The 56638-nt window shown below is 59.9% G+C and carries 51 protein-coding genes and 4 pseudogenes; 29 read left to right on the top strand and 26 right to left on the bottom strand.

The genetic code is table 11. The features are described 5' to 3' along the window. Positions 1–78 precede the first annotated feature (78 nt). Positions 79–841, bottom strand: a pseudogene (locus tag AB4O11_RS25665) (gamma-glutamyl-gamma-aminobutyrate hydrolase family protein). 282 nt (positions 842–1123) lie between these two features. On the opposite strand from AB4O11_RS25665, the gene AB4O11_RS25660 reads away from it, so the two are divergent. The 7 genes from AB4O11_RS25660 (at position 1124) to AB4O11_RS25630 (ending at position 8416) form a co-directional block, all read left to right on the top strand. Then, positions 1124–2500, top strand: coding sequence for a glutamine synthetase family protein (locus AB4O11_RS25660; RefSeq protein WP_093440801.1), 1377 nt, complete (start codon positions 1124–1126; stop codon positions 2498–2500). A 281-nt stretch (positions 2501–2781) separates the two neighbouring features. After that, positions 2782–4272 carry an aldehyde dehydrogenase gene (locus tag AB4O11_RS25655; protein WP_460129167.1) on the top strand — a complete coding sequence of 497 codons (1491 nt, stop codon included), beginning with the start codon at positions 2782–2784 and terminating at the stop codon, positions 4270–4272. 49 nt (positions 4273–4321) lie between these two features. Continuing rightward, complete coding sequence (locus AB4O11_RS25650) at positions 4322–5605, top strand: NAD(P)/FAD-dependent oxidoreductase (RefSeq protein ID WP_093440793.1); 1284 nt, start codon at positions 4322–4324, stop codon at positions 5603–5605. Positions 5606–6020: 415 nt separating this feature from the next. Then, on the top strand, positions 6021–6569 hold the full coding sequence (locus tag AB4O11_RS25645; protein WP_007950154.1) for a cupin domain-containing protein: 549 nt from the start codon (positions 6021–6023) through the stop codon (positions 6567–6569). A 507-nt stretch (positions 6570–7076) separates the two neighbouring features. Continuing rightward, positions 7077–7502 (top strand): hypothetical protein, encoded by a 426-nt coding sequence (locus AB4O11_RS25640; RefSeq protein ID WP_007919295.1) that lies wholly within the window; start codon positions 7077–7079, stop codon positions 7500–7502. A 79-nt stretch (positions 7503–7581) separates the two neighbouring features. After that, on the top strand, positions 7582–7917 hold the full coding sequence (locus AB4O11_RS25635; protein WP_093440784.1) for a hypothetical protein: 336 nt from the start codon (positions 7582–7584) through the stop codon (positions 7915–7917). 199 nt (positions 7918–8116) lie between these two features. Next, on the top strand, positions 8117–8416 hold the full coding sequence (locus AB4O11_RS25630) for a hypothetical protein (RefSeq protein WP_093440779.1): 300 nt from the start codon (positions 8117–8119) through the stop codon (positions 8414–8416). A 60-nt stretch (positions 8417–8476) separates the two neighbouring features. On the opposite strand, the gene AB4O11_RS25625 is transcribed toward AB4O11_RS25630, so the two are convergent. Beyond that, positions 8477–8908, bottom strand: a complete 432-nt coding sequence (locus AB4O11_RS25625; protein ID WP_460091299.1) for a hypothetical protein — start codon at positions 8906–8908, stop codon at positions 8477–8479. A 166-nt stretch (positions 8909–9074) separates the two neighbouring features. On the opposite strand from AB4O11_RS25625, the gene AB4O11_RS25620 reads away from it, so the two are divergent. The 3 genes from AB4O11_RS25620 to AB4O11_RS25610 all read left to right on the top strand — a co-directional run bounded on the left by AB4O11_RS25620 (position 9075) and on the right by AB4O11_RS25610 (position 11078). Beyond that, on the top strand, positions 9075–9464 hold the full coding sequence (locus AB4O11_RS25620; protein ID WP_460091297.1) for a hypothetical protein: 390 nt from the start codon (positions 9075–9077) through the stop codon (positions 9462–9464). A 15-nt stretch (positions 9465–9479) separates the two neighbouring features. Further along, positions 9480–9902, top strand: a complete 423-nt coding sequence (locus AB4O11_RS25615; protein WP_460129164.1) for an HD domain-containing protein — start codon at positions 9480–9482, stop codon at positions 9900–9902. 153 nt (positions 9903–10055) lie between these two features. Beyond that, positions 10056–11078 carry an AbrB family transcriptional regulator gene (locus AB4O11_RS25610; protein ID WP_320336573.1) on the top strand — a complete coding sequence of 341 codons (1023 nt, stop codon included), beginning with the start codon at positions 10056–10058 and terminating at the stop codon, positions 11076–11078. Between the two features lie 218 nt (positions 11079–11296). On the opposite strand, the gene AB4O11_RS25605 is transcribed toward AB4O11_RS25610, so the two are convergent. Next, positions 11297–12073, bottom strand: coding sequence for an NAD(P)H-dependent oxidoreductase (locus tag AB4O11_RS25605; protein WP_186625485.1), 777 nt, complete (start codon positions 12071–12073; stop codon positions 11297–11299). Positions 12074–12158: 85 nt separating this feature from the next. Between AB4O11_RS25605 and AB4O11_RS25600 the strand changes: the two genes are divergently transcribed. Then, entirely contained in the window at positions 12159–13052 is an 894-nt protein-coding gene (locus tag AB4O11_RS25600) for a LysR family transcriptional regulator (protein ID WP_460129162.1), read from the top strand. 252 nt (positions 13053–13304) lie between these two features. Continuing rightward, positions 13305–14089 (top strand): annotated as a pseudogene (locus AB4O11_RS25595) (DeoR/GlpR family DNA-binding transcription regulator). Between the two features lie 133 nt (positions 14090–14222). Here the strand turns inward: AB4O11_RS25595 and AB4O11_RS25590 are convergent. From AB4O11_RS25590 to AB4O11_RS25555, 8 genes are all read right to left on the bottom strand, one after another. Further along, positions 14223–15506, bottom strand: a complete 1284-nt coding sequence (locus tag AB4O11_RS25590) for an NAD(P)/FAD-dependent oxidoreductase (protein ID WP_460129160.1) — start codon at positions 15504–15506, stop codon at positions 14223–14225. Between the two features lie 149 nt (positions 15507–15655). Continuing rightward, complete coding sequence (locus AB4O11_RS25585) at positions 15656–17020, bottom strand: glutamine synthetase family protein (RefSeq protein WP_460129158.1); 1365 nt, start codon at positions 17018–17020, stop codon at positions 15656–15658. Between the two features lie 409 nt (positions 17021–17429). Then, complete coding sequence (gene chrA / locus AB4O11_RS25580) at positions 17430–18773, bottom strand: chromate efflux transporter (RefSeq protein WP_460091285.1); 1344 nt, start codon at positions 18771–18773, stop codon at positions 17430–17432. Between the two features lie 370 nt (positions 18774–19143). Continuing rightward, positions 19144–19605 carry a molybdopterin synthase catalytic subunit MoaE gene (gene moaE / locus AB4O11_RS25575; RefSeq protein ID WP_108226806.1) on the bottom strand — a complete coding sequence of 154 codons (462 nt, stop codon included), beginning with the start codon at positions 19603–19605 and terminating at the stop codon, positions 19144–19146. 3 nt (positions 19606–19608) lie between these two features. Next, positions 19609–19860 carry a MoaD/ThiS family protein gene (locus AB4O11_RS25570; RefSeq protein WP_102899228.1) on the bottom strand — a complete coding sequence of 84 codons (252 nt, stop codon included), beginning with the start codon at positions 19858–19860 and terminating at the stop codon, positions 19609–19611. Beyond that, positions 19857–20342, bottom strand: a complete 486-nt coding sequence (gene moaC / locus AB4O11_RS25565; RefSeq protein WP_116254930.1) for a cyclic pyranopterin monophosphate synthase MoaC — start codon at positions 20340–20342, stop codon at positions 19857–19859. Before moaC ends, AB4O11_RS25570 begins: the two co-directional genes overlap by 4 nt. After that, positions 20339–21184 carry a formate dehydrogenase accessory sulfurtransferase FdhD gene (gene fdhD / locus AB4O11_RS25560; protein WP_460129155.1) on the bottom strand — a complete coding sequence of 282 codons (846 nt, stop codon included), beginning with the start codon at positions 21182–21184 and terminating at the stop codon, positions 20339–20341. The genes moaC and fdhD overlap by 4 nt, the downstream gene beginning before the upstream one ends. Before the next feature lie 216 nt (positions 21185–21400). Then, a complete protein-coding gene (locus AB4O11_RS25555; protein ID WP_108226803.1) occupies positions 21401–22300 on the bottom strand; it encodes a LysR family transcriptional regulator in 900 nt (299 codons plus the stop codon). A gap of 289 nt (positions 22301–22589) precedes the next feature. Between AB4O11_RS25555 and moaB the strand changes: the two genes are divergently transcribed. Together moaB and AB4O11_RS25545 are read left to right on the top strand one after the other, a co-directional pair. Next, on the top strand, positions 22590–23129 hold the full coding sequence (gene moaB / locus AB4O11_RS25550) for a molybdenum cofactor biosynthesis protein B (protein WP_038365659.1): 540 nt from the start codon (positions 22590–22592) through the stop codon (positions 23127–23129). After that, entirely contained in the window at positions 23126–24331 is a 1206-nt protein-coding gene (locus AB4O11_RS25545) for a molybdopterin molybdotransferase MoeA (protein ID WP_460091276.1), read from the top strand. Before moaB ends, AB4O11_RS25545 begins: the two co-directional genes overlap by 4 nt. 404 nt (positions 24332–24735) lie before the next feature. Here the strand turns inward: AB4O11_RS25545 and AB4O11_RS25540 are convergent, their stop codons facing one another. Both AB4O11_RS25540 and moaA read right to left on the bottom strand, forming a co-directional pair. Further along, on the bottom strand, positions 24736–25632 hold the full coding sequence (locus AB4O11_RS25540; RefSeq protein ID WP_095113578.1) for a bestrophin family protein: 897 nt from the start codon (positions 25630–25632) through the stop codon (positions 24736–24738). A gap of 36 nt (positions 25633–25668) precedes the next feature. Continuing rightward, positions 25669–26667 (bottom strand): GTP 3',8-cyclase MoaA, encoded by a 999-nt coding sequence (moaA, locus tag AB4O11_RS25535; protein ID WP_095124584.1) that lies wholly within the window; start codon positions 26665–26667, stop codon positions 25669–25671. Between the two features lie 354 nt (positions 26668–27021). Between moaA and AB4O11_RS25530 the strand changes: the two genes are divergently transcribed. The 4 genes from AB4O11_RS25530 to AB4O11_RS25515 all read left to right on the top strand — a co-directional run bounded on the left by AB4O11_RS25530 (position 27022) and on the right by AB4O11_RS25515 (position 32018). Next, positions 27022–29346 (top strand): FdhF/YdeP family oxidoreductase, encoded by a 2325-nt coding sequence (locus tag AB4O11_RS25530; protein ID WP_460129151.1) that lies wholly within the window; start codon positions 27022–27024, stop codon positions 29344–29346. A 106-nt stretch (positions 29347–29452) separates the two neighbouring features. Further along, complete coding sequence (locus AB4O11_RS25525) at positions 29453–30856, top strand: cytochrome ubiquinol oxidase subunit I (protein WP_116255024.1); 1404 nt, start codon at positions 29453–29455, stop codon at positions 30854–30856. A 3-nt stretch (positions 30857–30859) separates the two neighbouring features. Further along, the gene (gene cydB, locus AB4O11_RS25520) at positions 30860–31876 is read left to right on the top strand and encodes a cytochrome d ubiquinol oxidase subunit II (protein WP_116254923.1); all 1017 of its coding nucleotides are present in this window, start codon (positions 30860–30862) and stop codon (positions 31874–31876) included. Continuing rightward, a complete protein-coding gene (locus AB4O11_RS25515; RefSeq protein ID WP_186625518.1) occupies positions 31863–32018 on the top strand; it encodes a DUF2474 family protein in 156 nt (51 codons plus the stop codon). The genes cydB and AB4O11_RS25515 overlap by 14 nt, the downstream gene beginning before the upstream one ends. Before the next feature lie 313 nt (positions 32019–32331). Here the strand turns inward: AB4O11_RS25515 and AB4O11_RS25510 are convergent, their stop codons facing one another. Further along, positions 32332–33183: a CAP domain-containing protein gene (locus AB4O11_RS25510; RefSeq protein WP_460129148.1), complete on the bottom strand. Its 852-nt coding sequence runs from the start codon at positions 33181–33183 to the stop codon at positions 32332–32334. Positions 33184–33382: 199 nt separating this feature from the next. On the opposite strand from AB4O11_RS25510, the gene AB4O11_RS25505 reads away from it, so the two are divergent. Then, positions 33383–34003: a cell wall hydrolase gene (locus AB4O11_RS25505; RefSeq protein WP_034155563.1), complete on the top strand. Its 621-nt coding sequence runs from the start codon at positions 33383–33385 to the stop codon at positions 34001–34003. On the opposite strand, the gene AB4O11_RS25500 is transcribed toward AB4O11_RS25505, so the two are convergent. Beyond that, positions 34000–34887 carry a LysR family transcriptional regulator gene (locus AB4O11_RS25500; RefSeq protein ID WP_460129145.1) on the bottom strand — a complete coding sequence of 296 codons (888 nt, stop codon included), beginning with the start codon at positions 34885–34887 and terminating at the stop codon, positions 34000–34002. The two genes, AB4O11_RS25505 and AB4O11_RS25500, sit on opposite strands and share 4 nt — an antisense overlap. Before the next feature lie 103 nt (positions 34888–34990). On the opposite strand from AB4O11_RS25500, the gene AB4O11_RS25495 reads away from it, so the two are divergent. Beyond that, positions 34991–36403 carry an MFS transporter gene (locus tag AB4O11_RS25495; protein ID WP_460129143.1) on the top strand — a complete coding sequence of 471 codons (1413 nt, stop codon included), beginning with the start codon at positions 34991–34993 and terminating at the stop codon, positions 36401–36403. A 1659-nt stretch (positions 36404–38062) separates the two neighbouring features. On the opposite strand, the gene AB4O11_RS25490 is transcribed toward AB4O11_RS25495, so the two are convergent. Beyond that, the gene (locus tag AB4O11_RS25490) at positions 38063–38776 is read right to left on the bottom strand and encodes a murein L,D-transpeptidase catalytic domain family protein (protein WP_093442598.1); all 714 of its coding nucleotides are present in this window, start codon (positions 38774–38776) and stop codon (positions 38063–38065) included. A gap of 151 nt (positions 38777–38927) precedes the next feature. Here AB4O11_RS25490 and AB4O11_RS25485 point away from each other — a divergent pair, with 151 nt between their 5' ends. After that, positions 38928–40544: a L,D-transpeptidase family protein gene (locus tag AB4O11_RS25485; protein WP_460129141.1), complete on the top strand. Its 1617-nt coding sequence runs from the start codon at positions 38928–38930 to the stop codon at positions 40542–40544. Between the two features lie 3 nt (positions 40545–40547). Here AB4O11_RS25485 and AB4O11_RS25480 read toward each other — a convergent pair. Then, a pseudogene (locus tag AB4O11_RS25480) lies at positions 40548–41064 on the bottom strand (HvfX family Cu-binding RiPP maturation protein). Between the two features lie 382 nt (positions 41065–41446). Here AB4O11_RS25480 and AB4O11_RS25475 point away from each other — a divergent pair. From AB4O11_RS25475 to AB4O11_RS25465, 3 genes are all read left to right on the top strand, one after another. Further along, complete coding sequence (locus AB4O11_RS25475; protein WP_460091262.1) at positions 41447–42331, top strand: LysR substrate-binding domain-containing protein; 885 nt, start codon at positions 41447–41449, stop codon at positions 42329–42331. Positions 42332–42435: 104 nt separating this feature from the next. Further along, on the top strand, positions 42436–43545 hold the full coding sequence (gene aguA / locus AB4O11_RS25470) for an agmatine deiminase (protein WP_460129137.1): 1110 nt from the start codon (positions 42436–42438) through the stop codon (positions 43543–43545). A gap of 2 nt (positions 43546–43547) precedes the next feature. Next, a complete protein-coding gene (locus AB4O11_RS25465; RefSeq protein WP_186625438.1) occupies positions 43548–44645 on the top strand; it encodes an extracellular solute-binding protein in 1098 nt (365 codons plus the stop codon). Between the two features lie 194 nt (positions 44646–44839). Here the strand turns inward: AB4O11_RS25465 and AB4O11_RS25460 are convergent, their stop codons facing one another. Genes AB4O11_RS25460 through AB4O11_RS25450 form a run of 3 tightly spaced genes read right to left on the bottom strand, consistent with a single transcriptional unit; the run spans position 44840 to position 47382 of the window. After that, positions 44840–45469 (bottom strand): DNA-3-methyladenine glycosylase family protein, encoded by a 630-nt coding sequence (locus AB4O11_RS25460; RefSeq protein ID WP_093442579.1) that lies wholly within the window; start codon positions 45467–45469, stop codon positions 44840–44842. Beyond that, positions 45470–46267: an isocitrate lyase/PEP mutase family protein gene (locus tag AB4O11_RS25455; RefSeq protein WP_460091257.1), complete on the bottom strand. Its 798-nt coding sequence runs from the start codon at positions 46265–46267 to the stop codon at positions 45470–45472. It lies immediately after the preceding gene. Between the two features lie 32 nt (positions 46268–46299). Beyond that, complete coding sequence (locus AB4O11_RS25450) at positions 46300–47382, bottom strand: bifunctional transcriptional activator/DNA repair enzyme AdaA (RefSeq protein ID WP_460091255.1); 1083 nt, start codon at positions 47380–47382, stop codon at positions 46300–46302. 210 nt (positions 47383–47592) lie between these two features. Between AB4O11_RS25450 and AB4O11_RS25445 the strand changes: the two genes are divergently transcribed. Beyond that, positions 47593–48006, top strand: coding sequence for a VOC family protein (locus tag AB4O11_RS25445; RefSeq protein ID WP_099756528.1), 414 nt, complete (start codon positions 47593–47595; stop codon positions 48004–48006). On the opposite strand, the gene AB4O11_RS25440 is transcribed toward AB4O11_RS25445, so the two are convergent. Then, a complete protein-coding gene (locus tag AB4O11_RS25440) occupies positions 48003–48623 on the bottom strand; it encodes a LysE family translocator (protein WP_099756527.1) in 621 nt (206 codons plus the stop codon). The two genes, AB4O11_RS25445 and AB4O11_RS25440, sit on opposite strands and share 4 nt — an antisense overlap. Before the next feature lie 275 nt (positions 48624–48898). Between AB4O11_RS25440 and AB4O11_RS25435 the strand changes: the two genes are divergently transcribed. The 3 genes and pseudogenes from AB4O11_RS25435 (at position 48899) to AB4O11_RS25425 (ending at position 52667) form a co-directional block, all read left to right on the top strand. Beyond that, positions 48899–49513, top strand: a complete 615-nt coding sequence (locus AB4O11_RS25435) for a biliverdin-producing heme oxygenase (RefSeq protein WP_320336591.1) — start codon at positions 48899–48901, stop codon at positions 49511–49513. Next, positions 49510–51748, top strand: a pseudogene (locus tag AB4O11_RS25430) (ATP-binding protein). The gene AB4O11_RS25435 and the pseudogene AB4O11_RS25430 overlap by 4 nt, the downstream one beginning before the upstream one ends. Positions 51749–52079: 331 nt before the next feature. Beyond that, a complete protein-coding gene (locus AB4O11_RS25425; protein ID WP_460129132.1) occupies positions 52080–52667 on the top strand; it encodes a LysE family translocator in 588 nt (195 codons plus the stop codon). A gap of 117 nt (positions 52668–52784) precedes the next feature. Here AB4O11_RS25425 and AB4O11_RS25420 read toward each other — a convergent pair whose 3' ends face one another. From AB4O11_RS25420 to AB4O11_RS25400, 5 genes are all read right to left on the bottom strand, one after another. Further along, entirely contained in the window at positions 52785–53093 is a 309-nt protein-coding gene (locus AB4O11_RS25420; protein ID WP_460129130.1) for an antibiotic biosynthesis monooxygenase family protein, read from the bottom strand. Positions 53094–53115: 22 nt separating this feature from the next. Beyond that, the gene (locus tag AB4O11_RS25415) at positions 53116–54099 is read right to left on the bottom strand and encodes a zinc-dependent alcohol dehydrogenase family protein (protein ID WP_460129128.1); all 984 of its coding nucleotides are present in this window, start codon (positions 54097–54099) and stop codon (positions 53116–53118) included. Positions 54100–54160: 61 nt separating this feature from the next. Beyond that, positions 54161–54463 (bottom strand): ArsR/SmtB family transcription factor, encoded by a 303-nt coding sequence (locus AB4O11_RS25410; protein ID WP_077572353.1) that lies wholly within the window; start codon positions 54461–54463, stop codon positions 54161–54163. 191 nt (positions 54464–54654) lie between these two features. Next, complete coding sequence (locus tag AB4O11_RS25405; protein ID WP_460129125.1) at positions 54655–55488, bottom strand: AraC family ligand binding domain-containing protein; 834 nt, start codon at positions 55486–55488, stop codon at positions 54655–54657. Between the two features lie 35 nt (positions 55489–55523). Continuing rightward, positions 55524–56027 carry a VOC family protein gene (locus tag AB4O11_RS25400; protein WP_099756520.1) on the bottom strand — a complete coding sequence of 168 codons (504 nt, stop codon included), beginning with the start codon at positions 56025–56027 and terminating at the stop codon, positions 55524–55526. Positions 56028–56340: 313 nt separating this feature from the next. Between AB4O11_RS25400 and AB4O11_RS25395 the strand changes: the two genes are divergently transcribed. Then, positions 56341–56592 carry a transmembrane sensor/regulator PpyR gene (locus AB4O11_RS25395; protein ID WP_460129123.1) on the top strand — a complete coding sequence of 84 codons (252 nt, stop codon included), beginning with the start codon at positions 56341–56343 and terminating at the stop codon, positions 56590–56592. The last annotated feature ends 46 nt before the right edge of the window (positions 56593–56638 follow it).

Here is a 56638-nt window from a genome sequence, read left to right as displayed (position 1 = left end):
TGTTCACGAATGACGGATGCGCAAAGGCACACCCGACGTCCGTGGGGGCAGTAAATCGTTACGGATTCTTGGGTTGAGTCAGCGCTGGTTGCGCCGCGTCGCCCGTTGCCGGCAAGCCGCGCCGAAGGCCTGGAAAATCTTCAGGTAGTTCGGGTTGTCCAGTACTTGCCATTCCGGGTGCCATTGCACGCCGAGGGCGAAGGTCGGGCTGTGCTCGACCGAGATCGCTTCGATCAAGCCGTCCGGCGCCACCGCTTCGGCACGCAGGCCGGGCGCGAGACGATCGATGCCCTGGCTGTGAATCGAATTGACCTGGAACTCACCCGGCAACCCCAGCGCTTCGAACACGCCGCCGCTCAATACCGTCACCGCGTGAGCCGGTGCGTATTGCACGGCCACGTCAGGGCTGTCGGCTTCACGGTGATCGAGCATGCCCGGCAGCTCATGCACCTTCTGATGCAGGCTGCCGCCGAACGCCACGTTCATTTCCTCGGAAGCCCCGGCAAATGCCGAGCACTGGAACGCCCGCCGCGATGGCTGCACGCAATAAAGGGAGGGTGGTGGCATCTCGCGCCGGATCGTGATCCGTGCCGGGAGCGCTGGCCGGGCCTTGATAGTGGAAAGGTTCCACGTTCGAGGGCGAGCCGGTCAGCAGCAGACCGTCGAGTTGACCGAGCAGGTCTTCGATTTCAGTCAGGTTGCCAAGGGAAGGAATGACCACTGGCAACCCGTTAGCGCCAACGCTGACAGCACGTACGTACTTGTCGCCGCTGATGTGATAGGGGTGCAGGCCAATCTGTTTGACGCACGCAGTAACGCCGATCAATGGCTTGAATGCCATTTTTATTCACCTCGAAGTTTGACACTTGAACGAGCTTTTCCGGAGCTTAGCCTCGTTGATTTTAATTAACAACTGCCATGTAAAAAATTCTAAACGCCGTTCATCATATCTTCATGATTCTCGGGGCTCTGGCGCCTGTATTGGCACGCAAGTGTTAAAAAAAGCCCGAAAAATAAACCCTGAGCGGCCATCTGTTCGCTATTGACTTCACTTTGCCGTTCGGGTTGACTGGCTCGGCGAAACAGCAGTGAACATAATAATTAACAGCTAAATAGGTGCATCATGTCGGTCCCTCTGCGTACCGTTCAACTCAACGAAGCAAACGCATTCCTTAAGAAATATCCTGAGGTTTTGTACGTCGACCTTCTGATTGCGGATATGAACGGTGTGGTGCGCGGCAAGCGCATCGAACGCACCAGTCTTCATAAGGTTTACGAGAAAGGTATCAACCTGCCGGCCTCGCTTTTCGCGCTCGACATCAATGGCTCCACGGTGGAAAGCACCGGCCTGGGTCTGGATATCGGCGACGCTGACCGTATTTGCTACCCGATCCCCGGCACCCTGAGCATCGAGCCGTGGCAGAAGCGCCCCACCGCACAACTCTTGATGACCATGCACGAGATCGAAGGCCAGCCGTTCTTCGCTGACCCGCGTGAAGTGCTGGCCAACGTCGTGCGCAAATTCGACGACCTCGGCCTGACCATCTGCGCGGCGTTCGAACTCGAGTTCTATCTGATCGACCAGGACAACGTGAACGGTCGTCCGCAATCGCCACGTTCGCCGGTGTCCGGCAAGCGTCCGGTGTCGACTCAGGTGTACCTGATCGACGACCTCGACGAATACGTCGATTGCCTGCAAGACATCCTCGAAGGCGCGAAAGAGCAGGGCATCCCGGCTGACGCGATCGTCAAGGAAAGCGCCCCGGCGCAGTTCGAAGTCAACCTGCATCACGTCTCCGACCCGATCAAGGCGTGCGACTACGCCGTCCTGCTCAAGCGTCTGGTGAAGAACATCGCCTACGACCATGAGATGGACACCACCTTCATGGCCAAGCCGTATCCGGGCCAGGCGGGCAACGGTCTGCACGTGCACATTTCGATCCTGGACAAAGAGGGCAACAACATTTTTGCCAGCGAGGATCCCGAGCAGAACGCCGCACTGCGTCACGCGATCGGCGGTGTGCTGGAGACCCTGCCTGCGCAAATGGCGTTCCTCTGCCCGAACGTCAACTCTTACCGCCGCTTCGGCGCGCAGTTCTACGTACCGAACTCGCCGAGCTGGGGCATCGACAACCGCACCGTTGCGGTCCGTGTGCCAACCGGTTCGGCCGACGCTGTGCGTATCGAGCATCGCGTCGCCGGTGCCGATGCCAACCCGTACTTGCTGATGGCGTCGGTGCTGGCCGGTGTTCACCACGGTCTGACCAATCAGATCGAGCCGGGCGCCCCGGTGGAAGGCAACAGCTACGAGCAGAACGAACAGAGCCTGCCGAACAACCTTCGCGACGCGCTGCGTGAGCTGGACGACAGCGAGGTCATGGCCCGCTACATCGACCCGATGTACATCGACGTGTTTGTCGCGTGCAAGGAAAGTGAGCTGGCCGAGTTCGAGAACTCGATTTCTGACCTTGAGTACAACTGGTATCTGCATACGGTCTGAGTGTTTGAGGGCCCCAAAGGCCAAAAGCCCCTCACCCTAACCCTCTCCCGGAGGGAGAGGGGACTGATCCGGGGATGCTCGGGCAATCCGCTGACCTGAACGATTTTTGCCGAATCCATATTCGACTCGGTCGTTCAGGTCGGTGCAGATCCCAAGACACTTCGGTCGGTCCCCTCTACCCCCGGGAGAGGGCTAGGGTGAGGGCAGCCATCTCAAGCCAGACACAGCAAGCCAGACACAACACCCCGACACCCCCAATCCCCCCTTGTCGAGCCACAACAATGACAACGACCCGCAACGACTGGGAACAACGCTTCCAGTCCCTGACCATCGAAGCCCGCGCATTCATCAACGGTGAATACCGCTCGGCCATCAGTGGCGACACCTTCGAATGCCTGAGCCCCGTCGACGGCCGTTTCCTCGCCTCCGTGGCCAGCACCGATGAAGCCGACGCCAACCTCGCCGTTGAAGTTGCGCGCCAGTCTTTTGAGTCCGGCGTGTGGGCGAAAAAGGCCCCGGCCGAGCGCAAGCGCATTCTGATTCGCTTCGCCGATCTGATCCTGCAGAACCAGGAAGAACTGGCGCTGCTGGAAACCCTCGACATGGGTAAACCGATCAGCGATTCGATGAGCATCGACATCCCGGCGACCGCCAACGCGATCCGCTGGAGCGCCGAAGCCATCGACAAGATCTACGACGAAGTTGCTGCCACCCCGCACGACCAACTCGGTCTGGTCACCCGTGAACCCTCCGGCGTGGTTGCGGCCATTGTGCCGTGGAACTTCCCGCTGATCATGGCCAGCTGGAAATTCGCGCCGGCCCCGGCGGCGGGCAACTCGTTCATTCTCAAACCTTCGGAAAAGTCGCCGCTGACCGCGATCCGCATCGCTCAACTTGCGCTGGATGCCGGCATTCCGAAAGGCGTGTTCAACGTTCTGCCAGGCTTCGGCCACACCGTCGGCAAGGCGCTGGCGTTGCACATGGACGTCGACGTGCTGGCCTTCACTGGCTCCACGGCGATTGCCAAGCAACTGATGATTTATGCCGGGCAAAGCAACATGAAACGCGTCTGGCTCGAAGCCGGGGGCAAGAGCCCGAACGTGGTGTTTGCCGACGCCCCGGACTTGCGCGCGGCAGCACAAGCAGCGGCCGGCGCCATTGCCTTCAACCAGGGCGAAGTGTGCACCGCCGGTTCGCGTCTGCTGGTCGAGCGCTCGATTCGCGAGCAATTCATTCCGCTGTTGGTGGAAGCGCTGCAAGCGTGGAAACCCGGTCATTCACTGGATCCGGCGACCACCGTCGGTGCCGTGGTCGATCAGCGTCAACTCGACAACGTGCTGCGCTACATCAGCATTGGTCGCGAGCAGGGCGCCGAGCTGATCGCCGGCGGCCAACGCACCCTCGAAGAAACCGGCGGCCTCTATGTGCAACCGGCGCTGTTCGACGGCGTGACCAACGCGATGACCATCGCCCAGGAAGAAATCTTTGGCCCGGTGCTGTCGCTGATCACCTTCGACACCGCCGAAGAAGCGCTGCAGATTGCCAACGACAGCATCTTCGGCCTCGCCGCCGGCGTGTGGACCAGCAACCTCAGCAAGGCGCACACCTTCGCCCGTGGCCTGCGTGCCGGCAGCGTCTGGGTCAACCAGTACGACGGTGGCGACATGACCGCACCGTTCGGTGGTTTCAAGCAGTCGGGCAACGGTCGCGATAAATCGCTGCACGCGTTCGACAAGTACACCGAGCTGAAAGCGACCTGGATCAAGCTCTGACTCTATTACAGCGGTGGTCGCCTTCTATTGGCGGCCCTCGGAGAAACGTATGAAACAGCAACACGTAAACAGCTACTACGCCGCCACTCGCAACGAAGTCATCGACTTTCCGGTTCTGGAAGAGTCGGTCGAGTGCGATGTCTGCATTATCGGCGCCGGCTACACCGGCCTGTCCTCGGCGCTGTTCCTCACCGAAGCCGGCTACAAAGTGACGGTGCTGGAAGCGGCGAAAGTCGGCTACGGCGCCAGTGGTCGCAACGGCGGTCAACTGGTCAACTCGTATAGCCGCGACGTCGACGTGATCGAAGAGCGCTACGGCGACAAGACTGCGGAAATCCTCGGCAGCATGATCTTCGAAGGTGCCGACATCATCCGTTCGCGCATCAAGGAATACGACATCAAATGCGACTACCGCCCGGGCGGTATCTTCGCAGCGATGAACAAGAAACAACTCAACGGTCTGGCTGAGCAGAAGCGCGGCTGGGAGCGTTATGGCAACCGCAATCTGAAGATGCTCGACGCAGCGGATATCCGTCGTGAAGTTGGCTCCGATGCTTACGTTGGTGGTCTGCTCGACATGCAGGGCGGCCACGTTCACCCGCTGAACCTGGCCCTCGGTGAAGCGGCTGCGATCACGCGTTTGGGCGGCAAGATCTACGAGCAATCAGCGGCTGTAGAAATCAAATACGGCGAGCCCAACGTCGTGCGCACCGCCAAAGGTCAGGTCCGCGCCAAGTACCTGCTGATCGCCGGCAACGCCTACCTGCCGCAAGGTCTGGATAATCGCGTAACCGCGAAAAGCATGCCGTGCGGCTCGCAGATCGTCGTCACCGAACCGCTGACCGAGAAGCAGGCGCGCAGCCTGATCACCAACAACTACTGCGTCGAAGACTGCAACTATCTGCTGGATTACTACCGCCTGACTGCCGACAACCGTCTGCTTTACGGCGGCGGTGTGGTCTACGGCGCACGCGAACCCGACGACATCGAACAACTGATCCGCCCGAAGATCCTCAAGACCTTCCCGCAGCTCAAAGACGTGAAAATCGACTACCGCTGGACCGGCAACTTCCTGCTGACCATGTCACGCATGCCGCAATTCGGCCGCATCGAGAAAAACGCCTACTACATGCAAGGCTACAGCGGCCACGGCGTTACCTGCTCGCACCTGGCCGGCAAGCTGATCTCGGAAATGATCCGTGGCGACGCTGAGCGTTTCGATGCTTTCGCATCGCTGCCGCACATGCCAATGCTCGGCGGCCGCACCTTCTCCGCGCCACTGACCGCCCTCGGCGCCGTCTACTACTCACTGCGCGACCGTTTCGGCATCTAGGTTACCTCCCCGGCGGCGGCCCCAAGACCCCGCCGGTTTTTTACCTGATACACCAAATATCAAAATGTAGGAGTGAGCCTGCTCGCGATGAGGCCAGCCCAGCCACCATCCCTCCCACAGAAACACCACAAACCCTGTGTGAGCGAGCTTGCTCGCGAAGGCGGTTATCCAGTCAAAAATAATGGTGAATGTGCCGCCCAATCGCGAGCAGGCTCACTCCTACAGGTCCGTATTACCAAGGCCAGAGGGACTTTTATCGCACCGTCCATCGAACCTGCTGAGCAACACCGGCAAACGTGATTTAATAGCCGCCTTTCACGGTTCCGGGACACGGGAGCAACGTGATCCGCGCCCCTCGGCGCGTCACCCGCCACCCACCCCCATCGCCCTTAAGTCGTTCTTACATAAGGCAGTCATGGATACGGGTTCTCGACTCAAACTAGTACGCGAAAGCTACAAACTCTCCCAGCGCGAGCTGGCCCGGCGTAGCGGCGTGACCAATGCCACCATCTCCCTGATCGAACAGAATCGCGTCAGCCCCTCCGTCAGCTCACTGAAAAAGCTGCTCGAAGGCATACCGATGTCCCTGGCCGACTTCTTCACCTTCGACCAACCCCCGCGCGAACACCAATACGTCTTCCGCGCCAACGAACAACCCGACCTCGGCCGCCACGGCCTGCGCCTGCTGCTGATCGGCGCCTCGGTGCCAAGTCGTCAGATGCGCTTGCTGCGTGAGCAATACGCACCGGGCGCGAGTTCCGGGGAAGAGCCGATTGTGCATGCTGAGGGCGAGGAGTGTGGGCTTGTCACCCGTGGCACGGTGGAGTTGACTGTGGATGGGTCGGTGAGTGTGTTGAATGCGGGGGATGGGTATTATTTTCCGACCACGCTGCCGCATAAGTTTCGGAATATCGGGGCGGATGAGGCTGAGATTATTAGTGCGAATACGCCAGCGAATTTCTAATTAATGAGGGCAGCCATAAGGCTGCCCTCATCAGGTGTCATTTAGAATAGAAGACGGCTATGCAAGATTTTTTAATCATGCCGTTTCCGAAGAATCAGTTTTTTCCAGGAAAAAACGAAAAGGTGACAGATCTATTTATAAAGTGATCTGTCACCAGTGCGGATTATTTCTTTTTAGGTTTGCCTGCATCACTTCGCTAATGCGTGGAGTAGGAATGCCCGCGCTTTCCTTACCTGTTCTTTTTAAGAGGCGGGCTCAGACCCCCGCTGCTCAATCATCCGAAACACATCACTCACATCCTGCACCAGGATCCTGGCGATGCTCTCGACGGACGAATCCCCTCACCACACGGCGCGTTTTCCTGCGCCTTTTTCAGAACTCAAATCCGCACACACCTCAATTTGAACTTTCCTAAAAAACGATGTCAATTTGATGGCGTGTCGCGACGCTCATTGAACAGGATCAACCAGTGCCAGGCTGTTTCCTGGCAACCCAAGGAAGTGTGTGATGAGACTATTACTCGCCATGTTGTTGATGTTCAGCAGTTACACGTTCGCCAGTTGCGGCAACATCGACGACCACGATCAGCGGGCCTATTGCAATGCGAGGGAGAGCGGCAGCAGTTGCGGCAATATCGATAATCACGATTTGCGCGCCTCGTGCAACGCCGAGTTGGGAGGCAGCTCCTGCGGCAACATCGATGACCATGATCAGCGCGCCTACTGCAACGCGAAGAAGAGCGGCAGCAGTTGCGGCAATATTGATAATCACGACTTGCGTGCGCGGTGCAATGCGGAGCAGGGCAACAGTTCCTGCGGCAACATCGATGACCATGATCAACGAGCCTATTGCAACGCCACGACCGGCGGCAGCAGTTGCGGGAATATCGACAACCATGACCTGCGCACCCGCTGCGAAGCCCTGAAACGTTGAACCTTGCAGATCAGTTCGAATTGATGGCATTACGATATCAATGATAGAGTCCCGGGCCATTTTTCCAAGGAAGAACACTGTGCTACGTAATCGTCTTTTTGTATGTGCTGCATTACTTACTTGCAGCTTTTCCGCACAAGCCATCTCAAAAACCGAATATCTGAAAGGCTGCAAGATCCTGGAAAACGCCGCGATGGTCGTGATGCAGGCGCGTCAGGATGGTGCTCCCATGGCGACGCTTTGGGATATATCGGAAAAAAATGAGAATAAGTTGATCACCAAGATGTATCAGAGGCTCATTCAAGATGCATATGAAGAGCCACGGCGCGAAACCGCAGAGCAGCAAACGGCCGCGACCACTGAATTCCAGAACAAATACTTCTCTGCCTGCTTGGTCAGTACGCCCAAAGAATAAGTGCCAATTGAAAGATTCTGCGCAGCCAGTGTGAAGCGATGAAGCGCTGATATCCGGTACCTGTCACCAATAGGGGAAACCGATGCCTGAACAGGCGTCGGTTTTTTTTGCCTAAACCATGACCATTCATCCGATACACCGCACCTTCACGCCAGCCGGTCTTCCAATGCTGTAACTCACCTAGCAAAGGAAAAGCACCATGCTGAACCATAAAATTGCGGTGTTTACACTCGCGGCGCTTATCTCCGGCAGTTCGCTATATGCAATTGCGGCTGGCGAAACGTCCACCCCGACGGCGAACGATGGCAGCAGCCAGACGCGGGAGCCAGCTTCGCCCGCTACGAATGCCGATCCGGACGCCAATGCGCTGCCCCCAGGCGCGGATGGCGGTAAAACCGACAATGGGCCAGTGCCCGCTGGTTCCAAGCCGAGTGGCGCGGGTCAGGGCGGAGGCAGTAGCAGCGGTGGTGGCAACGGCGGCAGCGGAGGTGGCAGCTAGTCAATGGTGTGCGTTTGAAAAACCCGGCCTTGAGCCGGGCTTTTAATGCCTGCCAGACTCTTACTTCGTTTTCCAATGCCCGCCACCATTCTCACAATCAATCCGCGCCTGGGCCAAATGCTCCATGTCGTAGTAATACGTGGTCACCTGAGCGTTGTCGGGGATGTTCAATGCCTTGGCGTTCTTGTCCTTGCTGGTGGAATGCGGGTTGGCCAGAGATTCCTGGGTAATCGTGGCGATACATGTAGCCTGATAGTGATCGGCGCAGTGCTCGACCTTTGTTTTGGTGCTGCTGAGCATGTCTTTGCTTTCGTTGCTGCACGACCAGTCGATTGAGTTCACCGGCATGCCTTCGTATTCATAACAACTGTGGCTTTCGACCGACGGCACTGAGGCGCTGGAGGATTGGGTCTGGACGTCGCAGCCTTCGGCCATGACGCAGGTGGGGATGATGGCGAAGGTGGCGATCAGAAGCAGGAAGCGAATGTTCATCGGGGTTTCCTCTTCAATGGCGCCGGGTCTGATCAATCATGTTGGCGCTTTATAGTTTCGAGACGGCGCGGAGGAGGGAGGTTCCATCGGGTTTTTGATTTGCTCCCATGGCGTACACTGCGAAACAATCGGAAACATTCAGCGCCCAAGGATTGGAACATTGCCCATGATCGAAATCGGCAGCCGCAATAATGCGTCCCCCTCGCAGCACCCATTCCACGACATCTACCTGTTCCACATTGACCCTGCCAAGCCAGACACGCCTTTCTGTTTCGAGCAGTCGATGTCCGGCGGGCATATGGAGCATGGCGGTGCCCGATGGTTGGCGCTGGATGAGCTGGATGCCTGGCCGGGAGAGTGGCGCGAGCATCTGAAAAAGGCCGATTGCGCGTGGGTTGTCGAGTTGATCGATGCCCGTCCAAAAGCCGATCAGGCCACATTGGTGTCGCTGATTCTTCAGCGTCATTCCGAGCCAACGAAGCCAACCGGACGGCTTAAAGCGATCAGCAACTGGCTCAAACGCAACATCCATGTCGGCGGCCGCTATGGCGTTTAACCCACGGAGACTCTCATGACCCAGACCCTCGAACGTGCTATCGCCATCGCCGCCACGGCCCACGCCGGGCAGGTCGACAAGGGCGGTGCGCCGTACATTCTGCATCCGCTGAAAGTCATGTTACGCATGAGCACGCTGGAAGAACGTATCGTTGCCGTGCTGCATGACGTGGTTGAGGATTGCGGTATCAGCCTCGATGATTTGCGCAAGGAAGGCTTCAGCGAGGAAGTTTTGAGCGCTATCGAATCGGTGACCAAAGTGCCGGGCGAATCCTATGAAGACTTCGTCGACCGCGCCGCACAGAACCCGATCGGTCGGGTGGTGAAGCTGGCGGATCTGGAAGAGAACAGTGACTTGTCGCGAATTGCCTCGCCGAGTTGGGAAGATCTGGAGCGAGTCGAAAAGTATCGAAGGGCGATTGCACGGTTGCGTATGTGAACGAAATCCCTGTGGGAGCGAGCCTGCTCGCGAAGGCGTCGAGTCAGTGACTTATCTGCGACTGGCAAGACGCTTTCGCGAGCAGGCTCGCTCCCACAGGGACTAATCATTATTGGGTGATGTTGGGTCAGTTTATTAGCCAGGAAGGCGACTATGAAATCCATTCTCTGTTTGTTGATGGCTGCCGGTTTCGGCGCGCTGTTGCAGTTCGAAGGCGTGCCGCATGGCCTGCTGTTAGGCTCGATTGTCGTCACCGCATTGTTTGCCAGTAAAACCGGTATCGCACCGGCAACTCCCTATGGACTCGGCTACATCCAGGTCACGCTGGGCATCGCCACCGGGCTGATGTTCGAAGCGTGGGACAGCGCGACGGCCTCGACGATGTTGCCGAGCCTTGGTGTGTTGTTGATTTGCCTGACGGTGCAGATCGCATTGGCCGGATGGTGGCTGACGCGCGGTGCAGGCTGGAATCGCACCGATGCACTGTTGGCGGTTTATCCCGGTGCGCTGGCGGCGGTGTTTGATTTGCTCGAATCGGAAAAGGCATCGAGCAAGGTCATCATCGTGCACTTGATGCGCTTGCTGTTGATCACCGTACTGGTGAGTTTCCTGATTCCCGGGCAAGCCGCTGCAGTGGCGGTTGCCGATGGTGATCCTTTAACGACAGGCATGGCACTGACCGCGTTTTCGGTGATCGCGTTGAGCGTGCTGCTCGGGCGCTTGCTGCTGGTGATCGGCGTACCGGCGCCGTTCATGCTCACGGCGATCATCATTACGGCGGTGTTTGTGAAATCGGGATGGTTGCACGGGTTTCACATGCCGGACTGGAGTTTGAATCTCGCAGCGCTGATTCTCGGCGTGCGGATCGGCTCACGATTTCAAGGTCTCGGCTTCGCGGAGCTGACGCGTCACGGCCGCACGGCGTTGGTCTCGGTTGGGTTGATGATCGTGGTTGCGGCTGTGTTTGCTGAAGTCGCGGCGCGCTGGTTGGGCAGTGATCCACTGTCGCTGTGGCTGGCGTACATGCCGGGGGCGATTGAGACGATTGCGATTGTCGCGTTTGGTGGCGGGCTGAATGTGGTGTTTATTCTGACGCATCATTTGAGCCGGATGGTGTTGCTGCATTTCGCGCCGGCGTTGTTGGTGCAGGTGCGGCGGGCGCGCGAAGAAGCCTGACCGGAGCCACTGATGCCTGCATGTTGCGGCGTGTCAGTTAGATCCATCCCCCTCACCCCAGCCCTCTCCCCCAAGGGGGGCGAGGGGGAAAGGGAGCCGATTGTGGGCTGTTCGAAATTTGAGTTCGGCTCGATATACCAGGTCGGCGTAACTCGAACATCCAACACGGTCGGCTCCCTCTCCCTCTGGGAGAGGGCTGGGGTGAGGGCAATGCGGCGCTAGCGGATGTGTGCTTGGAAGCCTTCGCTATCCGGCGCGATATCGCTCTTCAAGGTCAAAGCAGGAATCTCATATTCCCCACCATTCTGCTGCCGAAACCCAATCGGCCGTGCACTCCACAACTCATCCAGCCGCCGCCCCAGCTCATCACAAGTCTCGGCATACCGCGCCGCATCCATCCGACTCGTCCGATACACCACAAACGGTGGCACCACTTCAAAACCGGGGTAATACAAAATCCCGTGCTGAATCGGAAACAACAAATCATCCATCGGCCCGTTAATCCCACGCGGTGCGTAGTGCGATTCCCAGCCGCCGGTGGTGACCATCAACATCGCCCGTTTGCCTTGCATTTTCCCTTCGCCATAACGCTCGCCCCAACGACTGTCGGAATGCTCACCGACGCCATAGGCAAAACCGTAGGCGTACACCCGATCGACCCAGCCTTTGAGAATGGCCGGCATGGTGAACCACCAGAGTGGAAACTGCAGGATCAGCGCATCCGCCCAGAGTAGTTTCTCCTGCTCACGGGCGATGTCGGCAGCCTGGGTGCCTTCGGCGTAGGCGACTTTCGAGTCGAGCGAGGCGTGGAACGGTTTCGTCGCGTCGCGCTGCGGGGCGTCGTCGGCGTCGAGGGTGGCTTTCCAGTTCATCGCGTAGAGGTCGGAGACCTGCACGGTGTGGCCGGCGGCTTGCAGGCGCTGGACGCTGAAGTCGCGCAGCGAGCCGTTGAGGGAGGTCGGTTCTGGATGGGCGTAAACGAGTAAGACGTTCATGTTGAAGCTCCGTTAGCTGAGTGACTGCAGGATCGGCGTTCACCCGGTATATTGGAAATGAATGTCTGATATGTCTGGTATAGCTATGAATAATTTGAGACGGCTGGATATCAATCTGCTGCTGACCCTCGATGTACTGCTGGCGGAGCACAACGTCACCCGCGCGGCGCAGCGCCTGAACCTGTCGCAGCCTTCGGTGAGTGTGCATCTGGCCAAGTTGCGCGACATCTTTGGTGATCCGCTGCTGTTGCCCGGGCCGCGCGGCATGCGCCCGACGGCGCGCGCCGATGAGTTGCGTGAGCCGTTGCGCGAAGCGTTGGAGGCGTTGGAGAGAGCGGTGGCGCCGGCCAGTGCGTTCAATCCGGCGCAGGCGACCCACACCTGGAAGATCGCCGCGACCGATTACGGCGAGTCGACGGTGGTGCTGCCGGCGCTGAGCAGCTTGCGCGAGCAGGCGCCGGGCACGCGTCTGGCGGTGATCGATCTGACGCCGGCGCATCTGATCAAACAGGCCGAGCAGGGCGTGTTCGATCTGGCGCTGCACATCAGCGAAGACGCGCCGCCGGAGTTGCATCGACGTCCGCTGTTCACCGAGCGTTATGTGCTCGCCGGTAGAGTCGGACATCCAGATTTGATGCATGCGCCGAGCCGCCAACAGTTCTGCGCGCTGGAGCACGTCATGGTGTCGCGCGAGGGCGGGGGCTTTTTCGGGGTGACTGACCGGACGTTGGCCGATGTCGGGTTGATGCGCAAAGTGGTGTTGTCGGTGCCGCACTTTCTGATGGCGATGTCGGTGTTAGCGAGCACCGATCTGGTGGCGATGCTGCCGTCACGTCTGGTGCGTGGCAACCCGGCCTTGCAAGTGGTCGACGCGCCGCTGCAAGTGCCGGGTTACGAAATGGCGATGTTCTGGGGCGAACGTTCGCACCGCGATCCGGCGCACAAATGGCTGCGCGAGCAATTGCTGGCTTCGGTCTGAGGCCTTAGGCGTGACCCAGGGCAATCGCAAACGACACGACGATCATGCACGCAAACGCAAAATTGAGATTCATGAGGTATTCATCCTGAGCCTTTTAGAGTGGGGCCATTCTGAACAGGTTGAAAGCAAAGAAAAAATTCGCCTTGTTGATTCCAATGATCGAAACGATTGATACCCCGCCGGTTTGTGTTTGCTCAGGGCTTTGGCTAAGCTCGCAAAAACCTGCAACTACAAGCATAAACAGGCATAACCATGCACGATCATTCCGCGGCTGAACTGCCATCCCTGCGCCGGCAGAAAATCCTTTGCTCCTTGAGCGTGACGGCAAGGTCATGGCCTCCGAATTGAGCCAGCACTTTGCGGTGTCCGAAGACACCATCCGCCGCGATCTCGCCGAACTGGACAATGGCGGGCTGGTGCAGCGTGTCCACGGCGGCGCGTTGCCGCGTCCAAAAGACTCCGGCAAGGATTACTTCACGCGGCTGGACGAGACGGATGAGGTGAAAATTCGCTTGGCGCAACGGGCGGCGCTGGAAGTGGAGGACGGGCAGATTGTGCTGTTCGATTCCGGCTCGACCACGCTGCAAGTGGCGCGCTCGTTACGTGCAGATATCAGCATCACGGCGGTGACCGCTTCACCGATGACGGCGATTGCCTTGTCCGAATTCAAGGCTGTGAAAGTGATTCTTGCTGGCGGCCAGTTGAACCCGCGAACGATGGCGGCGGGTGGGCATGAGGCGCTGCGGCTGCTGGCGGGGATCAAGGCGGATCTGGCGATTACCGGGGTGTGCGCGATTCATCCGGAGGTGGGGATTACCTCGCTGCATTTCGATGAAGTGCCGGTGAAGCAGGCGATGCTGGAGGGCGCGACGCGGGTGATAGCGGTGACTTCGGCGGACAAGTTGGGAGCGGTGGAGCCGTTTGTGGTGGCGCCTTGTACGCGCCTGCATACGCTGATTACCGAACGGCATGTGGCGTCGGGGAGTGTCGAGGATTATCGGCGGTTGGGGATTGTCGTCGAGCAGTTGCCGGATTGAGGTTTTGCGGTGGTTTTGATGGCCCCTTCGCGAGCAAGCTCGCTCCCACATTCGAACGCGTTTCTGAGATAGAACTCGATCAACTGTGGGAGCGAGCTTGCTCGCGAAGGGGCCGGTATATTCAACACATGTTTCAGCGCAGGCGCTCGAGCATCTGGTAATACCACATCCCCGCCGCCAGCAACGGGTTACCGAGCAAATCCCCCATCGGCACACGAATGTGCTGACACGCGGCAAACGTATCGAACTGCTCCATCTGCCCGGTGATCGCGCGGCTCATGATTTCGCCCATGATGTGTGTGGTCGCGATGCCGTGCCCCGAGTAACCCTGGCAATACCAGACGTTGTCAGAGAGCTTGCCCAGTTGCGGAATGCGGTTGATGACGATGCCCATCGCGCAGCTCCACTGGTAATCGATCTGCACGCCTTTGAGCGCCGGGAAGGTTTGCTCGATGCACGGGCGCAGTTCGGCGGCGATGTCCCGTGAATCCTTGCCGCTGTAGTTGGCACCGCCACCGAACAGCAAGCGGCCGTCGGCGGTGAGGCGGTAGTAGTCGAGGACGAAGCGGCAGTCGTACACCGCGAGGTCTTCGGGGTTGATCTGTTTTGCCAGATCGCCCAGTGGCGCGGTGGTGACGATGCCGCCCATGGCCGGGAAAATCTTGCCCTTGAGCTGTCCCGGTTCGAGCTTGTGATAGACGTCGCCGGCGAGCATCACCTGCTTGGCGTCGATCTGGCCGTGGGCGGTTCTTACGCCAGGCGAAGCGCCGTGAATGATCTCCAGCACTTCGCTGTTTTCGAAGATCAGCGCGCCAAGACTTTCCGCCGCTCGCGCTTCACCGATGCACAGGTTGAGCGGGTGCAGATGCATGTTGCGGGTGTTCTTGATTGCACCGTGATAGAGGTCGCTTTGCAGCAGATCACGCACCTGGCTGCGGTCGAGCAGGCTGACTTCATCGCCTAATCCGCGACGCACGGCTTCTTCATAATCCTTGCGCAAGTCGGTCATGTGGCTGGGTTTGTACGCGGCGTGTAAATGGCCGTGTTTGAGATCGCATTGAATGCCGTACTTGTCGACGCGTTGCTGGATGATTTCATGTCCGCGCCAGCGCAGGTGCCAGATGAAATCATCGACGTCATCGCCGAGTTTCGGACGCATCTGTTTGCGCATCGCACCATCGCCGGAAAGGCTGCCGGTGACTTGTCCGCCGTTGCGCCCGGTGGCGCCCCAGCCGATCTTGTGGCTTTCGACGATGGCGACTTTCAGGCCTTTTTCGGCGAGTTCGACGGCAGTGGCGACGCCAGTGAAGCCGCCGCCGATGATCACCACATCGACAGTGTGTCGACCTTGCAGGGTCGGGTAGTCGGTGTCCTGGTTAAGGGTGGCGGTGTAGTAGGAATTGCAGCGTTCGGTCATGTCGGTGTCCACACAAAATTCGGAAGTCGGAGTGCAGTCCCCTGTGGGAGCGAGCTTGCTCGCGAAAGCGATGTGTCAGTCACCCAAAATGTTGAATGTGACGACGCCTTCGCGAGCAAGCTCGCTCCCACAGGTTCGGTGTCGGATCGTTAAGCTTCGGTGAGATACCACCGCCAATCCTGCTCACCCACCTCCGCCATGAACTGCCGGTACTCTGCACGCTTCACCGCCAGATACACCCCGAGAAATTCCTGCCCCAAGGCATCCCGCGCCCACACCGAATTCTCCAGCGCCTGCAGCGAGGTCAGCCAATCGGTCGGCAGCAATTCCTTAGCCTGCGCATAGCCATTGCCTTCAACCGGTGCACCCGGATCAAGGTCTTCACGAATGCCACGATGAATCCCGGCAAGGATCGCCGCTGCCGCCAGATACGGGTTGGCATCGGCGCCGCAGATGCGGTGTTCAATGTGTCGGGTATTGGCCGGGCCACCGGGTACGCGCAGGCTGACGGTGCGGTTGTCGACACCCCAGGTCGGCGCCAGCGGTGCGTAGCTGTTGGCCTGAAAGCGCCGGTACGAGTTGGCGTTCGGGCAGAACAGCAGCAACGAGTCGAGCAAGGACGCGAGCATGCCGCCAATCGCCGTGCGCAGCAGCGGAGTGCCGGCCGGGTCTTCCGAGGCGAATAGATTATGTCCCGCGCCATCGGCCAGACTGACATGCATGTGCATGCCGGTGCCGGCCAGATCATCGAACGGCTTGGCCATGAAGGTCGCCTGCATGCCGTGCTTGTGGGCGATGGCTTTGACCAGACGTTTGTAGCGCACGGCCTGATCCATCGCCTCCAGCGCGTCGCCATGTTCGAGGGTGATTTCCACCTGGCCCGGGGCGTATTCGGAGATCGCCGTGCGCGCCGGAATGCCGTGCAGTTTGCAGGCGCTGTAGAGGTCGGCGAGGAATGGTTCGATCTGTTCCAGCTCGCGCAAACCATAAACCTGCGTATGTCGCGGTCGACCACCGTCAGCGTCCAGCGCCGGTTGCGGGCGACCGTTGTGATCGCGTTTGGCGTCGAGCAGATAGAACTCCAGTTCACACGCCATCACCGGGTGATACCCCTCGGCCTTGAGCCCGTCGATAACCTTGATCAGCAAGTGTCGCGGGTCGGCGATGCTGGCGGGCATGCCCTCGGTCGGGTGCATGCTGACCTGCACGGCGGCGGTCGGAATCTTGCGCCATGGCAGGCGCACCAGACTGCCTTCCAGCGGATAGGCGCGGCAGTCGATGTCGCCGACATCCCAGACCAGACCGGAGTTCTCGACGTCTTCACCCTGTACGGTCAGACCGAGGATGGTGCTGGGTAGTGGCCGACCGCTTTGGTACACGGCGAGCAGTTCTTCACGGTGCAACAGCTTGCCGCGCGGCACGCCGTTGGCGTCGAGGATAAACAGCTCGATCATGTCGATATCGGGGTTCTGTTCAAGGAACAGGCGTGCGTCTTCGATGGCTGCGAATTTCATAATCAATCACTCACGATGGCGCCGCGCAGGCGCGCAGATTCGGGCCGGACACGACGCGACAAAAAGGCGTAGGTGTCCTGGCAGGGATATCAAGAAGTAGGGGACTGTCGCGGTTCTTTAACGGACGCGATCAGACAGACCGGGCGATATCCGGCGGGCGTGCGGAGTGACGCAGCTTGGAACGGCGCAGGGCCATGGGGAGATTGACGATACGATTCATACGCCGCCCCTGTGGGAGAGGGCGCTCAGGGTAGAGACGTTCAACGATTTTCGTTGTTGTGGTGACGTACTCATAACGCGTGTTTCCGTTGGCGGAAAACGTCGGTGGCGGGCTGACCCGCCGACCGGTGTGCCCGGATAGTAAGGGGGAATTCGCGGGCCTGTAAACGGGAGATTCACAGGCCCCGCTTCAGCGCGTCAGCTCAAAGCCCAGCCCGGCGAGGGCGCAAACGATCAACACGCTGATCACGCCGCGTTTGAAAACGAACAAGGCCAATGCTGCCGCAACCGCCAGCATCAGCGAAAACAGATCCAGTTTCCCGGCAAAACCGTTCGGCCAGAACACGTGGTAGGCGAAAAAACACGCCAGATTCAGAATCACCCCGACCACGGCAGCGGTGATCGCCGTCAGCGGTGCGGTGAACTTCAGTTCGTTGTGCGTCGATTCCACCAACGGCCCGCCGGCGAGGATGAACAGAAAAGAGGGCAGGAAAGTGAACCAAGTCACCAGCGTTGCCGCCAGCGCCCCGGCGGCAAAGGCATGTTCGGGGCCGAACGCCGGTTGCACGTAGGCACCGACGAAACCGACAAACGCCACCACCATGATCAGCGGGCCCGGGGTGGTTTCACCGAGGGCGAGACCGTCGATCATCTGCGTCGGCGTCAACCAGCCATAATGCCCGACGGCACCCTGATAGACGTAAGGCAGCACCGCGTAGGCGCCACCGAAGGTAAGCAGCGCGGCTTTGGTGAAGAACCAGGCCATTTGCGTGAACGTGCCGTCCCAGCCAAACAGCACCGTCAGTAACGCCATCGGTAAACACCAGAGCACTGCGCCGATCAACCCCAAGCGCAGCAGCTTCGGCAGACTAAAACGGGCGTGTTCGGGCGCCGGCGTATCGTCGTCGATCAACGCCGGGCCGAAGGATTTCTCGCTGTTGCGCGTACCTGCGTTGTTGAACCGCCGAGGGGCGAATCGTCCGCCCAGATAGCCGATCAACGCAGCCCCGAGGACGATCAAAGGGAAGGGCACATTGAAGGCGAAAATCGCCACAAACGACGCCCCGGCAATCGCCCATAGCCAGGCATTCTTCAGGGCGCGCGAGCCGATGCGATGCGCGGCGTGCAGCACTATCGCGGTGATTGCCGGTTTGATCCCGTAAAACACTCCAGCCACCGCTGGCACGTCACCGAAAGCGACGTACAGCCACGACAAGCCAATCAGAATGAACAACGATGGCAGCACAAACAGCGCTCCGGCGATGACACCGCCCCAGGTGCGATGCAGCAGCCAGCCGATGTACGTCGCCAATTGCTGAGCCTCGGGGCCGGGCAGCAACATGCAGTAGTTGAGTGCGTGCAGGAAACGTTTTTCGGAGATCCAGCGCCGACGCTCGACCAGCTCCTGATGCATGATCGCGATCTGCCCGGCCGGGCCGCCGAAACCGATGCAGCCGAGTTTCAGCCAGAAGCGCCAGGCCTGGCGCAGGGTGACGGGATCGGGGCGGGGCAGGTTGTTCGGCGCTGTGCTCAAGCGAGACTCCGGAGTTGAATCCTGGCGGAGCGGCTATCTAATCAGACTTTTAACCCTCACCCCAGCCCTCTCCCAGAGGGAGAGGGGGCCGACCGAGGTGTCTGGTGCTATCCGTCGACCTGAAAGATCGAGTCGATTATGGATTGGGTCATCAGCCAGACGCCTGAGGGCGAGCGGCCGGCCAGCTACTCAGGGAGAGATTGCGTACCGAGGTAATTTGCGTTTCACATCGACCTTGAAAGGTTTGGTCGGTCATGGATTCACCACAATTCCTTCACGTCGGCGTACTTCTGCAATATCCCCCAATCAGTCCCCTCTCCCTCGGGGAGAGGGTTAGGAGGGCGGCGTTCCGATGAGGGGCTTTTGCTTTTCAGGCATGCGCCAGGCTCCAGCGCAACGCCGCATCCCGATCGCTCTCACGGCCCTCGACCCAGTGAGAACCCACAGGCGTAGTCTCACGCTTCCAGAACGGCGCACGGGTCTTGAGCACGTCCATGATGAACGCGCAGGCTTCAAACGCCATGTGCCGGTGCTTGCTGCTGACCCCGACAAACACGATCGGCTCACTCACCGACAACGCGCCAACCCGATGCACAATCTCCACCCCCAACAGCGGCCAGCGCTCGCGGGCCTCTGCGGCGATCTGCTCAAGAGCTTTTTCGGTCATGCCCGGATAGTGCTCAAGAAACAGCTCATTCACGCTCTGGCCAATGTTCAGATCACGCACATAACCAATGAAATTCACCACCGCACCCACTCGTGGGTTGCGCGCGTGCAGATCAGCCGTCAACTGGCCGACATCGAAGCTTTTGTGCTGGACTCGAATAGCCATCGATCAACCCCCGGTCACTGGCGGAAAAAACGCGATCTCATCGAAATCCTCAATCACCTGGCTCGGCTGACACAGTTCCTGATTCACCGCGCACATCAGATTCCCGGCACCGAGCACTTCGCGCCACAGATCGCCGCGCTGCATGAGCATTTGCCGGACATCTTCAACGCTGCCCAAAGCCTCGGTCAGCGGGATTTTTTCACCGCCCAGATTGAGCCGGTCGCGGTAGCTGGCGAAGTAGTTGATCAGGATCATCGCGCGTCCTCCGATTGAAAGTGGCCGGAGCGTCCGCCCTGTTTGCTCAGCAAGCGGATATCACCGATAACCATCGCCCGATCCACCGCTTTGCACATGTCGTAAATGGTCAGCGCGGCGACGCTGGCGGCGGTCAGGGCTTCGAGTTCGACGCCGGTCTGGCCGGTCAGGCGGCAGGTGCTGTTGATCTGCACGCGATCCGGTTCGCAAGCCTTCAACTCGACCTGAATCGAGCTGAGCAGCAACGCATGGCACAGCGGGATCAGTTCGTGAGTGCGCTTGGCCGCTTGTATCCCGGCGATCCGCGCCACGGCGAAGACATCGCCTTTCGGGTGACCGTTGGCCTGAATCATCTGCAAGGTTTCCGGACGCATCTGCACCCAGGCTTGCGCGCTGGCTTCGCGGCGGGTCGCGGCTTTGTCGCTGACGTCGACCATGTTAGCGCGGCCCTGATCGTCGAGGTGGGTGAGGGTGTGGCTCATGCGGAATGCTCCTGGATCGGGCTGTAAATTCGCGGGGCGTTGCGGTGCGGCACATGGATCAGATTAAGCCGGTGCTTGAGTGCCCACCGCACAGTCAAAGCGGTTGGCGCGGACAGACTGACGAGGGTGCCGAGGCGGGCGCGCACGGCTTTGTGGATCAGTTCGAGACTGCAACGGCTGGTCACCACGACGAAGCCTTCAGCAGCATTGATGTCGTCGAATTGCATCGCACCGATCAGCTTGTCGAGGGCGTTGTGGCGGCCGATGTCTTCGCGGCACAGCAGCGCTTCACCGTTGGCGTCAAAGTACAGCGCGGCGTGCAGGGCGCAACTGCTTCGGGCGAGTTGTTGAGCGGCTTCGATGCGTTGGCGAATGCCGTCGAAATGCTCTGCCGGCGGCAGCGGTGAAGGTTGCAGAATCTGCAGTTGCGGCAGCGCCTGCTCCAGCGCTTCAACGCCGCAGATGCCGCAACCGCTGGTGCCGGTCATTTGCCGACGATGATCCTTCAAGGCCCAGAACGCCCGGCTGGAAATCTGCACATCGGCCTGACAGGCCTGATCGAAATGCGTGAGGCGGATATCGTAGATCTCGTCGACGCTGTCGATGATCGCGTTGCTCAGGCTGAAGCCACGGATGAAGTCTTCGAGGTTGCCGGGCGAGACCATCATCACCGCTTGGCTGAGGCCGTTGTAGGTGATGGCGAGGGCGATTTCCGAGGCTAGCGCGGCGTGGGTGATGGTGGCGTCGGGCAGGTATTCGCGAAACGCCACTTGCGCCGGTTGCGGGGCGGGGGCGTTGGGCTCGGTGGCGGATTCTGTGAGGGTTTCGACGTGGCAGAGCATCTTGAAAGTCCCGAAGCGCTGAAGAGTGTTCAGGCTACGGGGGCGTTAAAAGTGCGTCCAATCGCTTGTTCTGATGTGGTGATTGCTTTGCTCGATCAACCAGGATTTGTATCGACTGTTCGGGCCTCTTCGCGAGCAAGCTCGCTCCCACAGGGGAATGCATTTCAACTGTGGGAGCGAGCTTGCTCGCGAAGGCGGCCTTACATTCACCATCATTTATTCGGCAGAAACCTCAACCCCAAACAACTTCCGCGCCTCGGCAAAACACTTCTCGGCAATCGCCGAGCGCGGTTCGGTCTTGCGCATCACCAGGCCCAATGGCGCAAGCACACTGGCATCCGGCAACTGCATGAACGACAAGTGCTCGATCGGCTCTTCCAGGCCGCTGTCCAGCGGCATGATCGCGCAGCAGAAGCCTTGGTGAATCGCCTGCAACAGCTGATAGGTGGAGTCGCTTTCCATGATCGGCTGCGGGCTGAGGCCACGGCTGCGGAAGCTCAAATCGATGGATTTACGGTAATGCATGCCGGCGGTAATCATCCCCAGCGGCAGTTCGGCGGCGTCTTCCCAGCTCATTTCCGAGCCTTCGAACTGGAAATGCCGGTTGTCGTAGAGCAGGCCGACGCGGGTTTCACCGATCTCGAAAAACTCGAAATAGTTCGGGTTGACGTGATCCAGATAGCACACGCCCAAGTCCAGTTGGTTATTGCCTAACCCGGCAATGATCTCGTCGGAACTGAGCGACGACAGACTGAACTTCAACTCCGGATACGTCCCTGACAACCCCTGAATGTAATTGACCGGGTTGAAGCTACTGAGCGGCACCAGTCCCAACCGCAAGCTACCCACCAATTGCCCGCGACACGCCGCCGCTTCGGCGAACAATCCGTCATGCGCTGCGAGCAAGGTGCGCGCCCAGGCCAGCACACGCTCGCCGGCCTGGGTGAAACCTTCAAAGCGCTGGCCACGGTTGACCAGCACCAGATCCAGCTCGTCTTCCAGATTGCGCAGGCGCATCGACAGCGTCGGTTGGGTGATGTGGCAGCGTGCGGCGGCCTGGCCGAAGTGGCGGGTTTCGTCCAGCGCGATCAGGAACTTGAGTTGTTTGATGTCCACGATGGCACCTGCTCGATGGGAATTTTTTGATTGAGTATTGACGCGGATGCGCGAGTCGCACGAAAAGCGCAGGGGGCGACGATCTCATCTGAACGGTTGTTCGTCCAATCGGAAGTGTTTAAGGGACTATCGATCAGCTCTATCACGCCCGGTTTTACTGGCCTTGAGCAAAGTGAAAGGCACCGATAGAGGCGGTCGATAATGTGGTTGGCCAGAGTGATTAGACAGTACTCATAAGTGGCACTTAGGCTGCTCGGCAATGTTGATTGACTGCTGCCGGAGAACTGCCATGAGCGCAAAAGCCGATGCCCTGTTTGTCCCCCTGAATATTGCCGTGTTGACGGTCAGCGATACGCGCGATTACGCCAGCGATACGTCCGGCCAATTACTGGTCAGTCGTTTGCTGGAGGCCGGTCACACGTTGAGCGAGCGCAATCTGCTCAAGGATGATCTGTACAAAATCCGCGCTCAGGTAGCGAACTGGATCGCCGACGAAGGCATTCAGGTGGTGTTGATCACTGGCGGCACTGGTTTCACCGGTCGCGACAGCACACCGGAAGCGGTGGCCTGCCTGTTCGACAAACAGATCGATGGTTTTGGCGAACTGTTCCGGGCGATTTCGATTCTGGATATCGGTACATCCACCGTGCAAAGCCGCGCGCTGGCCGGGCTGTCGAACGGCACGCTGGTGTGCTGCCTGCCGGGTTCGACCGGTGCCTGCCGCACGGCGTGGGAAGGCATTCTTGCCGAACAATTGGATAACCGTCATCGCCCGTGCAACTTCGTCCCGCACCTGAAAGCCGTGCAAGCCTGCGGGCCACGCGGATGAGCAAAGCACCGCTGATGCCGGTCGAAGACGCTCTCGACCAATTGCTCGGCATGGCCAATGAGCAACGTCTGGCCGACGGCGAAGTGCTGGCGCTCGACGATGCGCGTGGGCGGGTGTTGGCCAGTGATCTGGTGGCGACACTCGACCTGCCGCCGTGGCCGAACAGCGCCATGGACGGTTACGCGCTCAATCTCGCCGATCTGCACCGTCAGCCGCTGAAGGTCTCGCAAAAGGTTTACGCCGGGCTGGCGCCGGACACGTTGCTGCCCGGCACCTGCGCACGGATTTTTACTGGCGCACCACTGCCGCCCGGCGCCACCTGTGTCGAGATGCAGGAGAACGTCGAAGTGCTGGAGGACGGCCGCGTGCGTTTTTTGCAGCCGCTGAAAGCGGGGCAGAACATCCGCGCGCAAGGTCAGGAAAATCGCGTCGGCGACATCCTGCTGCGCGCTGGCAAGCGACTTGGACCTTTCGAACTGGCGGTCGCTGCCGGGCAAGGGCTGGCGCAACTGCACGTGGTGCGTCGCCCGCGTGTGGCGCTGCTGTCGACCGGTGATGAACTGGTCGAGCCGGGCCAGCCGTTGCGCCCCGGCAGCATCTACAACAGCAACCGCGTATTGCTCGGCCATTGGTTGCGTGAGCTGGGCTGCGAAGTGATCGACGCCGGCATCCTCCCGGATCGCCCGGCGCAGACGCGGCTCAAGCTTGAGCAATTGCAAGTGGCGACCGACCTGATTCTGACCACGGGCGGGGTGTCTGCCGGCGATGCCGATTGCCTCGGACAGGTGTTGCGCGACAACGGCAAACCGCTGTTGTGGAAACTGGCGATCAAGCCTGGCAAACCACTGACCGTGGGCCATTTCGGCACGGTGCCGGTGATTGGCCTGCCGGGTAATCCGACCTCAGCACTGGTGACGTTTGGCTTGTTGGCGCGGCCGTATCTGCTGCGCATTCAAGGCGTGGAAGATGTCATGCCGCTGAGTTTTACGGTCAGCGCGGGCTTCGATTGGCACAAGGCTGGCGGCCGCCGTGAATACCTGCGGGTGAAGCTGGAGGCGGGGCGTGCGGTGCTTTATCCGAATCAAAGCTCCGGCGTCCTGCTCGGCGCAACCTGGGCCGACGGCCTGGTGGAAATCCCCGAGAACAGCACGCACAACCTCGGCGACCCGCTGCGTTTCATCCCCTTCAACGAACTGTTCTGACCTCACCACCAATCAAACTGTGGGAGCGAGCCTGCTCGCGAAGGCGGTGGCACAGTCAACATCTGCGTTGGCTGGTCAACCGCTATCGCGAGCAGGCGAAGGCCTACAATGGTTTTGTGGTGCTCAACAATATCCGCGGTGTACGCAAAACCTGTGGGAGCGAGCTTGCTCGCGAAGGCGGAGTGTCAGTCAACATTGATTTTGGCTGATAGGGCCCCTTCGCGAGCAAGCTCGCTCCCACAATGGATTTGGCGCTCATCAATACTCGGGTGTGAATGCAAAACCTGTAGGAGTGAGCCTGCTCGCGATGACGGCGGGTCAGTCGACGAAGATATTGACTGGGCCGGCACCATCGCGAGCAGGCTCGCTCCCACAGGGTTTTGAGGTGTCTGCAGAGCTAAGGGTCAGCTCAGCACATAGTCCACCGGCTTCAGCGCCGGCGGCACTTCTGCGCCAAGTTCGGCGAGGATGTCGCGTTCGATGGTGCGCACCAGCGCGTCGGTCGGCAGGTCGTTTTCATCGCGGCCGAAGGGGTCTTCCAGTTCATCGGCAATCGCATCCAGGCCAAAAAATGTGTAGCTGACGATCGCCGTGAACAGCGGTGTCAGCCAGCCCAGCGGTTCGGCCATGGCGAACGGCAGCAGGATGCAGAACAGATAAATCGTCCGGTGCAGCAACAGCGTGTAAGGAAACGGCAGCGGCGTGGTCTTGATCCGTTCGCACACGGCTTGCGCCTGGGTCAGGCTGGTCAGGTGATTGGCCAGCAACATGTAGCGCCACTCAGTCAGCTCACCGTTCTGGTGCAGATCGGAACACTGCTGGCCAACCGTCTGCAAAATGCGGCCGCTGTAATCCGGTGTCTGCGGATCGGGTTTGGGCATGATCCATTGGCTACTGGCGTCCGCTTCGCTTTCTTTACGCAACCGCGCGTTCAACGCATGAGCAAAACCACAAAGATTGAGCAACAACGGCTTGCGCTCAGCGGACTCGCGAATCACATGGGTTTCGCGAATCACCGAGCGAATGTGCACGATCACCTCGCCCCAGGCTTTACGAGCTTCATACCAGCGGTCATAACAGGCGTTGTTGCGAAAATTCATGAAGATCGACAGCGACAAACCCAACAACGTAAACGGCGTGGCGTTGACCTTGGTGAAGTTGCTCGGATGGAGGATTTCCACCAGCACGATAGCCGAAGCGAGCAGGGTGACCATCAACGTGCGCAGGGCGATGCGCTTGGCAATCGAACCCTTGAGGGTGAAGAGAATGGCGAACTGATTGACCTTGGGTCTGATGATCATGCTGTGCGGTTCCGATAACCGATGAAACTGGCGGGATCAGCCGCCGGTCATGTTCATGAAGCGCACGACCTGAACATCATCGTTCACTTCGAAATTGTGCCGATACGGCTTGAGTTTCATCGCCTCGACAATGGCTTTCTCCAGCCGCTGCGGTTGCCCCGGATGCGCGCGCAGCACCGCTTTCAGATCCACCGAATGCTCGTTACCCAGACACAGTAGCAGGCGCCCTTCGACGGTGAGCCGCACGCGGTTGCAGGTGCCACAAAAGTTGTGGCTGTGCGGCGAGATAAAGCCCAGGCGAATCTCCGGCGCCTCGGCCAGCCGCCAGTAGCGCGACGGGCCTTGGGTCGATTCCGCCGAGTCGATCAGGGTGTAGCGCTCGGCAATCTTTTCGCGCACCTGCGCACTGGAGAAAAACGACTCGGCACGGCTGTGTTCGCTGATGATCCCCAGCGGCATCTCTTCGATGAAAGAGACGTCGAGCTGCCGGTCGATCGCGAAGCTGACCAGATCATTGATCTCTTGATCGTTACGGCCCTGCATCACCACGACGTTGAGTTTAGTGCGCGTGAAACCGGCCTTGCGCGCGGCATCGATGCCGTTGATCACCTGCGCCAGATCACCGGTACGGGTCATCTGTTTGAAGCGCTGCGGATCGAGGCTGTCGAGGCTGATGTTCAGGCGTTTGACCCCGGCGTCGAACAGCGGCGCGGCGAGTTTGCCCAGTTGTGAGCCGTTGGTGGTCATGCACAGTTCACGCAAGCCGGGCAGGGCGGCGATCTGCTCACACAACTTGACCACGCCCGGACGGATCAGCGGTTCGCCGCCGGTGAGACGAATCTTGCGCGTGCCGAGGGCGACGAAGCTCTGCGCCAGTTGATAGATTTCCTCCAGCGTCAGCACTTGTTGGCGTGGCAGAAACTGCATGTCTTCGGCCATGCAATAGACGCAGCGGAAGTCGCAGCGGTCGGTCACCGACATGCGCAGATAGTCGACGCGGCGGTTGTAACCATCGATCAAGACACGCTCTGACATGACAGCCTCGCAAGAATGAAAACCCCGGTTGAAGGAGTTTGGTCAGCGCAGGTTATGGCTAACTTTAAGTGCCGTCCAATCACTCTTAATGAACAGCTGATTGATGCCGTCGATGATGAATTATTTTTCGCTGAAAGTTGCTCCGTTAGTTTCGCAAGGCCCCGTAAATAAGGGTTTTTTAGCCGTGATAGATGCTTTCGATAAAGCGGTCATTAATAGCGATTAGACAACGTTTTGTAACGGTTCATATCCTTGCCCCGGCAAACCCAACGACCACTTTTCAACCTTGAAAGTCGGCCGTCGCTGTTTAACCGAATCAGGTTCATGCCTGTGTGCATCGTCATGGAGAGTCCCATGTCACAAGTCGACCGTTACAAACCCTACAAAGGCGCCGCTGCCGGTTGGGGCGCTGTCATCAGCCTGACCAAGAGCTGGCTGGGCAGTGAAAACGCCCTGAAAAACATCCGCGCCATGCTCAAGACCAACCAGAACGGCGGCTTCGACTGCCCGGGTTGTGCCTGGGGTGAAGCACCCGGCGCGAGTATGTTGAAGTTCTGCGAGAACGGCGCGAAAGCGGTGAACTGGGAAGCGACCGGGCGTTTGGTCGACCCGGCATTCTTCAACAAGTACACGGTGTCGAGCCTGGCCCAGCAGAGCGACTACTGGCTGGAGTATCAGGGCCGTTTGACCCACCCGATGCGCTACGACGCGCGGGTCGATCGCTACGTGGAAATCAGCTGGGACGACGCGTTCGCGCTGATCGCCGATCACTTGAAAAACCTCAAGTCGCCACACGAAGCCGAGTTTTACACCTCGGGCCGCGCGAGCAACGAGGCGGCGTTTCTCTATCAATTGTTCGTCCGCGCGTTCGGCACCAACAACTTCCCCGACTGCTCGAACATGTGCCACGAGGCCAGTGCGGTGAGCATGAACGAGACCCTCGGCGTCGGCAAAGGCACCGTGGTTTACGAGGATCTGCATCACGCCGATGCGATTTTCGTTATCGGCCAGAACCCTGGCACCAACCACCCGCGCATGCTCGAACCGCTGCGTGAAGCGGTGAAACGTGGCGCCCAAGTGGTGTGTATCAATCCGCTGAAAGAGCGTGGCCTGGAGCGTTTCCAGAACCCGCAGAACCCGCTGGAAATGCTCAGCAACGGCTGGGAAGCGACCAACACCGCCTACTTCCGTCCGGCGCTGGGTGGCGACATGGCGATGATTCGCGGCATGGTCAAATTTCTGTTGCAGTGGGAACGCGAGGCGCAGGCGACTGGCGGCGAACCGGTGTTCGATCACGCCTTTATTGCCGAGCACACCTCGGGCCTCGACAGCTATCTGGCCGAAGTCGATGCAACCACTTGGGAGCACATCGTCGAGCAGTCCGGCGTGCCGCTGCATGACATCGAATTGGCCGCGCGCATGTATGGCCGTGCCAAAAGCGTGATCATGTGCTGGGCCATGGGTCTGACCCAACACGTGCACTCGGTGGCGACCTTGCAGGAAGTCATCAACCTGCAACTGCTGCGCGGCAACGTCGGCCGTCCGGGCGCCGGGCTTTCCCCGGTTCGCGGTCACAGTAACGTGCAGGGCGACCGCACCATGGGCATCAACGAACTCGCGCCGAAAGACTTGATGGACGCGCTGGAAAAGCGTTTCAACTTCGACGTGCCGCGCATGCACGGGCACAACACGGTGATGGCGATCGGCGCCATGGAACGTGGCGAAGCCAAGGTGTTTATCGGTCTGGGCGGCAACTTTGCCCAAGCCACGCCGGACACCCCGCGCACCCACGCCGCCATGCGCAAACTCGACCTGACCGTGCACATCGCGACCAAGCTCAACCGCAGCCACTTGGTCACCGGTCGCGACGCGCTGATCCTGCCGTGCCTCGGGCGTACCGACATCGACATCCAGGCTGAAGGTCCGCAAGGCGTGACCGTTGAAGACACGTTCAGCATGGTGCATTTGTCGTTCGGTCAGTTGAAGCCGAAATCGGCGCAGTTGAAATCCGAGCCAGCGATCATTGCCGGGATCGCCGCCGCGACCCTGGGCAAGCATCCGATCGATTGGGAATGGGTGGTGGGCGACTACGGGCGCATCCGCAACCTGATTGCCGACGTGATTCCGGGCTTCGAAAACTTCAATGAAAAACTGCTGATTCCGGGTGGTTTTCACCTCGGCAACGACGCCTCGGATCGGGTCTGGAACACCGTCAGTGGCAAAGCCCAGTTCACGCCGTGCGTGCTGCCCGAGCACTTGATCAGCGAAGGCGTGCGCAACCTGCCGGTGAAACCGCATCTGATTCTGCAAACCATGCGTTCCCACGATCAGTACAACACCACGCTGTATGGCCTCGATGACCGTTATCGCGGGGTCTATGGCATGCGCGATGTGATCTTCGCCAACGAACAGGACATTCAGCGCCTGGGGTTTGAACCGGGGCAGAAGGTCGATCTGGTGGCGCTGTGGGATGACGAGCGCGAGCGTCGGGTCAGCGGTTTTACCCTGATCGCCTACGACATTCCGCCAGGGCAGGCAGCGGCGTATTACCCGGAGACTAACCCTTTGGTGCCGCTGGAAAGCTACGGCGACCGCACGTATACGCCGACCTCCAAATTCGTGGCGATCCGCCTCGAAGCCGCGAAGGTCAGCAACCTGATCCCGTCGTCGGTGGCGTAACCCGCGACTCATAAAAACACTGGCAATTTTACTGGCTGCAGGCGTTCGCGCCTGGCGGTGGCCCGGGTTCGTGCTGCCGCTTTTCAGTCCTGATGAGGACATCATCATGTTCAATCCGGAGGCACTGGACCTGGCGCGAATTCAATTCGCGTTCACGGTTTCGTTCCACATTATTTTCCCGGCGATCACCATTGGCCTGGCGAGTTTCCTCGCGGTACTCGAAGGCCTGTGGCTGAAAACCCATAACGACACGTACCGCGATCTTTACCATTTCTGGTCGAAGATTTTCGCGGTCAATTTTGGCATGGGCGTGGTTTCGGGACTGGTCATGGCGTACCAGTTCGGCACCAACTGGAGCGGGTTTTCGGACTTTGCCGGGAGCATCACCGGGCCGCTGCTGACCTATGAAGTGCTGACCGCATTCTTCCTCGAGGCCGGGTTCCTCGGGGTGATGTTGTTTGGCTGGAACCGCGTCGGCCGTGGCTTGCACTTCTTCGCCACGGTGATGGTCGCCATCGGTACGTTGATTTCGACCTTCTGGATTCTTGCGTCGAACAGCTGGATGCAGACGCCGCAGGGCTTCGAGATTGTCGATGGTCGGGTGATGCCGCTGGACTGGCTGGCGATTGTGTTCAACCCGTCGTTCCCGTTCCGTCTGGCGCACATGGCGATTGCCGCGTTTGTGGCGACGTCGTTCTTCGTCGGCGCCTCGGCTGCCTGGCATTTGCTGCGCGGCAACAACACCGCGCCGGTGCGCAAGATGTTCTCCATGGCTTTATGGATGGCGCTGATCGTTGCGCCGATTCAAGCGGTGGTCGGTGACGCCCATGGCTTGAACACGCTGGAGCATCAACCGGCGAAGATCGCCGCCATCGAAGGCCACTGGGAAAACGCCGACAACGGCCCGACGCCGCTAGTGCTGTTTGGTATTCCTGATATGGAGGCGGAGAAGACCAAATACGCATTGGAAATTCCGTACCTCGGTAGCCTGATTCTCACTCACAGCCTCGACAAGCAGATCCCGGCGCTGAAGAGCTTCCCAAAACAAGACCGGCCGAATTCGACCGTGATTTTCTGGAGCTTCCGCGTCATGGCCGGGTTGGGGATGTTGATGATCCTCGTTGGTTTGCTCGGTCTGGCGTTGCGCCGGGGCGGCAAGCTTTATCAGCATCGCGGCTTCCAGCGTCTGGTGTTGTTGATGGGGCCGAGCGGCTTGATTGCGCTGCTGGCCGGTTGGATTACCACGGAAGTCGGGCGTCAGCCGTGGGTGGTTTATGGTTTGTTGCGCACCCATGACGCGGCGTCGCATCACTCGGTGGCGCAGATGAGCACGTCGCTGGCGCTGTTCGTGGTGATCTATTTCACGGTGTTCAGCGTGGGCATCGGCTACATGATGAAACTGGTGAAAAAAGGTCCGCAGCCGCATCACGAACATCCGCCTGCGGGCGATGAATTGCAGACGCCGCGTCGACCGATTTCGGCGGCTATCGCCCCTATGAAGGAGCATTGAGTCATGGGTATTCAAGGTATCGATCTCTCGTTGATCTGGGGAGTGATCATTGCCTTCGGGGTGATGATGTACGTGATCATGGACGGCTTCGATCTGGGCCTGGGGATCCTGTTTCCGCTGATCCCGGATGAGCAGGAACGCGATGTGATGATGAACACCGTCGCGCCGGTGTGGGACGGTAACGAGACCTGGCTGGTGCTCGGTGGCGCGGCGTTGTATGGCGCGTTTCCGCTGGCGTACGGGGTGATTCTCGAAGCGCTGTACCTGCCGCTGATCCTGATGCTGTGCGGTTTGATTTTCCGTGGCGTGGCGTTTGAGTTTCGCTTCAAGTCTTCGCCGCAAAAACGCCATTGGTGGGACAAGGCGTTTATCGGTGGTTCGCTGCTGGCGACGTTCTCCCAGGGCGTGGTGATTGGTGCGTATGTGTCCGGGATTCCGGTGGTCGATCGGCAATTTGCCGGTGGCGGTCTGGATTGGTTGGCGCCGTTTCCGCTGGTGTGTGGCGTGGGGCTGGTGGTGGCTTATGCGTTGCTTGGCAGCACGTGGTTGCTGGTCAAGACCGAAGGCATGCTTGAGTCGCGGATGCGCCTGTTCACCCGGCCGCTGGCCTTGCTGTTGATGGCGATGGTGCTGGTGATTGGCGTGTGGACCCTGCAACTGCATCCGGAACTGGTGACACGTTGGTCGACGCACGGGCATCTGCAGGTGTTTGCCGGGCTGGTGGTGTTGGCCTTGCTGGCGGTGTTCGGGCTGCTGCGCACGTTGCGTCAGCGGCATACGCACTGGCCGTTCGTGTTCACGCTGGTGCTGATGCTGCTCGGTTACATCGGCCTGGCGCTGAGCATCTGGCCGAACATCATCCCGCCGTCGGTGAGCATCTGGGCCGCCGCGTCACCACCGTCGAGCCAGTTGTTCGCGCTGATCGGCGCACTGTTCATCCTGCCGGTGATCCTGATGTACACCTTCTGGAGCTACTACGTGTTCCGCGGCAAAGTGAGGATTGGCGATGGCTACCATTGATTCGCGCGAAGTGAAAAGCAGTCGCTGGTACCAGCGTTTGGGCTGGTTGTTGTTGATCTGGCTGGGCAGCGTGGTGTCGCTGGCGGTTGTCGCCAGTGTGCTGAAACTGGCGATGTATGCAGCGGGCATGAGAGCCCATTGACCCCAAAAAAACCGGAGCCTGGCTCCGGTTTTTTATTGCCGCCGATCTTGAGGTCACTGACTACCCCCAGTAGGCCTTCGCCTGCTCGCGAAGGCGTCAGGTCAGACAACATTGATGTTGAATGTAATGGCCTCATCGCGAGCAGGCTCACTCCTACAGGGATTTGTGGTGGTTGGAGAATATGTAAACACCGCCGAACATTGTGGGAGCGAGCTTGCTCGCGAAGGCGTCAGGACAGACAACGTTGATGTTGAATGTACTGGCCTCTTCGCGAGCAAGCTCGCTCCCACAGGGGGGGAACTTGAGATTGGGTTTACTGGGCGCCGAACATCGCGGTCCAGTAGATCCCGGCGCTGCTTTTCGGGTCGGTCGCGTAGGCGGCGCCGAGTTCCTTGTATTGCGGGTTCATCAGGTTGGCGCAGTGGCCGGGGCTGGCGAGCCAGCCTTCGACGACTTTGTGCACGGTGTCTTGGCCGGCGGCGATGTTTTCGCCGACCTGTTGCCCGCTGTAACCGGCGAGTTCCGCGCGATCGCCCGGGGTGCGGCCGTCGCGGTCCTTGTGATCGAAGTAATTGTTGTTGGCCATGTCGCGGCTGTGATCCTGGGCGATCGTGCCAAGCGTCGCGTTCCAGGCCAGCGGTGCGGCAGCGGCGAACGCCTGACCGCCACACTGACGCGCCTGGCTGCGCGCGGCGTTGAGTTCACTGAGCAACTTCTGCCCCTCACTTTGCGCATCCCCCAGCTTGGCCGACAGCAGCGGCCGCGCCAACACGATGCGCCAGTCACGATCATCGCGGCTGACACCGACATCGACGAACTGCGGATCAAGCACCACCTGACAGAAACTTTCCTGAATCGCCTTCATCGCCGACGCCGCATCGCGCGGGCCGTTAAGGGTGATTGCCTGCACATTGACCATCGGGTAACTGGCGCTGGCCATGGCTTGTTGCAGATCGACAGCACCGCTGGCGCGTAATCTCAGCCGGGGATCAGCCGACAGCGGTGACAGTTCATTCGATGCCTGCGACCCGCAACGCTGTGGCTGGCTGCGGTAGCTGTTGATCGACTCGATCAATTGCGACTCATCGCCAGCCAGCGCCGGAATGGCAAACATAACGCCCACGGACAAAGCGGCAAGACGCAAAACGAATGGCATGAAGCGCATGGAAATCTCCCTTGAGCTGAATGCGCCCATGATGCGCGAAAGGCACCCTGTGAGTGCAATGTCTTTTTTCTTCATTCAGCGGTTTTTCTGCGCAACTTTGTCTCTGGGTTTGCCGTCTACACTCACCGAAGACCCCGGGATACGGGTGTCTCCCCGACGTAACACCTTGCCCGACTCGGGCGCTGCCGGAAGAACAGACATGGGATTGAAAGGCTGGGCGGGTTGTCTCGTATTCACCCTGTTGGCAGGCTCTGCATGGGCCACCGATCAGGCCCCGATCAAAGCGAAGGCTGAAGAAAAAGCCCAAGTGCTGGAAGAGAAAGCGGCGGACAAGGTCAGCGCCGCACCGGCACCGAAAGCCGAAGCCATCACCCCGACCGAAGTGCAAGCGGTCGACCCGGCCGGCGCGGCGCCGCTGGACGATCCGATCACTTGCCTGGCGCGCAGTATCTATTGGGAAGCCAAAGGCAAAGACACGCCGGAAATGGAAGCGGTGGCCAGTGTGGTGATGAATCGCCTCGGCCACGAAGGTTTCCCCGACACGGTCTGCGCTGTCGTCAAACAAGGCTCGGAAACCAAGAGCTGCCAGTTTTCCTGGTGGTGCGACGGGCGTCCGGATCAGGTCAAGGAAGATGCCGAATACACGCTGGCCAAGGATATCGCCCGCAAAGCGCTGAACCGCCAGCTCAAGGATCGCACCAACGGCGCGCTGTATTTCCACGACCGCAATGTGCATCCGAGCTGGGCCAAGGAATATCGCAAGACCGCGGAAACGAAAAAATTTCTCTTCTACAAACCTGCCGGTGGTGACGCGCGTTAGGCGCAGACCTGCCGCACACAATCACGCAACCAGCGATGCGCCGGGTCAGCGTCCATGCGCGGGTGCCAGAGCATCGACACACTGATGTCCGGCATCGCGAAGGGCAGGGCGAAACTGTGCAGGCCTGTGCGCAGTTTGCTGGTATGACGCTGCGGGACCGTGGCGATCAGGTCTGACTCACGCACCAGCGTCAGCGCCGCCGAGAATCCACCGAATGAGGTGACGATGTCCCGTGTCAGCCCTAGCGCAAGTAACGCTTCGTCGACCGGGCCACTGCTGCGCCCGCGTCGTGAAATGAGAATGTGCTCGCCGCCGGCAAAGCGCCTGCTGGTGATTTTTCCCGTGCTCAAAGGATGCCCCTCACGCACTACGCCAATCCATTGATCCTGAAACAGGATGCGGCTGTGCAGTGTCGGGTCGGTGCTGTCATCGACCACGCCGGTTTCCAGATCGACGCGGCCTTCGCGCAGCGGCGTGCTGTCCTTGTCGGCTTTCTGCACAAAGCGCAGGCGTACATCCGGCGCTTCTTCAGCGATGCGTGCGAGCAGGGCAGCGGCGAAGGTTTCAACAAAGCCGTCGGTGTTGCGCAGGGTGAAGGTGCGTTGCAAGCGGCTCGGGTCGAGCACCTCAGCAGGGCGTAAAACCGCCTCGGCTTCCTGCACCAGATGACTGACCCGCTCGCGCAATTCGAGTGCACGCGGCGTTGGCACCAGGCCACGACCTGCTCGCACCAGCAAGGGATCCCCGGTGGTTTCGCGCAAACGGGCGAGGGCGCGACTCATGGCCGACGGGCTCAACCGCAGGCATTTGGCGGCGCGGGCGACGCTGCCTTCGCGCAGCAAGACGTCGAGGGTGATCAGCAGGTTCAGATCCGGTGCAGTCATGACATGGCGTTCCATGCAGGTATTGAGTGCAAAGCATGCGTCTTGCGCCGTGTGTTGTCGAGGCTCAGGCTATGACGCATCACCTTTGCACTGCGAGCCTGCCATGCCCCAAGAACTCCTGAGCACTCCCGCCCGCTGGGCGCTGACCAGTCTGGCCTTATCGATGTTGATGCCTTCGCTGGACACCAGCATCGCCAACGCCGGGCTGCCGATTCTGGCGGCGGCGTTTGCGGCGACGTTTCAACAGGTGCAATGGATCGTGCTCGCTTACCTGTTGGCGATCACCACGTTGATCGTCAGCGTCGGGCGTCTGGGCGATGGTTTTGGTCGACGTCGACTGCTGTTGATCGGGATCGGCATTTTCACCAGCGCTTCGTTGGCCTGTGCGCTGGCTCCCGGACTGGGTTGGCTGATCGGCGCACGGGCGGTGCAAGGCGTTGGCGCGGCGATCATGTTCGCTTTGACAATGGCGTTGGTGGCCGATGCGGTGCCGAAGACACGGGCTGGCAGTGCGATGGGCTTGCTGGCGACGATGTCGGCGACGGGCACCAGTCTTGGGCCGTCGCTGGGTGGGTTGTTGATGACGCATGTCGGCTGGCAGGCGATTTTCCTGCTCAACGTGCCGCTGGGCTTGCTCAATGTCTGGCTGGTGTATCGCTTTCTGCCGGCGGATCGCGCAGTTGGGCCGCGAATGACGTTCGATTATTCTGGCAGCGCGGTGCTGGTCTTCACGCTGGCGGCCTATGCGCTGGCAATGACGCTCGACGGTTTCATGTTGCCGCTGCTGCTGGCCAGTCTGGGCGGCGCTGGCTTGTTCTTCATGATCGAGAAGAAGGCCAAGGCGCCGTTGATTCGCTTGTCACTGTTCGCTGACCGGCGATTGAGCAGCAGCCTGGCGCTGACCTTGCTGGTGACGACCGTGATGATGACCACGCTGGTGGTGGGACCGTTTTACCTGAGTCGCGGATTGGGCCTCAGCAGTGCCGTGGTCGGCTTGGCGTTATCGGTCGGGCCGTTGTTGTCTGCGTTTGGCGGTGTGCCGGCCGGGCGTCTGGTGGACCGCTTCGGCGCGCGGCGCATCGTGCCGGGCGCGTTGCTCGCCATGGCCTGCGGTTGTGGCTTGTTGGCGCTGTTGCCGATGAGTCTGGGGTTGCCCGCCTATTTGCTGCCGATTGCAGTGGTCGCCGTCGGCTATGCGCTGTTTCAGGCGGCGAACAACACCGGGTTGATGGCCGGAGTTCGTCAGGAGCAACGCGGTGTGGTTTCGGCGATGCTCGGACTGGCACGTAATCTGGGGTTGATCACTGGGGCGGCGGTGATGGGCGCAGTGTTTGCGCTGGCGGCGGGCGATCCGACGCAGGCGCCGGCAACATCGATTGCCAGCGGTTTGCACATCACTTTTGGCGTCGCGGTGGCATTGATGCTTATGGCGTTGATCATCAGCCGAGCGCAGTTCAACTGTAGGAGTGAGCCTGCTCGCGAAGGGGCCGGCACAGCCAATATCTTCAGAGACTGACACACCGCTTTCGCGAGCAGGCTCGCTCCCACAGGGAATCGAGTTGATCAGAGATCTTCAACCGAACCGAGATCAAATGTGGGAGCGAGCCTGCTCGCGAAGGGGCCGGCACAGCCAATATCTTCAGAGACTGACACACCGCTATCGCGAGCAGGCTCGCTCCCACAGGGAATCGAGTTGATCAGAGATCTTCGGCCGAACCGAGATCAAATGTGGGAGCGAGCCTGCTCGCGAAGAGGTCGGCACAGCCAATATTTCCAGAGACTGACACTCCGCTTTCGCGAGCAGGCTCGCTCCCACAGGGAATCGAGTTGATTAGAGATCTTCAACCGAACCGAGATCAAATGTGGGAGCGAGCCTGCTCGCGAAGAGGTCGGCACAGCCAATATTTCCAGAGACTGACACACCGCTTTCGCGAGTAGGCTCGCTCCCACAGGGAATCGAGTTGATCAGAGATCTTCAACCGAACCGAGATCAAATGTGGGAGCGAGCTTGCTCGCGAAGGGGCCGGCACAGCCAATATTTCCAGAGACTGACACTCCGCTTTCGCGAGCAAGCTCGCTCCCACAGGGGAGCGAGTTGATCAGACATCTTCGACCGAACGGAGATCAAATGTGGGAGCGAGCTTGCTCGCGAAGGGGCCGGCACAGCCAATATTTCCAGAGACTGACACTCCGCTTTCGCGAGCAAGCTCGCTCCCACAGGGAATCGAGTTGATCAGAGATCTTCAACCGAACCGAGATCAAATGTGGGAGCGAGCCTGCTCGCGAAGGGGTCGGCACAGCCAATATCTTCAGAGACTGACACACCGCTTTCGCGAGCAGGCTCGCTCCCACAGGGAATCGAGTTGATCAGAGATCTTCAACCGAACCGAGATCAAATGTGGGAGCGAGCCTGCTCGCGAAGGGGCCGGCACAGCCAATATCTTCAGAGACTGACACACCGCTATCGCGAGCAAGCTCGCTCCCACAGGGGAGCGAGTTGATCAGAGATCTTCAACCGAACCGAGATCAAATGTGGGAGCGAGCTTGCTCGCGAAGGGGCCGGCGCAGCCAATATCTTCAGAGACTGACACACCGCTTTCGCGAGCAGGCTCGCTCCCACAGGGAATCGAGTTGATCAGAGATCTTCAACCGAACCGAGATCAAATGTGGGAGCGAGCCTGCTCGCGAAGAGGTCGGCACAGCCAATATTTCCAGAGACTGACACTCCGCTTTCGCGAGCAAGCTCGCTCCCACAGGGAATCGAGTTGATCAGAGATCTTCAACCGAACCGAGATCAAATGTGGGAGCGAGCCTGCTCGCGAAGGGGCCGGCACAGCCAATATCTTCAGAGACTGACACTCCGCTTTCGCGAGCAGGCTCGCTCCCACAGGGAATCGAGTTGATCAGAGATCTTCAACCGAACCGAGATCAAATGTGGGAGCGAGCTTGCTCGCGAAGGGGCCGGCACAGCCAATATTTCCAGAGACTGACACTCCGCTTTCGCGAGCAGGCTCGCTCCCACAGGGAATCGAGTTGATCAGAGATCTTCAACCGAACCGAGATCAAATGTGGGAGCGAGCCTGCTCGCGAAGGGGCCGGCACAGCCAATATCTTCAGAGACTGACACACCGCTATCGCGAGCAGGCTCGCTCCTACAGGGGATTTGTGGTGGCCGTCAGCTCGCGTGGGTGTTGAGGATGCTCGCCACCTGCTGCGGCTGGCAGTTCAGGTACGGCGACGACTTCAGCCAGCGCTGATCCGGATACCACGAAAACATGAACTGGCCATTCTTCAGGCGATCAATCACTTGCTTGGCAATCTGCGGCCGCACTGCCGGGCAGCCTTGGCTGCGGCCGATGCGTCCCTGTTTCTTGCTCCACAACGGATTCACATAACTGGCGGCGTGAATGACGATCGCGCGATCGCGGGCCATGTCATTGAAACCCGGCTCCAGACCGTCCATGCGCAGCGAATAACCGTGGGTGCCACTGTAGCTTTCCTGCGTGCGGAACAGGCCAAGGCTCGACTGGTAACTGCCTTCGACATTGGAAAACTGCGTAGCGAAGTTTTCCCCGGAGTTGGAACCATGAGCAACCAGGTCACGCAGCACCAGTTTCTTTTTGTTGAGGTCGAAGATCCACAGACGGCGTTCGGTGGACGGCTGCGAATAGTCGATGATCGCCAGGTGACGCGACGGTTTCGCACCGCTGTTGACCGCGCATTGCATGGCGTTCAGGGCACCTTTCAGCGCCTGGGGATTGAGTTCTGGCGCGGCGTGCGCGAGGCTGGTGTAGAGAACCGGCGATGGTTTGCCGGCGGCAAAAACGGGACTGGACACGGCGACAAGGGTCGCGGTGGTCAACAGAAGTCGGCGCAAAAACGTCAACATTTTATAAAGTGTCCTCACTTGCTACTTATTTGGCACTTTGGCTCCTGACTCCCAGTCAATACCGGCAAGCCCGTTGATCGAGCCTGACTGTTCAGCGCACCTGATGTAAGGTTGGCCATCATCTAGACGGCCATGGATTGGAGTAAAGCAGTTGTTCAAAAAGTACGCATGCTACTTGAGCATTTGTTTGCTCGCTGCGCCGTTTGTCGCTTGTGCCGATGAACCGCTGCCGCCGCTGGAAACACTGCCGACGCCACCGGCAGAAATGCCGGTCGAGCCGCAAAGTCCGTTGCAGGCGGTTTTGATCAGTCTGGCGCAGTCATGCCCGGCGATTGCCGCGCATCTCAATGGCCCGGCGCTGACGCAATTGCAGGCCTTCTACCAGCAGCAGGACTGGATGCCGGTGTGGGCCGGTGACTCGGCACGATTGCCGGCCTTGCAGGCGCAATTGCAGCTGTTGGCCGATGATGGTCTCAATCCAAAACGCTATCCGGTCGCAACCACGGCGCCTCAGGATGGCGAGTTGTGTGCCGACATCGACATCAGCCGCAACTACCTCCAGGCCCTGCAGGATCTGCATTACGGAAGCCTTTTGCAATCGCACTTCGAACCGCTGTGGCATGCCGACGCCACCCCACGCGACCGTCAGGCGGAATTGTTGGCCATCGCGGTACCGGGCATGCACGACATTCCCGCCGCGTTCGATCTGGCCCGGCCGCGCCTGGCGCAATATCAGGACCTTCGTCAGCTCTACGCCGCGCAACGGCTTAAAGCCTTGCCGCAATGGCAGTCGGTGGGCAGCGGGCCGCTGTTGCGCCCGGCCATGGAAGACAAACGCGTGCCGGAACTGGCCCAGCGTCTTTACAACGAAGGTTATCTGACTCAGATCATTGGTACGCCCGGCAATGCTTATGACGGCGTGCTGGTCGACGCGGTGAAGAGTTTTCAGGCCAACCACTCGCTGCAGGCTGACGGTGTAGTCGGGCCGGGAACGATTGCCGAACTCAACATCAGTCCGCTGAGCCGCCGCGAACAACTGCGGGTCAACCTCGAGCGTTTCCGCTGGATGGCCCAGGATCTGGAGCCCAATGGCTTGCTGGTCAACGTCGCCGCTGCCGAGCTGACGCTGTATCAGGGCGGTGTTCCGGTGTGGCAAACGCGTACTCAGGTCGGCCGCGCCGAACGGCAGACGCCGCTGCTCAAATCGCGAGTCACGCGCCTGACCCTGAACCCGACGTGGACCGTGCCGCCGACCATCTGGAAAGAAGACAAGCTGCCGGCAATCCGCAAGGACCAGACCTTCCTCAGCCGGCAGAACCTGCAAGTGCTCGACGCCAACGGGCAGCCGCTGGCGGCGGCGGACATCGATTGGGATAACCCCGGCAACATCATGCTGCGTCAGGACGCCGGACCGCGTAATCCGTTGGGGCAAATGGTCATCCGCTTCCCCAACCCGTTCTCGGTGTACCTGCACGACACACCAAGTAAGGCGCTGTTCGAAAAAGGTCCGCGCGCCTTCAGCTCCGGCTGCGTGCGGGTCGAGCACCCAATGCAACTGCGTGATCTGCTGCTCACCCCGGCGGAAAAGGCCCGCACCGAAACCTTGCTTGCTACCGGCACCACCCACGAATTTCGCTTGTCGGAACCGGTGCCGATCCTGATGACTTACTGGACGGCACAGGTCGACAGCAGTGGCCGCGTGCGTTACTCACCGGACATCTACAGTCGCGATAGCGCGCTGTTGGTGGGGCTTGATCGAGCGCATTGAGCCTCAGCGGGTGCTTCGGTTCCAGAACACCCGCGCCAGCCACGCATCGACACTCAACTTGCCAGCCCCAGCGAACACCAGTGGCAGTAGCGCCGCCAGGTAAATTGCCGGCAGCTTGAAGTTGCCGAAGCCTTTGTTGGTGATCGCATACCCCTGCGCCAGCTCGCTCAGTGACGACCAGTCCGCGGGCCAGTGCACGGCGGCGGTCGCGACGACGGTAACCACGATCAGCGAAACCGCCGAAATTCGCGTGGCGAAGCCAAGCAGAATCGCCAGTGCGCAGATCAGTTCGGCCCACATCGACAGTTCCCAGTTCAGTGTTGCCGGCAGGTGATCGAACGGGAAGGGGAATTTGTCCTGGATGTCCTCGAACCAGTTCTGCCCGTTGAATTTTTCCAACCCGGACTCGAAGAACTCCCAGTGCGATGAACAGGCGCAGCGTCAGAGGGGCGAGCCAGGTGCCGGCGCGGTCGAGGTTCAGGTGCAGGGTTTTGACGGCGGTTGAAAGGGTGGCGGTCATGATGCAGCTCCGGTGAGTTGAGTGAAATCGACCGGGGTATTTCAGCGTTGGGGTGTATCGGGTGTGTGTCGGCGGGGTGGGGGATTGTGCTTTTGGTGTGTCTGCGGCTTCGGGGTATACAGTGCGATACAGTCAAAGGCCCCTCACCCCAGCCCTCTCCCGGAGGGAGAGGGGGCTGACCGAGTTGTCTTGCGTCATCCATCGACCTGAGAAATCCGGTCGATTATGGATTCACCGAAACACGTTCAGGTCGGCGTACATCCTCAATATCCCCCGATCGGCTCCCTCTCCCTTCGGGAGAGGGCTGGGGTGAGGGCAACGGGGCTGGACGCGCACCCAAAGCCCAGTCAGCATGACCCACAAAAAAACGGACCATCCCCCCATGCGACGACTCCCCTCCCTGGCCGCCCTGCGCACCTTCGAATGCGCCGCCCGCCACGCGCATTTCGGCCGTGCAGCCGCCGAACTGTGCGTCACCGACAGCGCCGTCAGCCATCAGATCCGCCAGCTCGAAGAGCAACTCGGCGTCTCACTGTTCATCCGCGAAGGCCGACAAATCCGTCCGACCATCGCCGCCGGCCGGCTGATGCAAAGCCTGCAACAGGCCTTCGAACTGATCGGCGATGCCTGCGATGAGTTGCGCGATCCGTCCTCACTGGCCGTGCTCAGACTGGCCGTCACTGCCGAACTCGCGCAGAAGTGGCTGATGAGTCGTCTCACCGATTTCTACGCGCGCTATCCGCACATCACCCTGCACCTCTACGAACAACCAATCGATGCCACGGCGCCCGGCGAAGACATCGACCTGGCGATCACCTACGGCACCGGCCCGGTGGACAGCAGTGCTTACTTCGTTCGGCCGCTACCAGCCTTGCAGTTCTTCCCGGTGTGCAGCCCCGGCCTGTTCAACCAGGGCACTTTGAAAACCCCGAAGGATCTGGCTCGCCACTGCCTGCTGCACGACGATCAGGACGGCAAGACCTGGACCGCTTGGCTGACCAGCCACGCCGGCGATCTACGCCCGCAGCGTCAGTTGTATTTCGCCCACGCCGGGTTGGCGCTGGAAGCGGCGGCGCAAGGGCAGGGCGTGGCCATGGGCGACAACCTCACGGCGCAGGAAGATCTGCAAAGTGGTCGACTGGTGCGTCCCTTCGCATCGAGCATGACCGCGCTCGGCCAATATGCGTTGGTCTGCGAGCGGCTGCGGCTGGAGCGTCCGGCGGTGGCGCAGATGCTCGAATGGTTCAACGATCAACTGGTCGATTGATGAGTTGAATTCAACTATTCCGTAATAATCATCGTTGGCGGGCGCAGTGCGCGCGCCCTTAGCCTGTGGTCATTCCAATCCCATCGCGAAGACGAGGTTTGACCATGGCACGTTTGCTCGACTCCACCCCGAAACACGACGGTTTTCGTCTGCCCGGCGAATTCGAAGCCAAATCCGGCTGCTGGCTGGGCTGGCCGGAGCGCACCGACGTCTGGCGCAACGGCGCAAAACCGGCGCAGAAAGTCTGGGTGCAAATCGTCACCGCGATCTCCCACAGTGAACCGGTCACTGTCTGTGCCTCCGCCGCGCAATTCGCCACGGCGCGTCGGCAGTTGCCACCGCAGGTGCGCGTGGTCGAGATGACCTGCAATGACACTTGGTTTCGCGACAGCGGCTCGTGCTTTGTGGTCAACGACCAGAGCGGTGAAGTGCGCGGCGTCGACTTCGAGTTCAACGCCTATGGCGGCCTCGACGGCGGCCTCTATTACCCGTGGGACAAGGACGATCAGATCGCCAGCAAAATCCTCGAGATCGAGCGTTTCGACCGCTACCGCGCGCCATTGATTGCCGAACTGGGCGGCATCCAGAGCGATGGCCAGGGCAGCATCCTCACCACCGAACAATGCCTGCTCAACCGCAATCGCAACCAGCATCTGGGCAAGGACGAAGTCACCCGACGCCTGACCGATTACCTCGGTGCCGAGCAAGTGATCTGGCTGCCACGCGGCTGCAAGTTCGACGAAACCGATGGCCATGTCGATGACCTCGCCTGTTTCGTCCGTCCCGGCGAAGTGGTGCTGCAATGGACCGATAACCGCGACGATCCGCAGTGGGAAATCTACCAAGAGGCCTTCGACATCCTTCGCAGCACCCGCGACAGCCGTGGTCGTGAGCTGATCGTGCACAAATTGCCGCAACCGGATGTGCTCGAGTGGACCGCCGAAGAAGCCGAAGGCCTTGATCAGCAGGACAGCACTCACACCCGTCAGGCCGGCACGAAAATCTGCGCGTCGTACATCAACTACTACGCCGGCAACAGCTCGATCGTGGTGCCGCTGTTCGGTGATCGTAACGACAAGGTTGCCATGGCGACGCTGGCCGAACTGTTCCCGCAGCACAAGATCGTCGGCATCGAAAACTCCCGGGAAATCCTCCTTGGCGGCGGCAACGTTGCGTGCATCACCATGCCGCAATACGCCGGCAAAGGAGTGTAATCATGGGCCTGCACAAACTGACTCAAGCGTTATTGCTGGTGCTTGCACCCCTATGTGTGCAGGCCGCTGACTCCGCCAAACCGGTGGTTAATCTGTACATCTGGGGCGAGTATCTGGCGCCGGATACGCTGAAGAATTTCGAGGCGAAGACCGGTATTCATGTGGTCGCCGATCACTTCGATTCGCTGGAAACCGTCGAGACCAAATTGCTGACCGGGCGCAGCGGCTACGACCTCGTGTTGACCGCCGGCCAGCACCTGTCGCGGGCCATCGAAAGCGGCGCGATCCAGCCGTTGGACAAGGCCCGGGTGCCGCACTTTGCCGGGGTTGGCGAGGAGTTTCGCCAGCACATGGCGGTGTTCGATCCGGGCAATCGCTATGCCGGGATTTACGCCTGGGGCACCACCGGTGTGGGCTATCAGGAACAGGCGATCAAGCAGCGTTTGCCCGATGCACCGACGGACAGTTGGGCGATGTTGTTCGATCCGGCAGTAGTTTCGAAATTCGCTGACTGCGGGGTGAGTCTGCTCAACGATCCCAACGAAGTATTTGCCGCCGTCATGAAGTACATGGGGCTGGACATCAACCGGCAGAACCTCGATGACTTGAAACTCGCCGAGCAGCAACTGGCGAAGATCCGGCCGTACATTCGTTACTTCGATAACGACCTGAATATCAGCGATCTGGCCAACGGCAACACCTGCGTGGCGATGTCGTGGAATGGCAATGTGGCGATCGCGGCGGGGCAGGCTGAGGCGGCGAAGAAACCGTTCACGCTGAGTTACCGGATTCCGAAGGAGGGTACGTTGATCTGGTTCGATGCCATGGTCGTGCCCAAGGACGCGCCGCATCCGCAGGCCGGGTTGGCGCTGATGGATTATCTGATGACGCCGGAGGTGATTGCGCCGATCACTGACACCATTCATTACGCCAACGCTATTACGGCGGCGGATGGTTTGGTCGATGCATCGATTCGTAATGATCCGGGGACGTATCCGTCGGCCGACGTCAGGGCCACGCTGTACAGCAAGAATGACAATGGCAAGGCGTTCAATCGTGCGTTGATCCGGGCGTTTAGCAGGTTGAAGTCCGGACTGTGAAAAGCTGACCCTCACCCCAGCCCTCTCCCAGAGGGAGAGGGGGCCGACCGAGGTGTCTTGCGTTAAACATCGACCTGAAAACCCGAGTTGATTATGGATTTAAGTCCTGACGATCATGGATTCACAGGCGCTATTTCAAGTCGGCGTAAATCCCCAATCTCCCCCAATCAGTCCCCTCTCCCTCTGGGAGAGGGCTAGGGTGAGGGCAGCGGTTTCGGCACCCGCCACAAATACCAAGCCGCCACCGTCCGATACGGGCTCCACGCCAAACCAATCTCAACCATCTGCCTGCGCGTAGGCTGCACCTCCAACCCCTTCAAGCGCCGATAACCCTCACGCACACCAAAGTCATCCGCCGGCAAAATATCCATGCGTTCCAGGCTGTAAATCAGCAACATCTCCACCGTCCAGCGACCGACCCCGCGCAAACTGACCAAACGTTCGATCAGTGCCTCGTCATCCATCGCCAACGCCGTGGCGTAATCCGGCACCACGCCATCCAGCGTCGCCTGAGCAATCCCCTGAATCGTCGCAATCTTGCTCGCCGAAAACCCGCAACCGCGCATGCGATCAAACTCCGTCGCCAGAATCTGCTCGGGACGAGGAAACGTCTGACCGGGAAACAATCCCAACAGGCGCCCGACAATCGCATCCCCGGCCTTGGCATGCAGCTGCTGATAAGCAATCGCCCGCACCAATGACTCGTACGGATCACGCGCCGGATGCGGCTGATGCAGGCACGGGCCGACCGCTGCAACATGGCGCTGCCAGTCCGGATCAAGCGCGGCCAGAAACACGCTGGCCGCTTGATAGTCGTCAGCCATTTATTTCAGCAAGCCGTTGACTTCGCCGTAGGTGAACGCCTTGAGGTCATGGCTGTCGAGTTTGCCGCTGGCCAGAAAGCTTTTCACCAGCCCGCCCATCGCGCCATAGAGGAATTCGGCAATGCCGGAGCCGGCGCTCAAGCGGCGTACGCCCAGTGCTTGCAGTTCTTCGGGCGAAGGCAGGCAAGCGAAACCAAGGACATTGACCGGTAGCGTCGTGCCTTTGCAAATGGCCTCGATTTCATAGGCCGACGTCACGCCCGCCGCGAACAACCCATCCGCTCCGGCCGCTTGATAGAGCGCCGCGCGGTGCAGAGTTTCGGCGACGCGATCTTCGGCCGGCACAAGGCTTTTCAGATAAACGTCAGTGCGCGCATTGATGAACAGCTGCACCTCGCGCTTGTTGGCCACCTGACGTGCCACTTCGATCTTGCGCACCAGCACCTCCGGATCCGCAGAACCATCCTCGATATTGATGCCAACAGCACCCGCCGCAATCACCGCATCCAACACTTCCGCCACGCGTCCGAGGTCATCGGAGTAACCGGCTTCAACGTCCACAGTCAACGGCACGCTGATCACCCGGGCGATCGATTCCACGGTCGATACCAGCCGTTCGAGCGGCAGAGCGTTGCCGTCCGGATAACCGTGGGCCCAGGCCACCGCCGCACTGCTGGTGGCCACGGCTTTACCGCCCAGGTGCTCGACCAGTCGCGCACCGGTGGCGTCGCCGACATTGGTCAGCATTAACAGGCCTTGCTGGTGCAACTGGTGAAACTGCGTAGCGAGCGCGTTCATCAAAAATCCTTCTTGTCAGTTGATTCGATTCGTCAGAATGCCAGTTGTTGGGTGAGCTGCACGGCGGCGTTTTCCAGTCGCAGCAGAAACGCTTTGCGCGGCTGCCCACCACCATAGCCGGTCAGCGAGCCATCCGCGCCGATCACGCGATGACAAGGCACCACAATCGACAGCCGATTGTGCCCGTTGGCCAGGCCGACCGCGCGACTGGCGCCGGGTTTGCCCAAACCGGCGGCGATGGCGCCGTAGGTGCTGGTGTGGCCGTAAGGGATTTGCAGCAGCGCCGACCAGACCTGCCGGGCGAACTCGCTGCCGGGCAGGTGCAATGGCACGGTAAAGGTATTCAGCTGGCCGGCGAAATACTGCGCCAGTTGCGCCTCGATCTGCTGCAAATGCGCGTTGTGCCCCGGCGCCACCGCGTAACCGTAGCGGTTCTGCAATTCCTCGACTTCGCGGGTCAGTGCCGGGCGATCAAGAAATTCCAGCAACACCAGGCCGCGGCGTTCGGCCATGGCGATCATCGGCCCCAGCGGCGTGGTCAACCGGGTGAACAGCAGCGGCTCGCTGTGTCCGGCGCGGCCCGGGGTGATGTGGAAGGACTTCTGGAAGGCATCGCGAAAACCGCTGAGCGATTCGTAGCCTGAATCAAACGCAGCATGATCAATCGAGATGCCTTGCTTGATCCCGCCCAGCGCCACGCCCAAGCGGCGCGTACGCAGCCACGCATGGAAGGTCATGCCGAAATGCTGCTTGAACCAGCGCCGCAGCTTCAGCGGCTCGATGCCTTCAGCGAGCAATTGTGCGTCGCTCCAGCGCACCTCCGGATCGGCGTCCACGGCGTTGAGCAGCCGTTGCACCCAGTCCGGGGCGATGGCTGCGGCATCCAGTGGTTTGCAGCGCAGGCAGGCGCGATAGCCCGCCGACAGGCAGTCGTCCGCGTGGGCGAAGAACTCGACGTTCTCCGGTTTCGGTTTGCGCGCCGTGCAACTGGGGCGGCAGAAGATCCCGGTGGTTTTCACGGCCGTGAAGAACACGCCCTCGTAGGCAGTGTCGCGTTCGAGCATGGCGCGAACCATTTCGGCGTGGGGCGGCAGGACAGCGGTTTGTATGTTCATGGTTCGAGAGTAAAACCAGATACTCGATGGCTCCACCGAAAAATCGACAGTGAATTTTCAAATCCCCTGAACTACCGTGTAGGAGCTGCCGCAGGCTGCGATCTTGATCGTTCCCACGCTCTGCGTGGGAATGCAGCCCGGGACGCTCCGCGTCCCAAAATCCCAGATCGCCGCTATCGGCAGCTCCTACCGTTTGTTGAGGTGTGCCCGATGCATCCGTTTTCCATCCAACACATTGATCACATCGTCTTGCGCGTCGCCGACCTGCAACGCAGCATCGACTTCTACGGCCAGGTGTTCGGCGCCGAAGTGGTCAAGCGCAACGAACCGTTGGGCCTGATACACCTGCGCGCCGGCACCTCGATGATCGACCTCGTCGACCTGCAAGGCGAACTCGGCCGCAAGGGCGGCGGGGCGGCCGGCAGCGAGCGGCGTAACGTCGATCACTTCTGCCTGCGCATCGAGCCGTTCGACGAAGAAGTACTGCGCGCGCACTTGCAATCCTTCGGCTTGAGCGTGGCCAAAGCCGAGTCACGCTTCGGCGCCGAGGGCAAAGGGCTGTCGCTGTACTGCTTCGACCCGGACGGCAATCAGGTCGAGCTCAAAGGCCCGTCCGAGGCTTAAGCGCGTTTGGCCAGCAACAGCACCGAAGCCGCTGCCGACAGCAGGCCTGCGCAGCAACGATTGAAGATCCGTTTGCCGCGCGGCTCGGCGAACCAGCGGCGCATGTGCAGGCCCATCCACGCGTAGGCGCTGATGGCGATCCACTCCAATAAAAGGAACAGCACGCCGAGTACGGCGAATTGCGCCGCCACCGGGCGCGCCGGGTCGACGAATTGCGGCAGAAACGCGGTGAACAGCAAAATCGCCTTCGGATTGCCCGCCGCAACCAGAAACTCCTGTCGTGCTAAAGCAAAGAAGCCAACGGTCCCGCCTGTTACTTGCTGCTCGGCCTCGGGATTGGCCCGCCACAACTGCCAGGCCAGGTACAACAGATACGCCGCGCCGACGATCTTGATCGCATGGAACAACCATTCCGAAGTCTGCAACACCACTGAGAGACCGGCACCGGCCAGTGCGATCATCCCGGCGAACGCCAGAATCCGCCCGATACCCGCCGTGCAGGCACGGCGAAAGCCATAACGCGTGGCGTTGCTGACCGACAGCAGATTGTTTGGCCCGGGGGCCATGTTCAGGGCGAAGCAGGCCGGAAGAAACAGGATGAGCGTGGCGAGATCCATGACGGCACTCCAGAAACGAGAGCGATATTTTTAGCACAGCCTCCGGGCGCTCAGACCCATACAGTCACGCGGCGCTGTCGCGGTACAGCGCCCGGCGCCGTTGGGCAACGCGGTCGAACTTTTTGCAGATGCCTTCACTCTGAAAGACTCAGAGGGTGATAGTTTCGGCAGAAATATCTATCCGGCCGGTCAGAAACCGCGATAGCCGTGTAAAATTTCGCCGACGTTGCATTCACCCCGTTTGGCCCCCGGCGGCCCCACCAAGAGCGATCTACATGCAAGCAAAGGCCCGTGAAGTTTATGTGCCACCGGTGCTGCAAGATCTGCGAGCCGGCACTGCCGAACTGCACATCGCACTGGAAAAACGCCTTCCTTTTTTCTCCGATACCCTCGATACCCAGGCTTTTGTGCGGTTGATGCAGGCTTATTACGGCTTCTATCTGCCGCTGGAAAACGCCTTGCTCCGCAGTGATGCAATTCCAGCCGATTTTGATCTGACGCCTCGACTCAAAGCGCCAACCTTGCGCACTGATCTGCACGCGCTGGGCGTATCTGCCGAAGCGCTGCAAAACCTGCCGCAGTGCGAGCAGTTGCCGGGCATCGACTCAAGCGCTGCCTGCCTTGGCGTGCTCTACGTCCTCGAGGGGGCGACGCTCGGCGGGCAGATTCTGCGCCGGGAAATCTCGACGCGGTTAGGCCTGGAAGCCGATAACGGCGCGGCCTTTCTCGATATCTACGGCGCCGCCACGGGCCGGCGCTGGCGTGACTTTATCGAATACCTCGGCAGTCGGCCAATGAGCGCCGCCGAGCGCGGCGCTGTCGTCACCGCCGCACAAACCACATTCAGCTGTTTCGAGCGCTGGCTCGAAAGCCGGGAGGTACTGGCATGAACCCGCAAGACAAAGAAGCCTTTGAAGAACTGCTGGCCAACTGTGCCGACGAGCCGATTCGTTTCCCCGGTGCGATCCAGCCCCACGGCTTGCTGTTGACCCTGAGCGAGCCTGCATTGGCGATCATTCAGGTCAGCGCCAACGTCGAAAGCCTGCTGGCCCGGGTGCCGCAAAGCCTGATCGGCCAGCCACTGGAAAGCCTGATCGGCGACGCCGAAGCGGCGCAAGTGCGCGAAGCTTTACTGCAACCGTCGCTGTCCGATGTGCAGCCGCTGCGCTTCAGGCTCAACGGCACGGCATTCGAGGGTTTGCTGCACCGCCATCAAGGTGTGCTGATTCTGGAGCTGGAAATCCACGTGGAAAATTTCCAGCCGCGCAATATCGCCGGCAATCAAACGCATCTGGGGCGCATGCTCCAGCGTCTGCAAGGGGCCACCACGTTGCAGGCGCTGTATGACATCAGCGTCAAGGAAATTCAGGCCATGACCGGTTACGACCGGGTGTTGATCTATCGTTTTGAGGAGGAGGGCCACGGTCAGGTGATCGCCGAAGCCTCCGACCCGTCGATGGAAGTGTTCAATGGCCTGTTTTTCCCGGCGTCGGACATTCCCGAACAGGCGCGCGAGCTGTATCGCACCAACTGGCTGCGGATCATCCCCAATGCCGACTACCAACCGGTGCCGCTGGTGCCGAAGTTGCGCCCGGACACGAACACGCCGCTGGACCTGAGTTTTGCCACCCTGCGCAGTGTGTCGCCGATCCACTGCCAGTACATGAAAAACATGGGCGTGTTGTCGTCGATGAGCATTTCCCTGCTCAAGGGTGACAAGCTTTGGGGCCTTATCAGCTGCGGCAATCGTCAGCCACTGCACGTGCCGCACGAATTGCGTGCGGCGTGTCAGACCATCGGCCAGGTACTGTCGCTGCAGATCAGCGCCATGGAAGCGCTGGAGATTAGCCGTCAGCGCGAAGAAAAAGTCGAAGCGTTGGCGCTGCTCAATCAAGCGATGATCGACTCGCCGCAGAATGTCTTCGACGGCTTGGCCAATCAGCCGCAGACGTTGATGGCGCTGACCAATGCCGGCGGCATCGCGATCATCGAAGACAAACAACTGCACCGTTACGGCAACTGCCCGGAACCGGAAGACATTCGCGCCTTGCACAAGTGGCTGCAGGACAGCGGCGAGCCAGTGTTTGCCAGTCATCACCTGTCCAGCGTCTACCCGCCGGCCGCGCAGTATCAGCAGGTGGCCAGCGGCGTGCTCGCCATGAGCCTGCCGAAACCGGTGGACAACGGCGTGTTCTGGTTCCGCCCCGAGGTCAAGGAAAACATCAATTGGAGCGGCGACCCGCGCAAGCCGCTGGACCTCGGAAAACTCCGACGCCGGCCTGCGTTTGCGCCCGCGCACTTCGTTCGAAATCTGGAAGGTCGAGATGGCCGGAATCTCCACCAAGTGGAGCCACGGTGATCTGTTTGCCGCCAACGATCTGCGCCGTTCGGCGCTGGAAAACGATCTGGCCCGGCAAGTGCGCCGCGAGCAGGAGGCGGTGCGCGCCCGCGATGAGCTGGTGGCGGTGGTGTCGCACGATCTGCGTAACCCGATGACCGTGATCTCGATGCTCTGCGGCATGATGCAGAAGGCTTTCAGCTCCGACGGCCCGCACACTTCGCGCAGGATCTCCACGGCGATCGACACCATGCAGCAGGCCGCCGGGCGCATGAACACGCTGTTGGAGGACTTGCTCGATACCTCGAAAATCGATGCCGGGCGCTACTCCATCACCCCGCAGAAACTCGATGTCGGGCAGATGTTCGAGGAGGCGCAGGCGTTGCTCGCGCCGCTGGCGCTGGACAAGGACATCAGCATTTCTTTCGCCGCTGACCCCGATCTGCGCATCCACGCTGACCCCGAGCGGCTGTTTCAGGTGCTGTCCAATCTGGTCGGCAACGCGATCAAGTTCACCCCGCGCCTGGGCACGGTGGGCGTGCATGCCACGTCGGTCGGCGATGATATCGTTTTCACCGTGCGCGACAGCGGCGAGGGCATTCCCAAGGAACATCTGCCGCACGTCTTTGACCGTTACTGGACGGTGAAAGAGGGCAATCCGACCGGCACCGGTCTGGGCTTGTACATCACCCAAGGCATCGTCGAAGCTCATGGCGGGCGGATCTTCGCCGAGAGCGAACCGGGGCAGGGCAGCGAGTTCCGCTTCACCGTGCCGCGTTTGGACTGAACACAGCTTTTATGTGGGAGCGAGCGTGCTCGCGAATGGGGTCGTCCTGGCAATGCCGTGATGAATGACCCACCGCTTTCGTCGGAACGCCGCCCGGAGCAGGCTCGTTCCCACAGGGGATTTGTGTCGTTTGATCGTTCCCACGCTCTGCGTGGGAATGCCTCAACGGACGCTCTGCGTTCGGCTCTGGAAGGGACGCGGAGCGTCCCGGGCTACATTCCCACGCAGAGCGTGGGAACGATCAGGATCACAGGGGCATTTTCTTTCAATACCGAGGACCAGGTGCTCGCTACCGTGAGCACCTTGTTCCTCGATTTGAAGCAGGTGTGCGATGAGTCTGATTGTTTCCATGGCGGCGTTTGCGCTGGCGGCGTCCATCACGCCGGGGCCGGTGAATATCGTGGCGTTGAGTTCCGGGGCGCAGTTCGGTTTTCGCGCCAGTCAGCGGCATGTTGCCGGAGCGACGCTGGGGTTTGTGCTGTTGCTGGTGTTGATGGGCCTGGGTCTGCACGAGGTGCTGAAACTCTGGCCATTCATGACCCGTGTGGTGCAACTGGCCGGCGTGGCGTTTCTGCTGTTCATGGCGTGGAAACTGGCCATGGATGACGGGCAGTTGAATGCCGGTGAGTCAGGGCGGGCGCCATCGATGCTGTATGGCGCCGTGATGCAATGGCTCAACCCGAAAGCCTGGCTGGCATGCGTCGCGGGTATGGGCGCGTTTGTCGCCGATGGCGAGGCGCGGCTGGTGTGGCAGTTTGCGGCAGTGTATCTGGTGATCTGTTATCTGTCGGTCGGCTGCTGGGCGTATGCCGGGACGTTTTTGCGTGGGTATTTGAGCAATGCGGTAGGGATGCGCTGGTTCAATCGGGTGATAGCAGCATTGTTGGCCGTCAGCGCAATTTACTTGTTGTTCACTTGACCCTGTGGGAGCGAGCTTGCTCGCGAAAGCGGTGTGTCAGTTAATGGATGTGCTGACTGTTCCACCGCATTCGCGAGCAAGCTCGCTCCCACATTGATCGGGCGTCACTGCCGCAGATTAGTTGAACGGCTGCTGAAAGGCACCGCCTTCAATGTGATAAACCTTCGGCTCCTCGGAAAAATAGTTCTCCAGACCCAGCATGAACAACCGATGGTCCTCACTCGCTTCAAACCCCGGCGAGTGGTCCTCAAGGGATTGCCAGCGCACAATCAAATTGAACACCTCAGGCGTTTCTATCCCTGGCGCGAGCATGTGGCCGCCGTAACCCTGCGCGCGCATGAGCAGTGGCTCGACCTCGGTAAACGCACGCCGAAACGCTTCAGTTTGTTCTTTGTGAACGGGTAGCAGAGCGATCTCGTAAACCATGATGTTCTCCTCGGGACTGAATTCAGCGATTGGCGAGTTCGGGCGACGGCGCGACGGCAATCGCGATCTTCCCTTGAACGCCGTTGTTGGGCGTCTCCAGCCGGGTGTGGGCGAGGCCGATGTCGGCCAGCGCATAGACTGCGCCAACGTGTGGGCGCAACTGCCCGTTCGCAATCAACGCACTCAACTCGTCGAGCTTGCCGCGATTCTGTCGGGTGAAAACGAAGTGGTAACTGGCGTTCTTGCCCCAGGCCTGAATCAGGTTCTGTGGCTGGGCAAGGTCTACGATCGATACCACGCGCCCAAGCTGTGCGAGGGCGTCGGGGCTGCGCGTCAAGGTGTTGCCGCCGATGGTGTCGAACACCACATCGACGCCGCGGCCAGCGGTTTCCCGCAGGATCGCTTCGACGTAATCTTCCTTTTCGTAATCGATCAGCACATCGGCGCCCATCTGCCCGGCGAACTCGAAGTTGCCTTCACGCACGGTGGTGAACACCTTCGCGCCGATGGCTTTGGCCAGTTGAATTGCGACATGACCGACACCGCCCGCACCGCCATGAATCAGAATGTTCTCACCGACTCTGAGCGCCGCCCGCACGACCAGCGCTTCCCACGCCGTGCCGCCAACCAGGCTCAGGCTTGCCGCTTCAAGGTGGCTCAACGTGGCAGGCTTTTTCCCGACAATGGTTTCGGCCGCCACGTGGTACTCGGCGTAACTGCCCGGACCGTCGAATATTTGCGGGGTGTACCAGACTTCGTCACCCGGCACGAACGCCGTCACCCCCGGGCCGACCGCTTCGACAACGCCAGAGACGTCGTGCCCGGTGATGGCGGGGAGGGGCACCAGATCGGCATAGTCGCCACGGCGCACCTGATAATCCAGCGGGTTGATGGAGGTGGCGTGCACCCGTACCAGTACTTCTCCGGCTTGTGGCTCTGGTTTGGGCACGTCGCACAGTTCGAACGATTGCGCGCCGCCAAATGATGTAAGGATCATCGCTTTCATTGCATTGCCTCGTTTCGGTAAAAAGGGATATCGGGAATTCTCGATATCATGGGGTAAAAAATTACAGCTCGCTGCCGATGATCTCGGCCAGCGCGCTGATCGCAGCTTCGTTGCGTTTGTAATAGGTCCACTGCCCAATACGCCTGACTTCGACCAGGCCGGCGCGTTGCAGCGTCGCCAGGTAATCGGACACCGTCGACTGCGACAGCCCGACGCCTTCCTGAATACTGCTGACGCAAACGCCCACCGTATGCACGTCACCTTCGTCCTGGGGAGGAAAGTGTTTCTCGGGATCCTTCAAGCCTTTGAGGATTTCCAGGCGCGTACGGTTCGAGAGGGCTTTGAAGATTTCGAGTAATTCCATGCCGCGACGATATCGGAATTTACCGATATGTCAATATCTGAATGTGTTGGCCAGCGACGTGTCATCTGACCCTGTGGGAGCGAGCTTGCTCGCGAAGGCGCTGTGTCAGTCAATGGATGTGCTGACTGTTCAACCGCATTCGCGAGCAAGCTCGCTCCCACAGGGGGCAGTGTTGAGTTTCAGATGAGGTGTCAGCCGCGATATTGCCCGGGTGTGGCCGCCAAATGCTGCTTGAACGCCCGCTGAAAATGCGCCTGATCGGCAAACCCGGCTTCCAGCGCCACATCCGCAATCAACTGCCCGCTGCGCAGGCGCTCGCGGGCAAACTGGATGCGCTGGTTGACCAGAAACGCGTGGGGCGTCATGCCGTAATGCTGTTTGAAGGCGCGGATCAGGTAGGACGGTGAAAGCTGTGCAGCAGCGCAGATGTCGTCGAGGTTCAGTACCTCGGTGCAGTGCTCGCGGATGAAATCGGCAGCGCGTTCCAGTTTGAAATTGGGTTCGCGCAGAGAGGGGGCGGCGGGGTTCAAACGCAGTTGCAGATCACTGAAAAACTCTACTGCTGCACTCTGTTTGCGCAGCACATCCTGTTGCGGGTCGACCAACGTTTGATACAGCCCGTTCAGTTCGTTGAACAGCGCAGTGTCATCAAGGTGTGTGGTGGAAAAACGCCGAAACTCGAGATCACTGGCAAAGCCCAACTGATGCTGCAAGTCCGTCAGCCACGGCGTCTCAACGTACAGCATCACATACGACCACGGCTGATCATCGATCGGATTGCACGCATGCACATCGCCGGGGTTCATCAGCACCACGGTGCCCGCCGCGACCTCGAACTGCGCCTGTTCATGCACATAAGTACTGCGCCCGGCGGTGATCGCGCCAATGGAAAAATGCGCATGGGAATGCCGGGCGTAGCAGACCTCGCGGCCATCGGCGATGGCCCGCGCTTCAATGAACGGCAGCGCCGCGTCACGCCAGAAGCGCGGGGCTTTTTCAGGGTGTTTGGCGGCAGCGTGTTTCATCGTTGTTATTCCCGGCAGGCCAGGGCGCCAGTGTATTAGCTCTGGCCGGCAAAGGCCCGTTCGAGTTCGGCAATGTCGAGTTTTTTCATCGTGAACATGGCCTGCATCGCTCGCTGCGATTTGCTGGTGTCGGCATCCAGCATCATCTGCATGAACGCCACCGGCACGATCTGCCACGACACGCCGAACTTGTCCTTGAGCCAGCCGCATTGCTGGGCTTCGACAGGGCCACCCTCCGACAAATTGCCCCAGAAATGGTCGACTTCTTCCTGGTTCTGGCAGTTGACCTGAAAGGAGATCGCCTCGCTGAACTTGAACATCGGCCCACCATTGAGGCCGGTGAAGGTCTGGCCATCGAGTTCGAAACTGACGGTCATCACCGCACCTTCCGGCTTGCCGTGAAATTCCTGGCCGACCTTGCTGTAGTGGGTCAGGCCGGTGATTTTCGAGTGATCGAAGATTGAGCAGTAAAACTTCGCGGCGGCTTCGGCCTGATCGTCGAACCACAGGCAGGGCGTGAGCTTTTGAAAGCGTTGCATGGCAGTCATCCTCGGCAGGTTAGACACGCAGGATTTACAGCGTAGTCAGTCCTTGGTCGATTGCCGATGCCGTAGATCGACAATTGCCGAGCATTGGAAATCCCGACGACGGAGACACCGAGCCGCAGACCGGCGTTTCCTTTCGTGCCTTGCTGTAGTCGTAATGACAATATTTCAGGTCGAATTGACTATGGCCGGCTTGTGTCAAATTGACTCGTTATCGTGCAACTAACTGATTCTATTTAATTAAAAATCTGGCACGAGACTTGATGTACTCAACTGACCTAAACGAACCGCTCAGGAGTACGCCACCATGCTCACTTTCTTTGAAAGCCCGCTGAACGTTCTGCACCTTTCGAGCAAAATCCTCGTCGCTGGTCTGCTCATGTTGCTGGCCGGCATCTACGGCGCGTATCTCTATAACGGCCACATGCCGATTGCACTGCTGGTGGCGACGCATTCGCTGACCATCCTCGGCCCGACCCTGATCAAGATCGGCTACGTCATGCGCCTGCTGGCGCAATACCGCATCCGTGGTCCGCAGGTGATCCCGCAAACCGCCTAAATTTGTTTCTACTATCTGGGGTCAACTCCAACCCCTGTGGGAGCGA

Source organism: Pseudomonas sp. H1_D05, assembly GCF_054682705.1.
The sequence above is the reverse complement of the archived record's forward strand: the minus strand, read 5'-3'. Positions and strand labels throughout refer to the sequence as shown.

Bases quoted from the DNA above. Each gene is read 5' to 3' on its own strand.
- moaE (WP_108226806.1), bottom strand. From the start codon at position 19,605: ATGGCTATTCGAGTCCAGCACAAAAGCTTCGATGTCGGCCAGTTGACG.
- AB4O11_RS25630 (WP_093440779.1), top strand. From the start codon at position 8,117: ATGCTGAACCATAAAATTGCGGTGTTTACACTCGCGGCGCTTATCTCC.
- AB4O11_RS25645 (WP_007950154.1), top strand. From the start codon at position 6,021: ATGGATACGGGTTCTCGACTCAAACTAGTACGCGAAAGCTACAAACTC.
- AB4O11_RS25590 (WP_460129160.1), bottom strand. From the start codon at position 15,506: ATGACCGAACGCTGCAATTCCTACTACACCGCCACCCTTAACCAGGAC.
- AB4O11_RS25570 (WP_102899228.1), bottom strand. From the start codon at position 19,860: ATGATCCTGATCAACTACTTCGCCAGCTACCGCGACCGGCTCAATCTG.
- moaB (WP_038365659.1), top strand. From the start codon at position 22,590: ATGAGCGCAAAAGCCGATGCCCTGTTTGTCCCCCTGAATATTGCCGTG.
- fdhD (WP_460129155.1), bottom strand. From the start codon at position 21,184: ATGCTCTGCCACGTCGAAACCCTCACAGAATCCGCCACCGAGCCCAAC.
- AB4O11_RS25465 (WP_186625438.1), top strand. From the start codon at position 43,548: ATGGGCCTGCACAAACTGACTCAAGCGTTATTGCTGGTGCTTGCACCC.
- AB4O11_RS25450 (WP_460091255.1), bottom strand. From the start codon at position 47,382: ATGAACATACAAACCGCTGTCCTGCCGCCCCACGCCGAAATGGTTCGC.
- AB4O11_RS25460 (WP_093442579.1), bottom strand. From the start codon at position 45,469: ATGGCTGACGACTATCAAGCGGCCAGCGTGTTTCTGGCCGCGCTTGAT.
- AB4O11_RS25660 (WP_093440801.1), top strand. From the start codon at position 1,124: ATGTCGGTCCCTCTGCGTACCGTTCAACTCAACGAAGCAAACGCATTC.
- AB4O11_RS25500 (WP_460129145.1), bottom strand. From the start codon at position 34,887: ATGACTGCACCGGATCTGAACCTGCTGATCACCCTCGACGTCTTGCTG.
- AB4O11_RS25475 (WP_460091262.1), top strand. From the start codon at position 41,447: ATGCGACGACTCCCCTCCCTGGCCGCCCTGCGCACCTTCGAATGCGCC.
- AB4O11_RS25620 (WP_460091297.1), top strand. From the start codon at position 9,075: ATGATCGAAATCGGCAGCCGCAATAATGCGTCCCCCTCGCAGCACCCA.
- AB4O11_RS25530 (WP_460129151.1), top strand. From the start codon at position 27,022: ATGTCACAAGTCGACCGTTACAAACCCTACAAAGGCGCCGCTGCCGGT.
- AB4O11_RS25420 (WP_460129130.1), bottom strand. From the start codon at position 53,093: ATGGTTTACGAGATCGCTCTGCTACCCGTTCACAAAGAACAAACTGAA.
- AB4O11_RS25545 (WP_460091276.1), top strand. From the start codon at position 23,126: ATGAGCAAAGCACCGCTGATGCCGGTCGAAGACGCTCTCGACCAATTG.
- AB4O11_RS25435 (WP_320336591.1), top strand. From the start codon at position 48,899: ATGCAAGCAAAGGCCCGTGAAGTTTATGTGCCACCGGTGCTGCAAGAT.
- AB4O11_RS25525 (WP_116255024.1), top strand. From the start codon at position 29,453: ATGTTCAATCCGGAGGCACTGGACCTGGCGCGAATTCAATTCGCGTTC.
- AB4O11_RS25490 (WP_093442598.1), bottom strand. From the start codon at position 38,776: ATGTTGACGTTTTTGCGCCGACTTCTGTTGACCACCGCGACCCTTGTC.
- AB4O11_RS25515 (WP_186625518.1), top strand. From the start codon at position 31,863: ATGGCTACCATTGATTCGCGCGAAGTGAAAAGCAGTCGCTGGTACCAG.
- moaA (WP_095124584.1), bottom strand. From the start codon at position 26,667: ATGTCAGAGCGTGTCTTGATCGATGGTTACAACCGCCGCGTCGACTAT.
- AB4O11_RS25615 (WP_460129164.1), top strand. From the start codon at position 9,480: ATGACCCAGACCCTCGAACGTGCTATCGCCATCGCCGCCACGGCCCAC.
- AB4O11_RS25395 (WP_460129123.1), top strand. From the start codon at position 56,341: ATGCTCACTTTCTTTGAAAGCCCGCTGAACGTTCTGCACCTTTCGAGC.
- cydB (WP_116254923.1), top strand. From the start codon at position 30,860: ATGGGTATTCAAGGTATCGATCTCTCGTTGATCTGGGGAGTGATCATT.
- AB4O11_RS25600 (WP_460129162.1), top strand. From the start codon at position 12,159: ATGAATAATTTGAGACGGCTGGATATCAATCTGCTGCTGACCCTCGAT.
- moaC (WP_116254930.1), bottom strand. From the start codon at position 20,342: ATGAGCCACACCCTCACCCACCTCGACGATCAGGGCCGCGCTAACATG.
- AB4O11_RS25405 (WP_460129125.1), bottom strand. From the start codon at position 55,488: ATGAAACACGCTGCCGCCAAACACCCTGAAAAAGCCCCGCGCTTCTGG.
- AB4O11_RS25655 (WP_460129167.1), top strand. From the start codon at position 2,782: ATGACAACGACCCGCAACGACTGGGAACAACGCTTCCAGTCCCTGACC.
- AB4O11_RS25505 (WP_034155563.1), top strand. From the start codon at position 33,383: ATGGGATTGAAAGGCTGGGCGGGTTGTCTCGTATTCACCCTGTTGGCA.
- AB4O11_RS25510 (WP_460129148.1), bottom strand. From the start codon at position 33,183: ATGCGCTTCATGCCATTCGTTTTGCGTCTTGCCGCTTTGTCCGTGGGC.
- AB4O11_RS25540 (WP_095113578.1), bottom strand. From the start codon at position 25,632: ATGATCATCAGACCCAAGGTCAATCAGTTCGCCATTCTCTTCACCCTC.
- AB4O11_RS25605 (WP_186625485.1), bottom strand. From the start codon at position 12,073: ATGAACGTCTTACTCGTTTACGCCCATCCAGAACCGACCTCCCTCAAC.
- AB4O11_RS25440 (WP_099756527.1), bottom strand. From the start codon at position 48,623: ATGGATCTCGCCACGCTCATCCTGTTTCTTCCGGCCTGCTTCGCCCTG.
- aguA (WP_460129137.1), top strand. From the start codon at position 42,436: ATGGCACGTTTGCTCGACTCCACCCCGAAACACGACGGTTTTCGTCTG.
- AB4O11_RS25585 (WP_460129158.1), bottom strand. From the start codon at position 17,020: ATGAAATTCGCAGCCATCGAAGACGCACGCCTGTTCCTTGAACAGAAC.
- AB4O11_RS25400 (WP_099756520.1), bottom strand. From the start codon at position 56,027: ATGCAACGCTTTCAAAAGCTCACGCCCTGCCTGTGGTTCGACGATCAG.
- AB4O11_RS25495 (WP_460129143.1), top strand. From the start codon at position 34,991: ATGCCCCAAGAACTCCTGAGCACTCCCGCCCGCTGGGCGCTGACCAGT.
- AB4O11_RS25410 (WP_077572353.1), bottom strand. From the start codon at position 54,463: ATGGAATTACTCGAAATCTTCAAAGCCCTCTCGAACCGTACGCGCCTG.
- AB4O11_RS25415 (WP_460129128.1), bottom strand. From the start codon at position 54,099: ATGAAAGCGATGATCCTTACATCATTTGGCGGCGCGCAATCGTTCGAA.
- AB4O11_RS25425 (WP_460129132.1), top strand. From the start codon at position 52,080: ATGAGTCTGATTGTTTCCATGGCGGCGTTTGCGCTGGCGGCGTCCATC.
- AB4O11_RS25625 (WP_460091299.1), bottom strand. From the start codon at position 8,908: ATGAACATTCGCTTCCTGCTTCTGATCGCCACCTTCGCCATCATCCCC.
- AB4O11_RS25640 (WP_007919295.1), top strand. From the start codon at position 7,077: ATGAGACTATTACTCGCCATGTTGTTGATGTTCAGCAGTTACACGTTC.
- AB4O11_RS25445 (WP_099756528.1), top strand. From the start codon at position 47,593: ATGCATCCGTTTTCCATCCAACACATTGATCACATCGTCTTGCGCGTC.
- AB4O11_RS25455 (WP_460091257.1), bottom strand. From the start codon at position 46,267: ATGAACGCGCTCGCTACGCAGTTTCACCAGTTGCACCAGCAAGGCCTG.
- AB4O11_RS25610 (WP_320336573.1), top strand. From the start codon at position 10,056: ATGAAATCCATTCTCTGTTTGTTGATGGCTGCCGGTTTCGGCGCGCTG.
- AB4O11_RS25650 (WP_093440793.1), top strand. From the start codon at position 4,322: ATGAAACAGCAACACGTAAACAGCTACTACGCCGCCACTCGCAACGAA.